Genomic DNA, 54,028 nt, shown 5'->3' with positions numbered 1-54,028 from the left:
ACACTCACTCTCTGTTTTCTAACACCCGCTGCCGCTTTATTGTGTGGGCGCCCCCGGGCCCCGCGGCGCCGCTCCACTCATCTCTCGCCGAAGAGCGATCAAGCGTCTTCTGTACCTATGCCGTTGCGGCTCCGTCGAGCCGTTCCTTGTACGGCCGCCCCACATGGTCGAAGAAGGGCGTTGAGTCGCCCTCCCGCTCCGGATGCGGGACAGCGGAGATGTTGGCCGTCGGCTCAAGCGCGAACGCCACGTACTGGCGGTAGGCGGCAACGAAGTCCCTGTAGTTGGACAGCCGTATGTCTCTCCACTGGCGCGCATGGTCCCGCTGCCACAACCGCTCCTGATTGCGGATGGACAGCCAACCGCCCAGCAGCACACCGACGAGCGCGACACCCGCTGTGATCGAGGCCCCTGCGACATCCACGACGCACCCCTCCCGCGGCCCACGGGGACATGCCCAGTCTCACGCGGGGCACGGCATCGCGCGAGGGGCCGACCGGGCAGCGCCCCGGCTAGGCGCGCTCGCGCGTGTCCCCGGTGTGGGCGAGGGCGCTGGGTGTGAGACGACCGACGATCGCCGGGGCCTCCTGGACGAGTGTGTCGTCGGTGAGCGCCTCGACCATGAACAGGGCGAAGTCCACCCGGTGCGTCAGGTTGCTGGCCAGGATCGGGTCGCCGACGTGTCGGCTCCAGACGGGCAGGCCCTGGCTCTCGCCCTCCTTGAGGGTGCTGCCGCGCACCACGGTCCACCGTGTGTCGCTGGCGAACACGCGGCGGCACGCCTCGACTTGGTCGTCGATCTCGACGGCGCGGACGAGCTTGCCCAGGAGGGCGGCGGCCCGGACGCCCAGGGTGAACGTCCGTGAGTAGTGGTCCTTGCCGTCGCGCGTGATGTGCCAGCCGCAGGAGAAGACCAGGCGCGCACCCGGTCGTGCGTGGTCGAGGACCGCCTGGGCCGTCCCCGACGCGTACTGCCGCACCCCCCAGGGCACCAGGACCGTCAGGACCCCGTCGCACCCGGCGACCGCCCGCCGGATCACCTCCGGGTCGTTCGTGGGTCCGGGGACGACGGTCATCCGGCCCTCGAACGCGGCCAGCTTCGGCACGCTGCGTTCGCGGCACACGCCGACCACCTCGTATCCGCGCTCCAGCGCGTGCCGGACCATGTACTGGCCGAGCTTCCCCGAAGCCCCGATGACGCAGACCTTGTTCACACGATCCGTACCCATGGCGAGACCCTTCGCCGGAATGCGTACCTTATGTTGTAAGGCAAGCTAGCCTTATGCCGTAAGGCGGTCAAGGGGAGCGATTCAGGAGGCACGCATGTCTGAGGGAGGCAAGGGTCGGCAGGGAGGCAAGGGGCAGCGCAGGGCTCCGGCGCGCACCCCTCTCAGCCGTGAGCGGGTGATCCGTGCGGCGGTGGCCATCGCGGACGAGAAGGGCTCGGCCGCGCTCACCATGCGGGCCATCGCCGAACCGCTGGGCGTCGAGGCGATGTCGCTCTACCACCATGTGGCGGGCAGGGAGGACGTCCTCGACGGCATGGTGGACGCGGTGTTCGGCGAGATCGACCTGCCTCCGCGCGGCACGGACTGGAAGAGCGCCATGCGCCACCGCGCGGACTCCGCCCGCACCGTGCTCCGGCGCCACCCGTGGGCCGTCGCCCTGATGGACTCCCGCTCCCGGCCGGGACCGGCGACCCTGCGCCATCATGACGCCGTCATCGGCGCGTTGCGCGCGGGAGGGTTCTCCGTCGCGATGACGGCGCACGCCTTCTCACTGATCGACAGCTACCTGTACGGCTTCGTGATCCAGGAGCTGAGCCTGCCCTTCAGCGGCTCGGAGGAACTGGGCGAGGTCGCGGGCGCCATCCTGAGCGACATGCCCGCGGACGCCTACCCCCACCTCACCGAACTCGCCACGGAGCACGCCCTCAAGCCCGGATACGACTACGCCGACGAGTTCACCTTCGGCCTCACCCTCATCCTCGACGCCCTGCATCCGGACGAGAGCCCGACAGCCTAGTTCCAGGGGGACGGGCCGGGCGCGCCGGTAGTCTGCGTGTCATGATCAACTCATATGCGGATTCCGCGGATGTCGAGGTCGCGATAGCCGGGGCGAGCGCCGGTGCGGACGTGGTGCGCACCCTGTACGGTCGGCGGCTCTCCCGGATCGACAAGGGCGCCGGGGACTTCGCCACCGCCGCCGACGTGGCCGCGGAGAAGGCGATCCTCGACGTCCTCCGTGCCGCGCGGCCCGGTGACGCGGTGCTCGGTGAGGAGGGCGGGCAGCACGGCGGCGACGACGTCGAACGGCGGTGGCTGGTGGACCCCTTGTGCGGCACGTTGAACTACGCCGTCGGCAACATGCTGGTGGCCGTGAACGTGGCCCTGCGCGACGGGGCGGCGGCGGTCGCCGATCCGTTCAGCGCCGAGGTGTTCTGCACCGACGGCACGTCCGCCTGGGTGCGACAGGACGGCGTCGACACCCCGCTGGTGCCGACGCCCGCCACGCAACTGGTGGACGTCAACCTGGATCCGCCGTTCCCGAGCGCGCCCGGGTTCCGGGCCGTCGACCTGCTGGCGCACCCCGACTTCGGCGGGCGGTTCCGGCCGCGGGTGGTGTCCACGACGCTGGCGTTGGCCTGGGTCGCGGCCGGCAAACGGGCCGCGTACGTCACCGACGGCGGGGATCTGTCGGGGAGCGTGCACTTCGCCGCGGGCATCGCACTGTGCCGGGCCGCGGGCTGCGTGGTCACCGGGGTCGACGGCGCCCCGATCGGACAGGGGGGCCGTGGACTCGTGGTGGCGGCGGACGCCGATACGCACGGGCTGCTGATGTCGATGATGCGCGGCTGAAGCCGACGCCGGATCCTCAACTCGCACCGGAGGAGGGCGCGTTCGCGCCGTGGGGCGACCCGCCGTGGCCCGGCAAGGGCGGCGGCCGGGATACAGCCACGCCTTCGGACTCAGCGGCGCGCGGTGATCGTGGCCTCGATGCCGGTGAGCGCGGCGAGCTGTTCCCGGGACAGCAGTGCGGCGAAGTGCCGTTGGACGGACGCCAGGTAGGCAGGGGTCGCCTCGTCCAGTGCCGTGCGTCCGGCGGAGGTCAGCAGGACGTCGTCGCCGCGGCCGTCGCGCTCGCACGGCTCGCGGGCGACGAGGCCGCGGCGCTCCATGCGGCCGAGGTGCCGTGAGAGACGGCTGTGCGCCCAGTGCAAGTGCGCGGCGAGACTGCTGACGCGGATGCAGGTGTCGGCGGAGTCCAGCGCCGTCACGGCGGCCAGGACGTCGTAGTCGGCCATGGACAGGCCCGTGTCCTGCTCCAGGTCGCGGGCCACCTCCGCGTCGATGAGCAGGGGCAGCGCCCGGTAGGCGTGCCAGGCGGTGAGGGCGGCGGGTTCGGGCCTGTGACTCGATGGCATGGGGCCAGTCTAACGAAGTTCGTGACATGTAACGGATGTGTCGGCTAGTGTCTCCGTTACACGTAACGAAAGTGACGGGAAGGCGGCACCCCATGCGAGGCACCGAACACTTCATCCGGACCAACGGCGTAGACCTGTGCGCGGAGACCTTCGGCGACCCCGCCGACACGCCGCTCCTGCTCATCCATGGCGCGGGCCACTCGATGCAGGCCTGGGACGAGGAGTTCGTCCTTCGCCTCGTCGCCGGCGGAAGATACGTGATCCGCTACGACAGCCGCGACGCGGGCCGCTCCACCGGATACCCCGCGGGTGAACCGCCGTACGACCTGCGGGCCCTGGTCACCGACGCCGCCGGGCTGCTCGACGGCCTGGGCCTGCCGTCGGCCGAGATCGTGGGCATGTCCCAGGGCGCCGCCGTCGCGCAGTTGCTCGCCCTCGACCACCCGGGCCGGGTCGCCGCCCTCGCCCTCGCCTCCTCGACTCCCGGGGGGCCGGGGCACGACCAGTCCGACCTGCCGCCCATGTCCGAGGCGCTGCTGGCGGTCTTCGCCGAGGAGGCGCCCGCGCCCGACTGGGACGACCGGGCCGCCGTCATCGAGTACCTCGTCGAGGGCGAACGCCCCTTCGCAGCCCACTCGCGGCCCTTCGACACCGACGCCGTACGCGCCCAGGCGGAACGGCTCGTCGACCACGCGCGCGACATCGCGGCGCAGGTCACCAACCCCTTCATGATCGACGCCGGAGCGCCGTGGCGGGACCGCCTGGGCGCGATCACGGCGCCGACGCTCGTCCTGCACGGCACCGAGGACCCGTTGTTCCCGCTGGAGCACGGGCGCGCGCTCGCCGCCGAGATCCCCGGCGCCAAGTTCCTCGCCATGGAGCAGACCGGCCACGAGGTGTTCCCGCGCGCGGTGTGGGACGAGGTCGTCCCGGCGCTCCTCGGGCACGGGCGCTGACGCGAGGTCGGGGCGGTCGGGCGGTTGCCGTGCGCCGCCATCGAGGAAGGCCGCGTGCCGCTCATCGAGAAGGGCCGCGTGCCGCTCACCGAGGTGGGCCGGGGCCTGTCCTCGATGAGCGGTGCGCCAGCCGACATCGGCTACCGACTGCCCCTACCGGCTATCGCCTGCCGCCGGGTCCGACGGCCCGGCCTCACTTCAGATGCCGGGTGAAGAACAGCGCCGCGGCGTCCCCCGCGAACTGCGGGACACCGGTGTGCCCGCCCATGTTGGCGTGCAGGGTCTTCTCCTTGGAGCCGAAGGCGTCGAACAGGTCCAGGGCCGCCTGCCGGTCGTTCCCTTCGTCGTCCCACTGCAGCAGGACATGCAGCGGAATGGTGACCTGGCGGGCCTCCTCGAACATGACGCGAGGGACGAAACTCCCGGCGAACAGAACGGCGGCCGCGATGCGCGGCTCGACCACCGCGAGCCGGGTCCCGATGGAGATGACTCCTCCCGAGTACCCGACCGGGCCGCCGATCCCGGGCAGCGACAGGAGGGCGTCCAGGGCGGCCTGCCATTCCGGGACCGCCTTGTCGACCAGGGGGAGGATGAGGGCGTCGACGATCTCGTCGCTGACCGGCTCACCGGCCTCCAACGCCCGGCGCAGATCGGCGAGGGCCCGCTCGGCGGCGGGCAGGCGGGGACGGTCGCCGCTTCCGGGGAGCTCGATGGTGGCCGTGGCGAAGCCGTCGGCCGCGGAGTGCCGGGCCCGGGCCACCAGCCGGGGGTACACCTTGCGCAGCCCGAGCGGAGGAGGGCTGAGCAGAATCAGCGGAGCCGGAGCCGGTGCGGATGCGGATCCGGGTGTCCACAGAATGCCGGGGACCTCACCGAGGGTGAATTCGCGCTCGAGAACGCCGTCGTCGAGGCGCTGCTCGGAAGTGAAGTGCATGGTCGTGCCTTTCGGGAGTGCGCATGAACGGCGCTCCCGGACGACCTACCGCCCGACCGTGACCCCGGAGGGGAGCACCCATGTCGATACAGCGTTCACGGGTACCACCTCCTCGTTCTCTCGCACGGCCCGGGGAAACGTAGCAGTGGCCGCCGTGGCCCGCCAACGGGTTTTCGGCGGAGGCTCCGTGGCGCGCCCGGGCCCCCGGCTCCTGGCGAAAGGCAGCGCCAGGACCGGCTGGATCGGAGCGGTCCGATACGCAGGTGTGCGACGTAGGCTCATGCGCCATGGGTGAACGCTCGTGCGTCCTGGGAGAAGAGAGCCCGCGCGTCCTGGGCGGGCGCCGCACGCACCGCCTGGGCCTGGTGGCCCTGGTCGTGTTGGTCGTCAGCGCGCTGCTGGGCGCGGGCATGGCACCGGCCGCCTCGAGCAGTGGTTCATCCGCCCTGGGTGGTACGGGAGTTGCCCCTGCCCCGTCCACCGACGGCATCCCCCGCCTCACCGACGACCGCGGCCGCACCCTCACCCTCCGCGGCTGGAACGTCGAGGACAAGCAGCACACCGGCGAGGACGCGCTCAGCGCCATCACCGAACGGCACTTCGCCGACCTGCGCGCGAACGGCTTCAACTTCGCCCGCCTGCTGGTCTTCTGGGACGACCTGGAGCCGCGGCGCGGCCAGTACAGCGCGTCGTACCTGCGCAAGATCCGACGGATCCTGGACTGGGCGCACCAGTACGGGATCCATGTCGTCATCGACGCCCACCAGGACGTGTTCGGGCCCGCGTTCGGACACCGCGGCATCCCGGAGTGGGCGACCCGCACCGACGGACTGCCCTTCACGCCCCACCCCGACGACTGGTTCGCCGAGTACTTCGAGCCCGCCGTCCAGCGCGCCTTCACCCACCTCTACGAGGACGCGGACCTGCGGCGCGCCCAGGAACGCATGTGGCGCCTGCTGGCCGAGCGCTTCGGCACGCACCCCGCCGTCCTCGGCTACGACTTGATCAACGAGCCGATGGGGGAGCTGCGCGCGGGCGAGGACCTGGCGACCGCGGCCCGCCGCATCGAGGCCACGCACCTCACCCCGATGTACAACCGCCTCGCCGACGCGATCCGCACCCGCGACCGGTCGAACTGGCTGTTCGTCGAGCCGACCCCGATCGTCGGCGAAGGAGTGCCCACCGGACTCGGCCGCGTCCATGACCAACGGGTCGTGTACGCCCCGCACTTCTACAACGCCGCCATGGAAGCGGGCGCCGACTACGACCCCGCAGCGGGCTGGATCACGGCGTACGAGAACGCCGTCACCGCCTACCCGCGCGAGCAGTCGATCCCGGTCGTCGTGGGGGAGTGGGGCCCGATGAACAGCGGCCTGCCGAACATGCGCCGCTTCCACGACGACGCGCTCGCCTCCTTCGCCCGCTACTCGTCGGGGTGGGCGGCCTACGTCTGGTGCTACGGCGGCGGCTACTGCGCGCTCGACCGCGACGGACGCTTCCGTACGAACAAGGAGCGCACCGCCACGCCGTACGCCCCCGCGGTCGCGGGCACCGTGCGGGCCGAGGGCCACGACGCGGAACGCGGCACGTACCGCCTCTCCTACCGGGCGGCGAGGCGGCCGGGCACCAGTGTGCTGTCCCTGCCGCCGAGCGCCACCGGCTGGCGGATCACGGTGTCGGGCCGTGAGGCGTGGGCCAGTGCGCGGAGCGTGCCGCCCGGGCGGGCGCGTCAGGTGCGGGTGTGGGCGCCCGGCGGTACCGACGTGGTCGTGTCGGTACGGCCGGGCTGTGGTGGTCGCTGCTGAAGCGGCCCGCCCTCCCCGTCGGCGGCGCCTGCCTCTGGGCGGTGGTGTCCGCGCTCAGTGGCGGTGGTGGTCGCGGTGGACCCGGATCGACCCCGGGAGGTTCAGCGAGGACGAGCGCCGTCCGTCGGAGTTGATGGTGTGGTGCCCGCGCCTCCCCCCGAGCGTGATCGACCACTTGCGGCCGTTGATGTTCACTCGGACCCCCGGGAGGACCCGGAACGACTTGCGGAACGTGATGGACATGGTCGACTCCTCGAACTCCCATGACCGGCAGGGGACTTGGCCCCTGTCCGGTGCATACCCCGTCCCGAACACCCTCGCGCACGGCCCCCGCGCGAACGACTCCCGAGTCGATCCCGTAGCCAGGCCGTGACAATGCCCCGGCCGTGATTCGGGCCGCCCGAATCACCCCGACCGCGGTGATTCAGTACTGCCCGTCGACCGGGATCCAGCCGGACCAGGTCTCGGGCTGGTAGAACTTGCCGTTGCCGCCGTCGTAGCGCATGACCCGCAGGCGCACTTTCCCGTCCTCGCGGTAGTCCTTGTTGCACGTCGCCCACGTGTCCGCGCCGAGCCTGTTGATGCAGACCGCGGCGGGCCGACCGTAGTCGGTGTACACGCCGATGGCCGCGGACATGCCGTCCTTCTCCGTGTCGCGGGCCCAGACGATGTCGCCGCTGTGCTGGAAGCAGCCCCTGGCGCCGTAGACGGAAGTCGACCCGAGGCACGCGTGGGACGCCGCGGCGGCCTTCGGCCCCGCTCCCGTGAACGGAACCGCGGTCTCGGGCGCCGGGGCGACCCCCTCGAGGATCTCCACATCCGCGGGCATCTGCACTTCCTGGAGGCCCCCCGGAGCGTCGTCAGCCAGCGCCGGCGTCACCGTGACGACCGAGACCGCGAGTGCCGACGCACCAGCAAGAACACTCAACTTCAGACGCCAGTTCGCACGCATGATCCACTACCCCCGCCCCCTGACCTCTGATCCGAGGCCACTGCTTCAATTGTGAACGAGATGTGAGGTTAATGGATCTTTGTAAGCGGGGGAAGGGGATTCTGGTGTGCGGGAAGGCGCACGCGCACGCCGGGGCGACCAGGGCCTCGGCGGCATGACGGGCCGTGCCGGACTTACCGCGTGACGGGCGCCCCGGCGGCCGGCTCGCCATCGGTACTCTCGGAGAACGAGACGTCGAGAGCGCACTTCGCCGGGATCTCGGCGGCGGAGGTCGCGCACTCCGTGGAGTCCCGCCCCTCCATCTTCGGCCCGGCCGCCTGGCGTTTGCCCGTCTCGATGCGGCCCTCCATGCCCTCGGCGGAGGCGCGCTTCTCGGAGGTGGAGGGACCGGCGGGCCGACGGGAGTCCGAAGCATCCGACGAGGACGAACAGGCCGCCGCACCGGCCGTGGCGCACAGGACGAGTGCGGCAGAGGCCGCGACGGTACGAACACGCATCAAGATCCCCCTACGCGGACGCTCAGACATCCGGATCGTTAGTTGATCTACCATGCCACACCTGTGCGCAATCCCGGCCTCTGGGACTGGTGTTGAGGTGCGAACGTCGTGGGTCCGGCCATGGTCTCTGGGGCGGGGCGCAACGGATCGGTAATACCTGAATCGCAGGTTCGCCCCTATACTTCCTGCATGCAATCGACGATGATCAGACGTGCCGTTGAACAGGACGCGGAGCGCCTCACGGCGCTGGTCCAGGGGGCAGACGCCTACCAGGGGCAGTACGCCTCGATCATCTCCGGCTACCGCGTCACCCCCGACTACATCGCCCGGCACCAGGTCTTCGTGGCAGTCGACGAGGGCGCGCGCGTGCTCGGGTTCTACGCCCTGGTCCTCGACCCCGCGGAGCTGGACCTGATCTTCGTGGCGGACGAGGCCCAGGGGATGGGGGTCGGTCGCCTCTTGGTGGCCCACATGACCGAGCAGGCGGGGAACGCCGGACTGAGTGAGGTGCGAGTGGTCTCTCATCCCCCGGCCGAGAAGTTCTACCGACGCCTGGGTGCCGAGAGGGTGGGCACGGTTGCTCCGTCGCCGCCCAAGGTCGCCTGGGAGCGGCCGGAGTTGCGGTTCGTCATCAGTCGATGAACCGGGAGCCCCGGGGGATACCGACACAACCAGTGGTTGTGTCCGGTTGCTCGTGAGGTGTTTGATCGAGCCTTCTCCGGGGTGCTGGGATCGGCGCATGGCTACTCGCACAGACCAGACCCTCTACGTCCAGACAACCGAGTTCGCCCGTCATGCGGAGCGAATCGCGGAAGTGACGGATGCGACCTCTCGCCTCAACGTGCTGCCGTTCAGCGACAGCGAAGGACGGGCGGAACTACTTTCGGTTGTGTTCGGTGGGCCGCTGCCGGAGTCGGTGACGATCTACCCGCCGTTCTTCACCGAGAACGGGTTGAACACGACGTTCGGGGAGAACGTCTTCGTCAACCAGGGATGCACGTTCATGGACAAGGGCGGGATCCGCATCGGCAACGGTGTCATGATCGCCCCGAAGGTCAGCCTCATCACCGGAGGACACCCACTGCCTCTCGCCGAGCGCCGCGAGTACCTCGCCTTCGCCCCGATCGTCATCGAGGACGACGTCTGGATCGGGGCGTCTGCCATGGTCATGCAGGGAGTGACCATCGGCGCTGGTTCCGTCGTCGCCGCCGGCGCGGTGGTCACCCGTGATGTTCCCGCCCGCACCCTGGTCGCGGGAGTCCCCGCCCGGGTGGTCAAGACGATCGAGGGATGACGATCCGTTCCAGGAGCGCCGGAAGCGCCGTCCCGATCGGTTCGCGTACGACCTCGTCGGCCCGGTCGTCGTACGGAGTCGGCTCGGCGTTGACGATGATCAGGCGGGCGCCGTGCTCGGCGGCGCGGCCCGCGAGGGCCGCGGCGGGCTGCACCTGGAGCGTGGTGCCGACCGCGATGAACACGTCGCATGCCTCGGCGATGGCCACGGCCTCGCCGAGGACCGCCGGGTCGAGACGCTCGCCGAACATCACCGTCGCGGATTTCAGGATGCCGCCGCACTCCAGGCACGCCGGGTCGCTCTCGCCCGCCTCGACGCGGGCCAGCGCGTCCGTCATCGGGCCCCGCGCCCCGCATTCGGTGCACATCACCGTACGGGCGGTGCCGTGCAGCTCCAGGACCTTGCGGTCGGGCATCCCGGCGCGCTGGTGCAGGCCGTCCACGTTCTGCGTGATGACGCGCACCGGCACCCCGGAGCGCTCGAGCGCGGTCACCGCGTGGTGCGCCGCGTTGGGCTCCGCCTGGAGCGTCCGGTTGGCGCGCCGCATCTGCCACGAACGGCGCCTGATCTCCGGGTCGCCCATGTAGTACTCGTACGTCACGAGCTTCTCGGCCTCGGGGTCGCGCCGCCAGAGGCCGTTGGGCCCGCGGTAGTCGGGGATGCCGGAGTCCGTGGAGATGCCGGCTCCGCTGAGGAGGGCGATGAGGGGCTTGCTCATGGCGTCGAGCCTAGGTCGGCGGCCCCGGTCCGGGCCACGGGATATGCGTGGGGAGACGGCGTCGAGGCGGCCGGGCCCATGTCGTGATCTGTGGGATACCTGGCCGGACCGCCATGGCGCGGCCCTCCGCCCGACGTGATCCTTGAGGTGTGGAGAGACGCAGCGGGGCTTACGGAGAGGTGGGCGGAGACGTGGATGTGGACGTGAGGGCGAGTGCTGAGGGGATGGGTGTGGACGTGGTGGTGCCCGACACGAAGGTGGCTCGGGAGGCCACCGAGCTGATCCGTGACACCACCGGCGAACTGATCTACCACCACTCGCGCCGGGTGTACCTCTTCGGCGCCCTGCAGGGCCGCAACCGCGGCCTGAGCTTCGACCCTGAACTGCTGTACGTCGGCGCGATGTTCCACGACGTGGGCCTCGGCGAGGACGCGCGCCGCAGTGGTCGGCGGTTCGAGGTGGACGGCGCCGAGGAGGCGAAGCGGTTCCTGCGGGGGCACGGACTGCCCGAGGACAGCGTCCGCCGGGTGTGGACGGCCATCGCCCTGCACACCACGCCCGGCATCCCCGAGTTCATGGAACCGGAGGTCGCCCTCGTGACGGCCGGGGTGGAGTACGACGTGCTCGGCATCGGGTACGACGACATCACCGACGCCGACCGGGCCGCGATCGTGGCCCTGCACCCCCGCCCGGACTTCAAACGGCGGATCCTCGACGCGTTCACCGAGGGGATCCGCCCCAAGCCGGAGACGACCTTCGGCAACGTCAAGGCGGACGTCCTGGAGGCCTACGTCCCCGGCTTCGAGCGGGGCGACTTCGTCCGCACCATCCTGGACTCGCCGTGGGCGGAGTAGCCCGCGGCGGGAGGACCGGGAACACCAGCAGGGCCGGAAAGACCGGAAAGCGGGGACGTCATGTCGTCGCCCTCATCGCCTTCGACGGCGTGCAGCTCCTCGACGTGAGCGGCCCGGCCGAGGTCCTCACCACGGCCAACTCCTACGGCGCCCGCTACGACCTGCACGTCGTCTCCCCGACGGGACGTGACGTGCGTACGTCTTCGGGGGTGCGCGTCGGCGTCGACGGCACCCCGGCCGAACTGCCGCGCCGCGTCGACACCTTGGTCGTCCCCGGCCGCCGCGACTGGCGACGGGCGGTCGCCGACACCGACCTCGTCCACCTGACCGCCGCCCTCGCGGCCCGCACCCCACGGGTCACCTCCGTGTGCGCGGGGGCGTTCGTCCTGGCCGAGGCCGGGCTCCTGGACGGCCGCCGCGCCGCCACGCACTGGGAGTTGGCCCGGGAGCTGGCTGCCGCCTACCCGCGGGTGCGGGTCGCGGCGGACCCGCTGTTCGTGCGGGACGGGCCCGTCGTGACCTCGGCGGGGGTGACGGCGGGCATCGACCTGGCCCTCGCCCTGGTCGAGGACGACCACGGCCCGCACCTCGCGCGCGACGTCGCCCGCCAGCTCGTCGTCTTCATGGCCCGGCCCGGCGGCCAGTCGCAGTTCAGCAAGCGCCTCGCGCCGGAGCCCTCCGAGGGGACGGTCGTGCGCCGCATCATGGACACCGTCACCGCCGACCCGACGGACGACCACAGTCTCGACTCGCTGGCCCGGCAGTCGGGAGTGAGCGCCAGGCACCTGGGCCGCCTCTTCCGCGCCGAGACGGGCATGACGCCCGGACAGTACGTCGAAGCGGTACGTCTCGAGGCCGCCCGGGCCCTGCTGGAGGCGGCGCCCGACACCGTCGAAGAGGTCGCCCGACGCTCCGGGTTCGGCTCGTCGGAGTCGCTGCGCCGGGTGTTCCAACAGCACTTGGGGGTCGCGCCGACCGCGTACCGGGCCCGGTTCCGTACGACTGCGGCCTGCACGGCGTCCGGACCGGAGGAAAGAGGTGCGGAACCGGCCTGAGGGCTCGCGCGAACAGAAGTTCTCCCCGATCGGGGTGCGACGACGCGATCCGGGGGTATGCGTGGATCATGCTCGTCGCGCTTCCCGGCGGCGGGCACTTGTCTCGGCGGCCCCACAACAGGAGGCGACCCATGAACGAGCACTACGCTCTCCACCAGCTTCTGCACCTCGTCGACCGCAGCGAGCAGCACGCCATACGTCCCGACGAGGCCGCCGAACTCCGTGCCGCGATACGCGCGCTCTACGCCCGTCCCGCCGCCGACCGTGAGATCGCCCTGCACCGGCGCATGACCAAGGCGGTGGAGGCGGCCGTCGACGACTACCGCGAACTGACCTGTCAGTGGACCGAGGCGGACGGCACCACCCAGGAGATCGCACGCAGGGCCACGGCGGCGGCGTTCGGCGCGGTGCGGGCCGTGGTGCCGATCGACGAGGAGCCCCGCAAGGCCGTGCCCGGCGGGCTGGGGGTCGAGGTGGCGGACGGCGTGGGCAAGCGGGCGCAGCGGGTGCCCGTCTAGGCGGATGTGCGGGCAGGTCAGTCCGTGAGCGCGGCCCGTGCCGCCGCGACGGCCTGCTCGGCGTAGCCCCGGCCGAACAGCACGGCGTGCACCAGCAGCGGGAAGAGCTGGTGCACGCCGACGCGTTCGCGCCAGCCGTCGGCGAGCGGGGCCGTCCGCTGATAGCCGTCCAGCACGTCGTCGAGGTGCGGGCAGCCGAACAGGTGGAGCATGGCCAGGTCGGTCTCCCGGTGGCCGCCGTGCGCGGCAGGGTCGATCAGCCACGCCCGCCCGTCGGCGCCCCACAGGACGTTGCCGTTCCACAGGTCGCCGTGCAGCCGGGCAGCCGGCTCGGCGGGCCCGGCGAGTTCGGGCAGCCGTGCGCAGACCCGCTCGATGACGTCCGCCTCGGCGGGGCGCACCGTCGCCTCGTCCACGGCGCGCCGCAGGTAGGGGAGCACCCGGTGCTCGGCGTACCAGTGCGGCCAGTCGTCGCCGGGGACGTTCCGCATGGGGGCGAGTCCGATGTACGCGTCCTCGGTGCCGTCGGGCGGCGGCGCGCCGAACGCGGGGGCGCCGGAGGCGTGCAGGGCGGCCAGATCGCGGCCGAACCGGACGGCTGCCCGGGCGGTGGGCGTGCCCTGCGGGACGCGGTCGGTCACCAGCCAGCGCCTGTCGTGCCCGCGCACGGCCGGGACCGGCGCCGTGCCGGAGGCGGCCAGCCAGCGCAGCCCGGCGGCCTCGGCCCGCACCGCGCCCGGCGCGTCGGCGCGTTTGACGACGACCGACTGCCCGCCGTCGAGGGTGACTTCGGTGAGCGCGCCGGACAGCGGGTGCTGCGCGGTCGCCGCGTGTCCGGTGAGGCGAGCGGCCGCGGCTGCCGGGGTGTCGGCCGGATGGTCGGGCTCTGCTCGGGGTGTCACCTCGTCGAGTTCCTTCCGGTGCGGGCGAGTTGGGGGCGGAGTGGGCCGGGGGCGGCGGCCGGGCCGTGGTTCCGTCGGGGTCCGGCCGCCGCGACTCACGCGGCTGGGTGAGGCGCCGCCTGCGGCTCCAACATGGTCTCCAGGTCCTTGCGGGCGGTCTGCTTGCGGAACTCTCCTTCGTAGGTGGAGTCACCGGAATCATGCATGGTCTGGGTCACCCGGACCGCGGACGCCTGGCGCTCCCATGTGTGGTCGAGACAGGTGTCGGAGTAGCGGTCGAGCAGGCTCGGGTCATTCTTCTGCACCTGCTGGACGACCGCGCGGGCGAGCGCGTCGGCGTCGTGGAGGGCAAGGCTCATGCCCTCCGCGCTCATCGGGGAGATGAGGTGGGCGGCGTCCCCGAGAAGGTGGAGGCGACCGTGGCTCATGGGGCTGAACACCACTCCGCGCAGCGGCACGACCTGCTTGCTCGTGATCGGGCCCTTGGGGTCCACGGGCCCAGCGAAGCGCGCCTCCAGTTCGCTCCAGACCCGCTCGTCGGGCCACTGCTCGACGGTGTCGGAGAGCGGGCACTGCAGGTATAGACGGCTCGTGTGCGGCCCGCGCGTGATCTGCGCGGCGAAACCGCGCGAGTGCACGGCCAGCATGGCCGGGGGGTCCGCGGGCGCCTCCGTCATCACCGTCAGCCAGGCGTAGCCGAACTCATGGCTGGAGCAGGTGAGGACGTCCTCGGGGATGGCCGTTCTGCTGACGCCGCGATAACCGTCAGCACCGGCGACGAAGTCACACGTGACCGTCCGCGTCGAGCCGTCGGGCTCCCGGTAGCGAACCAGCGGCTGTTCGCCGGCGATGTCCTGCAGCGCTATGTCCTCAGCCTCGAAGCGCAGGTCACCGCCGTCGCGCAGAAAGATCCTGATCAGGTTGCGGACGAGGACCTGCTGCGGACAGAACACTCCGTCGCTGTCGTCCCCGTCGTCGCCCGACTTCCACCACCGCTTCGCTCCGTCCACCAGCAGCGGCACACCCGAGCCGGAGTCACCGTGGCTGTGGCCCTCCACGACCTCGCCCACCCCCCACTCGTTCAGCACACGCACGCCGTCGGCATCGAGAGAGCCGGCCCGCTGCCGCTGCTCCACGTATGCACGGCTGTGCTTTTCGAGGACGACGCACCCGACCCCCTCCCGCAGGAGGAAGTTGCCCAGAGCGAGGCCGGCGACCCCGCCCCCTACGATCACGACGGTCGTGTCCTTGTCGGTTTCGGCCATGGTTTCTCGAGCTCCTCGCAGAAAAAAAGGGGGGACCGCACGCGCCAGCGCGTGAACGGCCGTGCCGCCCTGGTGGCGCGGCGCACTGCCACCACTCTGGAACCCGATGCCCGCGCCACCAACCGGCAAATGGACACGCCATGCCGAAAACCCGCCAACAGTGCGGATCGACGTGCGACGCCCCCGGGGAAGCGACTGCTACCGCACTTCACGGCTGCTGCACAGGTCCGTTCGGTAGCTGCCCGGGGTCTGGCCCACGACGTCGTTGAAGGCGTCGATGAAGCTGGACGGGTTCGACCAGCCGCACGCCATCGCCGTATCGGTGACGGACGTGCCCTCCGCCAGGTGGGCCAGCGCGTGGTGGATGCGCAGGATGCTGCGCCAGCGGTGGAAGCTCATGCCGAGCTCGCTGTGGAACAACCGGCTCAGGGTCCGCTCGCTGGCTCCGGCGACGCGTCCGAGTTCGGTCAGGGTCGCGGGCCGGGCGGGGTCGGCGTGCAGGAGGTCGGTGACCGTACGGAGCCGGTCATCGGCCGCTTCGGGCAGGTGCAGGGACTGCTCCGGGGTGTCGGACAGCTCGTCGATGACCACGGCGAGGAGCCGCCGGTGGGCGCCGGAACGCTTCTCGGGCCGGTCGCCGGTCAGGGTCAGGACGGCCTCGCGCAGCAGCGGGCTGACAGCGAACACGCTGGGGTGGTCGAGGAGTTCGCCGCACAGCTCGACCGGAACGGTCAGCAGCCGTGCGTCGGTGCGGCCGTAGAAGCGATGGGAGTGGGCGAAGCCGGGCGGTGTCCACGTCACGCGGTTGGCGGGGGCCACCCAGGTGCCGCGCTCCGTCGTGGTGGCCAGCGTCCCGGCCGCCGCGTAGACGAGTTGACCCGCCGCGTGCGAGTGGGGGGCCATCGAGTAGCCATGCGGCATCCACCCGGCTCCGCTCGGCATGTCCTGCGATTCCGAGGACCCTGGCGGGGATTGGCGGCTTTTCGGCATCGGGCGCCAGCCTACCGATGGTTGCGGGAGATGGTGCGGGCGCGCGACACGTTCAGGGTTCAGGCGCGGCGGGCCGCCCAGACGGTGCGCTCGGTGCGTACGGCGAGGTCGTCGCGGCGCAGGATGCTGTGCGGGCTTTCGGCGTCGAGCAGGTCGTCGAGCGCGGCGAGGTCTTCGGGGCCGAGCGCCGGTGCCGCGGCGCCGCGGACGCGCTGCAGGCTGGCGTGGGCGTAGCGGCCGACGGCTTCGCTGCGGTCGCCTTCGATGTCGACGGTGACGGTGCGCTCGTCCTCGACGGTGAACCCGGCGGCGGAGAGCATCGGTCCCCAGTCGGCGCCGCGGTGCGGTACGTGCTCGGCGTGGAAGCCGTCGGTCGCCCTGTGGCAGCGTTCTTCGAGGCCGGGCCGGTTCTCGGGGGCGTCGGCGGGCAGGAAGCGGGGGAAGCCGTCCAGCTCGACGACGGCGAACAGACCGCCCGGGGCGAGCAGTTCGTGGACGCTGGCGAGGGCACGGTCGGGGTGGGCCATGTGGTGCATCGAGGCCGAGGCCCACACCAGGTCCGGCGTCCCCAGGTCGGGCCAGTCGGCGGCGTCGAGGTCGGCCTGCACGGTGCGCACGCGCTCTTGCACTCCCCGGGCGCAGGCCTTCTCGCGCAGGTGCTGCAGATGCCCGGCCGAGGTGTCGACGGCGGTGACGTGCGCCTCGGGGAAACGCTCCAGGAGCGCGAAGGTGCCCGCGCCCGTGCCGCAGCCCAGGTCCACGATCCGGCGCGGCTCGGCCTTCAAGGGCAGCCAGGCGGTGATGAGCGCGATGTGCTCGGCGAGCACCTCGGCATCGAGGTCGAGGATCTCCGCTTGGCCGTCGTCGTCGTGCGCCTGGTGGTGGGCGCCTTCGCCGTGAGGGGTGTGCTCGTGGGTTCGGGTCATGGCGACACCGTAGGACGCTCATGCGTCTACGGCACGGCTGCTTGCCGTCTGCGCAAGAAAGTCGCTGCGCCTGCTGCCCGTCACGCAAGATCCCGCGTGCGCCGGGCCTCCGGCGCCGTCACTCGCCGTGAGTCTGAGTGCCGCCTTCGGCCTCGGCGATGTCGCGTTGGTGGCCGCGGCGGGCGTCGCGGTCGAAGATGCCCATGATCTCGCACGGCCCGCCCTCGGCGCCGATCGCGTGCGGCATCATCGTGGGGAACTCGGCGGCCTGGTTGGTCTCGATGCGGAATCGGCGATTGCCGAGCATGAGGACGGCGGTGCCGGACAGGACCACCAGCCACTCGCGGCCGGGATGGGCGCGCATGCGGGCGGGGTTGTCGGGCGGCGGCTGGGTCATCCGCTGACGCATCACGCTCATGCCCGGGTCACCCTTGATGGGCCAGCGCATCAGGCCGTGGCTGGCGTCGATCATCGGACTGATGACGACGTCGTCGGCGGCGTTCTCCACCAGCTGGTCCAGGGTGGTGTCCAGGGCGCGGGCGAGGGTGACGAGCTGGTCCAGGGCGAGGCGGCGCCGGCCGTTCTCGATACGGCTGAGTGAGGACTGGCTGAGGTTGGCGCGGGTGGCCAGCTCCTCCAGGGACCAGCCCTGGGCGACCCGCAGGGCGCGGATCCGTTTGCGCACGAGGCCGTCCAGCTGCCCATCTTCTTGCGTCATGGGCAACAGCGTATGCCTTCACCGCAATGCGGGCCTACCGTCGGCCGCAGGTGGCCCGGACTGTGGGCCACGCACCCCGTCAATGCGGCGACCGGCCCTGCTCCGGCGCCGATCCCGCATGCCCTTGGAAGGAAGACATGAGTACGAACCAGCCTCCCCAGGCGGCGGCACCGGCGAGCGGCGAAGGCGCACTCGACGCGCGTCAGCTGCGCACGATCCTGATCGCCGTCTCCGTTGCGCTGATGGCCGTCATCGCGTCGGTGTCCGGGCTGAACGTCGCCCAGACCCACATGGCGGTGGAGTTCGGCGCCTCGCAGAACACCGTTCTGTGGATCATCAACATCTACACCCTGGCCCTGGCCGCGCTGCTGCTGCCGCTCGGCGCCATCGGCGACCGGCTGGGCCGCAAGCCCATGCTGATCGCCGGGCTGACCGTCTTCGGCGCCGCCAGCGTCGTCGCGGGGCTGGCCCCGTCGGCCGGAGTGATGATTGCCGCGCGCGTGGCCGCGGGCGTGAGCGCCGCCATGATCATGCCGATCACGCTGGCCGTCATCACGAGTACGTTCCCCGAGGAGCAGCGGGGCAAGGCGATCGGCGTGTGGACCGGTGTCGCCGGGGGCGGCGGCATCCTGGGCATGTTCCTGTCCGCGCTTCTGGTCGATGTCGCCGACTGGCGCTGGCTGTTCGTCCTGCCCGTGGTCCTGGTAGTCGTCGCTCTGGCGATGACGCTGAAGTCGGTGCCCAACTCCCGCCAGTACTCCGCTCATTCCTTCGACACCACGGGCGCCTTGCTGTCCGCCGTCGCCGTGATCGGCCTGATCTTCGTGCTGCAGGAAGGCCCCGAGCGCGGCTGGACCGCCCCGGTGACTCTGATCGGCCTGGCCGTCGGTGCCGTCGCCGCCGTCGGGTTCGTGGCCTGGGAGTTGCGCCGCCGTGAGGCCGCGCTGCTGGATGTCCGTCTGTTCCGTGAGCGCGGCCTGGCCGGCGGTTCGATCACGCTCCTGGTGGTCTTCGGGGTCCAGGCGGGTATCGCCGTGGTCCTCTTCCCGTTCTTCCAGGCCGTCCTGGGCTGGTCCGGGCTGCTGTCCACCGTGGCGATGATGCCGATGGCCGTCATGATGATGCTGGCGTCCGGCCTGGCCCCCAGGATGGCCGCACGCGTCGGCGCCCGCTCCACCATGGCCGTGGGCGTCGCCCTGGCCGCCCTCGGCCTGGCGTTGATGGCCGTGTTCGTCTCCGTCGACGGCGGATACCTCTCCATCCTGGTCGGCATGCTCGCCATGGGGATCGGCATGGGCCTTTCGATGACGCCCTCCACCGAGGCCATCACCAGCTCTCTGCCCTGCGCCGAGCAGGGAGTCGCCTCCGCGCTCAACGACGTCACCCGCGAGTTCGGCACCGCCCTCGGCGTGGCCATGCTCGGCGCCCTGCTGTCGGCCGGCTACCGCAGTGCCATCGACGACAAGCTCGACGGCATCCCCCAAGAGGCCGCGGACACCGCACGCGAAGGCATCGCCAACGCCGTCGAGGTGGCACCCGGCACGGGCGCGCACTCCCCAGACCTCGTCCACGCCGCGCAGCAGGCCTTCGTCGACGGCTGGCAGCAGGCCATGTGGACGGGCGTCGCCGTCATGGGCGTGCTGCTCGTCCACATCGCTCTTCGTGGCCCGAAGGACTCGCCCCCCGTCGCCGCGGACGAGACGGAGGCAGCAGAGGCCGACGCCGTCCGATGACCGCGCGACAACTGTCCGCTCCGGCAGCCCGGATGCGAGTCCGGCGGCCCGGATGCAACGAGCGGCCGCGCTCGGCGTTGCCGCCGACCGCGTCCGGCCGCTCACCGCATCGGAACCGCTCGGCTAGCGGCTGTCCCCGGCCGTCGCCGCCACCCGCGCGGTCGGCACGACGACCGGTGCGCCGTCGGACGGCGCGAACAGGATCTCCGTATCGATGCCGTACAACTCGCGGACCAGGTCTGCGTCGATGGTCTCGCGCGGCGGGCCCGACGCCACGACGCGGCCGTCGCGCATCGCGACGACGGTGTCGGCGTAGCGGGCCGCGGCGGCGAGGTCGTGCACGACCATGACGACGGTGCGGCCGCCCGCGGCGATGTCCCGCACCAGGTCGAGCACCTCCACGGCGTGGCCGATGTCGAGTGCGCTGGTCGGTTCGTCGAGCAGGACCACCGGGGTCTCCTGCGCCAGGACCATGGCGAGCCAGCAGCGTTGGCGCTGGCCGCCGGAGAGTTCGTCGAGGCGGCGCTCGGCCAGCGGGGTCGTGCCGGTGGCGTCCAGGGCCTTGGTCACGGCTTGTTCGTCCTCGCGGGACCACTGCCGGAACAGGCCCTGGTGCGGGTGGCGGCCGTAGCGTACGAGGCCCGCGACCGTGACGGCCTCGGGTGCCTGCGGGGACTGGGGGAGCAGGGCGATGCGGTGCGCCGCGTCGCGCTGGCGCAGCCGCCACACGTCCGTGCCGCCGGCGAGGACCCTGCCCGACTCCGGGGTGTGCAGCCGGGCCATCGTCCGCAACAGGGTCGACTTTCCGCAGCCGTTGGGGCCGACGACGGCCACGACCTGGCCGGAGCCGATCGTGAGGTCGACCTCGTCGACCACGGTACGGCCGGCGTATCCGGCGGTGACTCGCTCGACGCGCAGTTCCACTGTGTGCCTCGCCCTTCCCGGGGGTGTGAGGCAACCCCTTGCCTCGCAACTGTAAGGTAAGGCTAACCTTAGTCTCTGCGTCGAGGGGTGGCGCGGCCGGATGGCCGTGTGTGCCTCGGCCCAGTCATGTCCCATTGAACACGGAGCCTTCGATGAACCTGCCCCGCAGATCCCTTCCCCTCGTGCCGCGCCGCGCGGCGCAGGCAGTCGCAGCCCTCGGGGCGGCCGCGCTGCTGCTGACCGGATGCGGTTCCGACTCCGGCTCGGACAAGAAGGACTCCAAGGGCGCCTCGGCGGGCGAGGCTTCCGGTACGCGCACGGTGAAGGACGCCACGGGCCGCACCGTCAAGGTCCCCGCGCAACCCAAGCGCATCGTCACCCTGACCCAGGAGGACCTGGACGCGGTGCTCGCCCTCGGCGTCGAGCCGGTCGGCATCACCAACGGCCAGGGCCTCGACAAGCCCCCGGCGTACCTGGCCGACAAGGTCAAGGACGTCGACGTCGTCGGCAATCTGCTCCAGCCCGTCATGGACAAGGTCGTCGCCGCCAAGCCCGACCTCATCCTGGCCGGTGACATGCAGGACGAGCAGGTCCTGAAGCAGCTCCGCGAGATCACCCCGGCCACCCTCGTCACGATGGCGCCCACCGACGAGTGGAAGCTCTCCTTCCGTGGCATCGGCAACGCCGTGAACAAGCTGGACAAGGCCAACAAGGTCATCGCCGACCACGAGGCCGCCGCGAAGGCCGCGGGCGCGAAGCTCGGCGCCAACAAGGGCGCCGAGGTCTCCATCGTCCGCTGGAACCCGGACGGCCCCAGCTGGATGGAGAAGAAGCAGTTCGCCAGTGGCGTCGCCCTGGAGATGGGCCTCAAGCGGCCCAAGGCGCAGAACAAGGACGGCAACGCGCACACCCCGTCGTTGAGCCTGGAGAAGATCGACCAGATCGACGGCGACTGGCTGTTCCTCTCGACCCTGACGTCGGACGGCGAGAAGGCCCTGAAGGACGTGCAGTCCAAGCCCGCGTACAAGGAGCTGGGCGCCGTCAAGAAGAAGCACGTCGTGACCGTGAACGGGTCGGTCTGGTCCACCCGCGGCGGGCCGCTGGCCAGCGACGTCGTGCTGAAGGACATCACCAAGGCGCTGTCGAAGTCCTGAAGGCCCTGAATTCCCGAGGGTCTTGAAGGGTCCGAGGGTTCTGAGAGGCTTGAGGTTCTCTGCGGGTCTTGAGGTTCTGAGGGCCTGACGTGCCGTCGGCGGCCGGTCACTGATCGGCCCCGGTGGGCCGTCGGTGGCTGTGACCGCTCCCCGATGGAGCCCGGGGAGCGGTCACGTGCCACCTGCCGTACGTCAGCCGCCGGGGGTCTCCCCGGCGGCGCGGGCGAAGTCCACCGCCGTCCACGCCATCGCCGTCGCCCCGTCCAAGAGGGCCCGCTCCCCGGCCGGGGAGAGCGCCGCCTGCGCGAACTCCGGCTCGTGCGGGCCGCAGGCGCCGCCGCTGATGTCGAGCACCGGGTGGATGGACGGCACGACGTGCGACACGTTGCCCATATCGGTGCAGGCGAACGGCGGGCGCTCCACCGGCTCCGGCCGTCCGAGCGCCCGTGCGTTGCGCGTCCAGAGCTCGATCAGGGCGGGGTCGCCGCGGAAGTCCAGATAGTCCGGCTCGGGCCGCTCCAGCGTGACGTCGCAGCCTGTCGCGAGCGCCCCGGCACGGAAGCAGTCCTCCACGCGGGCGCGCAGCTCGGCGAGGTCCTCGGCGGCCAGCGCCCGCAGTTCGTACGAGGCCGTCGCGCGGACCGGGACCGCGTTGGGGCTCGTGCCCGCCTCCGTGGTGATGCCGTGCACCCGCCACTGCGGCGGCAGATGCTGACGCAGCAGGCCGAGCGCGACCTGCGCGACGGTCAGGGCGTCGGCGGCGTTGCGGCCCTCGTGCGGGTTGAGGCTGGGGTGCGCGGCACGGCCGGTGTACGTGACCGACAGCGTGCCGAGTGCGAACGACCGGAAGTCGGACATCTCGAACGGGCACGGGTGCACCATCATCGCGGCGTCCACCCCGTCGAACGCCCCGGCGTCCAGCATCAGGGCCTTGCCCGCGCCGCGCTCCTCCGCCGGAGTCCCCAACACCCGTATCCGCAGGCCGAGTTCGTCGGCGAACGGAGCGAGCCCGAGGGCCGCGCCGATCCCCGCGGCGGCGATCAGGTTGTGGCCGCAGGCGTGTCCGAGGTCCGGCAGGGCGTCGTACTCGCAGACGACCGCCACCGTCCGCGGACCCGATCCGGTCGTCGCGGAGAAGGCGGTGTCGAGGCCGTAGGCGGGGGAGTCGACCGCGAATCCGGCCGCTGCCAGGGTCTCGGCGCACCAGGCGGCGGCGCGGTGCTCGGTGAAGGCCGTCTCCGGGTTGCCGTGGATGCGGCGGCTCAGGGCGATGAGGTCGTCGCGGTGTTCGTCGACGCGTTGCCGCACGGCGGACTTGAGGTCGTCGGGGGCGGGGGTGGCGCCTTGCGTCGCTGCGGCTTCGCCGTGGGTGGGGTGCGGCATCGGTCCTCTTCGTGTGCGGGGCGGACGGAACGGTTCGCGTCATCGCCCCCGAAAACATAGCTTAGGCTTACCTAACTTCGCGCTGGTGGTCCGGTGCGCTCGATCCCCGAGGAGTTGTACGCATGCATCCGCGTCCGGACGACGTGTTCCCGCTGCTGACGCCGCAGGCCGGCATCCACTACGCGCAGCAACTGGACCCCGGCGGCGCCGCGTTCCACACCGCGGACGTCATGGAGATCCACGGGGCCCTGGACGAGGACCGCCTTGAGCGCGCGGTGCGCCGGACCGTCGCGGAGGCCGACACGCTCCGCCTGCGCGTCACCGAGGTCGACGGCGAGCCCCGGCAGTGGGTGCGGGACGCGGCGTACGCGACGGACGTGCCCGTGCACCGGATCGACCTGCGCGCCGACGACCGGCCGGAGGAGGCCGCCGACGCCTGGATCCGCGCCGACCTGGCCCGCCCGGCCGCCGCCGGGGACCCCACCGACGCCGCCGGAGACGGGCACGGCCTGATGACACAGGCCCTCATCCGGATCGCCGACGACCGCACGTGGTGGTACCAGCGCGTCCACCACATCGCCGTCGACGCCTACGCCCTCCAGCTGATCGGCCGCCGCGTCGCCGAGCTCTACACCGCGTTCACGGACGACCCCGAAGCCCCCGCTCCCGCCTGCCGTTTCGCGCCCCTGCGGGAACTCGTCGACGACGAGGCCCAGTACCTGGCGAGCGACCGCCTCGCCACCGACCGGGCGTTCTGGGCGGAGCGCATGGCGAGTGCCCCCGCGCCGGTGACCCTCTCCAGCCGTCCCGCGACCGGCGCCACGGGCGACCTCCGCAAGACGACCGCCGAACTTGCGGGCCTCGACCGGATCTCCGCCGCCGCCACCGCGGCCAAGGCCACCTGGGCGGAGCTCGTCGTGGCCGCCGCGGCCGCCTACCTGCACCGGATCACCGGCGCCCCCGAGGTCGTCCTCGGCCTGCCCGTCACCAACCGCCGCGGCCCCGCCGCCCTGCGCACCCCCGCCATGACGGTGAACGTCCTGCCGCTGCGCCTGGCCGTCCGCCCCCAGGACAGCGCGGCCGAACTGCTGCGCCGCGTCGTCCTGGAGATCCGCGCCGTGCGCCGCCACCAGCGCTACCCGCAGGCCGACCTGCGCAGGGACCTCGGCCTCGGCTCCGCCGCCACGCCCCTCACCGGACCCATGGTCAACGTCAAGCCCTTCGACGGCGACCCCCTCGACTTCGCGGGCCTGCCCGGGGTCGTGCGCAACCTCGCCGCGGGCCCCGTGGAGGACCTGGCCATCGGCGCCTGGCCCAGCCGCGACGGCGGCCTCACCCTCAGCCTCGACGCCGCCGCCGACCGCTACGACGCCGACGAACTCACCCGCCACCAGGCCGCGTTCCAGCACCTCCTGCACGCCCTGACCGACCAGCTCCTCGCCGACCCGCACCGCCCCCTCGCCGCCCTCGACCTGATGCCCGCCGACGAGGTGCGCCGCGTGACGTCCGGCCGCACCGAGGAGCCCGCCACCGCGACCGTGCCCGCCGCCTTCGCCGCGCAGGCCGCCCGCACCCCCGACGCCGTCGCCGTGCGCTGCGGCGACCGGACCCTCACCTTCGCCGCACTGGACGCCGCCGCCAACCGGCTCTCCCACGAACTGGCCGCCCGGGGCGTGACCGCCGAGACCCCCGTCGCCCTCGCCCTGCCGCGCGGCACCGACATGGTCGTCGCCCTGCTCGCCGTCCTCAAGGCGGGCGGCGTCTGCCAGCCCCTGGACCTCGGCCACCCCGCCGCCCGCACCCGCGCCGTCCTGGAGGACGCCCGGCCCGTGTGCGTCCTCGGCACGGCCGACACCCTGGCCGCCCTGCCGTCGCACACCGTGCCCGAACTCGCCCTGGACGAGCCCTCACTGCGGGCCGCCCTCGAGGCGAGACCCGCCCTCGTCCCCGCGGCCGCGCCCGCCCCGGACAGCGCCGCCTACGTCATCCACACCTCCGGCTCCACCGGCCGCCCCAAGGGAGTCGTCGTCACCCACGCCTCCCTGGCCAACCTCCTCGCCGGCCACGGCACCGACCACATCGCCCCGGCCGTCGCCCGCACCGGAAGCACCCGCCTGCGCGTCGCCCACAGCGCCTCGTTCGCCTTCGACGCGTCCTGGGACCCCGTCCTGTGGATGGTCCACGGCCACGAACTGCACCTGCTCGACGACGTGACGTACCGCGACCCGGCGGCCCTCACCGCCTACGTCGACGCCCACCGCGTCGACTACCTCGACGTCACGCCCTCCTACGCGGAGGCCCTGATCGCCGAGGGCCTCCTCGACGACGGCAGGCACCACCCCGCCGTCCTCGTCGTGGGCGGCGAGACCGTGCCGGAGCCGCTGTGGCGACGCCTGTCCGCCGTCGCGGGACTGCATCCGCTCAACCTGTACGGGCCCACCGAGACCACCGTCGACGCCTACTACTGGACCGGTGCCGACGCCGACGGGCGGCCCGTGCGCGGCAGCCGCACCTACGTCCTCGACTCCAGCCTGCGCCCCGCCCCCGACGGCGTCGCCGGGGAACTGTACGTCGCGGGCGCCTGCCTGGCCCGCGGCTACCTCGGACGGCCCGACCTGACCGCCGAGCGCTTCGTGGCGGACCCGTTCGGCGCGCACGGTGACCGCATGTACCGCACCGGGGACCTGGTGCGGCGCCGGGCCGACGGCACCCTGGAGTTCCTGGGACGCACCGACGACCAGGTGAAGATCCGGGGCTTCCGCATCGAACTCGGCGAGATCCAGAGCGTCCTGGCCGCCCACCCCGGCGTGGCGCAGGCCGCTGTCATCGCCCGCGACGGCGTCACGGGCAAGCGGCTGCTCGCGTACGCGGTGCCGCGCGTCGGTACGGGCGCGGACGCCGTCACCGGCGTGGACCCGTCAGTTGGCGCGGACCCTTCAACCGGCGCGGACTCCGCCACCGAAGCCGATCCCGCGATCGGGGTGAACCCCGCCGTCCTGCGCGACCATTTGGCCGCAGCCCTCCCCGAGCACATGGTCCCCACGACCGTGACCCTCCTCGACGCGCTGCCGCGCACCGCCAACGACAAGCTCGACCACCGCGCCCTGCCCGAGCCGCAGACCCCCGCCGCGGGCACGGCCGACGCGGTGACCGGCTCCGCCGATCCGCACACCGACATCATCCGCGGGCTCTTCGCGGACCTCCTCGGCCTCGACGAACCGGTCGCCCCTGACGCCGGGTTCCTCGACCTCGGCGGACACTCGCTGCTCGCGGCGCGGCTCGCGGCCCGCATCAGGGAGACCTTCCGGGCCGCCGTCTCCCTCGCCGACGTCTTCCGCACCCCGACGCCCGCCGGACTCGCGGCGCTGGTCCGGGCCCAGGAGAACGAGGGCGCCGACGACGACCAGGACACCGCGTCCGCCAACCCCCGCGCCGCCATCACGCCCGTCCCGCGCACCGGCGACCTGCCTCTGTCGCCCGCCCAGCAGCGGCTCTGGTTCCTGCACCGCCTGGAGGGCCCGAGCGCCACGTACAACATCCCGCTCGCCCTCAGCCTCGAAGGCCCCGTCGACCGGGACGCCCTCACGCTGGCCCTGCACGACCTGAGCGCGCGGCACGAGACGCTGAGGACCGTGTACCCGGTCGCGGACGGCGCCGCCGACGACCTGCCCTGCCAGCGGATCCTCGACCCGGACGACCCCGCGGCCCGACCGGTCCTGCACCTCGCGGCGCCCGGCGACGACCTCGGCGGGGCCGTGCGCCACTGCTTCGACCTCGCCGCCGAACCCCCGCTGCGCGCGACGCTGTTCACCACCGGCCCCGACCGGCACACGCTCCTGCTGCTCCTGCACCACATCGCCGGTGACGGCGCCTCCACCACGCCGCTGGCCCGGGACCTCGCCACGGCCTACGCCGCCCGGATCGCGGGTCACGCCCCGCAGTTCGCCCCGCTGCCCCTGCAGTACGCCGACCACGCCGCCCACCAGCAGCGCCTCCTCGGTCCCGCCCAGGCTCCGACGGCACTCGCCGAACAGCACCTGGCGTACTGGAAGCAGGCCCTCGCCGGACTGCCCGACCAACTGGAACTGCCCGCCGACCGGCCCCGCCCCGCCATCGCCTCGCACCGGGGCGACACCGTCCCCTTCCACCTCGACGAGGCCGCGCACACCGCCCTGACCCGGCTCGCACGCTCCACCGGCACCAGCGTGTTCATGACCGTGCAGGCCGGACTCGCCGCCCTGCTCACCCGGCACGGCTGCGGCACCGACATCCCCCTCGGCACACCCGTCGCGGGCCGCGCCGACGACGCCACCGCCGACCTCGTCGGGTTCTTCACCAACACCGTCGTCCTGCGCACCGACACCTCCGGCGACCCCACGTTCCACGACCTGCTCGACCGGGTGCGCGCCACCACCCTCGGCGCCCACGAACACGACGCGCTGCCCTTCGACCACCTCGTCGAGGCCCTCAACCCGGCCCGCTCACTGTCCCGGCACCCGCTCTTCCAGACCATGCTCGCCTGGCAGTCCGTCCCCGACACCGCCTTCGCGCTCGCCCCCGGCCTCAGCGCCCGCATGACCGCCGTACCGTCCGGCACCGCCAAGTTCGACCTCACGCTCAACGCCGGGGAACTGCCCGGCGGCGGCATCGGCGGGTTCCTCGAATTCCGCACCGACCTCTTCGACCGCGCCACCGCTCAGGCCCTCGCCGACCGCCTCACCCGGCTGCTCACCGCCGCCGCCGATGCCCCCGACACCCCGCTCGGCCTGCTGCCGCTGCTCAGCCCCGAGGAACTGCGCCGCGCCCTGGTGGACGGCAACGCCCAGGCTCTGCCCGGCGTCCACTCCCAGCCCGCCACCCTCGCCGAGCGCTACGAGGAAGCCGCACGCAGCCACCCCCACCGCATCGCCGTCAGCCACGACGGGCAGCAGCTCACCTACGCCGAACTGTCCGCCCGCGCCCACCGCCTGGCCCGGCTCCTCGCCGACCGCTCCATCGGCCCCGGCTCGATCGTGGCCCTCGCCCTGCCCCGCTCGCCGGAACTCGTCACCGGGCTCCTCGCGGTGTCCCTGTCCGGCGCCGCGTACCTGCCGCTCGACCCGGACTACCCGGCCGAGCGCCTCGCGTACATGCTCGCCGACGCCCGGCCCGCCGCCGTCGTCACCGACACGGCCACCGCGCCCCGGCTGCCCGCACACGACCTGCCGGTCATCACCGTCGACGGCGACACCACCGGCTCGTACGCGGACACACCGCTGCGCGACGAGGACCGCACCAGGCCCCTCGCCCCCGAGGACCCGGCGTACGTCATCTACACCTCAGGATCCACCGGCCGCCCCAAGGGCGTCGTGGTCTCCCACCACAACGTCACCCGGCTCCTGACCGCCACCGACCACTGGTTCGGCTTCGGCCCCGACGACGCCTGGACGCTGTTCCACTCCTACGCCTTCGACTTCTCCGTGTGGGAACTGTGGGGCGCCCTCCTGTACGGCGGCAAGGTCGTCGTCGTACCGCACCTCACCAGCCGCGACCCGGGCGCCTTCCTGCGCCTGCTCGCCGAGGAGCGCGTCACCGTCCTCAACCAGACGCCGTCCGCCTTCTACCAGCTCGCCGCCGCCGACCGGGACGCGCCCGGGACCGAACTCGCGCTGCGCTACGTCGTGTTCGGCGGCGAGGCGCTGGAGCTCGGGCGGCTCGCCGACTGGTACGAACGGCACGCGGAGAACGCGCCGACGCTGGTCAACATGTACGGCATCACCGAGACCACCGTGCACGTCACCTACTTCCCGCTCGACCGCGCCACCGCCGCCGCTGCCACCTCGTCCACCATCGGCGTCAACATCCCCGACCTGCGCGTGTACGTCCTGGACGACCGCCTGCAGCCGGTGCCGCCCGGCGTCACCGGGGAGATGTACGTGGCGGGCGACGGCGTGGCCCTCGGCTACCTGGGACGGCCCGAGCTGACGGCCACGCGGTTCGTGGCCGACCCCTACGCGCACCTCTTCGGCGCCGAGGGCAGCCGCATGTACCGCTCCGGCGACCTCGCCCGGCGGCGCGCCGACGGCACCCTGGAGTACTTCGGGCGCGCCGACCACCAGGTGAAGATCCGGGGCTTCCGCATCGAACTCGGCGAGATCGAGGCGGTCCTGGCCGCGCACCCCGACGTCGCGGACGCGGCCGTCGTCGTCCGCGAGGACACCCCCGGCGACAAGCGCCTCGTCGGCTACGCCGTGCCCGCCCCGGGAGCGGACGGCACGACGGCCTCGGACGCGCGCGAACACGCGGCCCGGCACCTGCCCGTCCACATGGTCCCCTCGGCCGTCGTGCTCCTCGACCGGCTCCCGCTGACCGGCAACGGCAAGCTCGACCGCAAGGCCCTGCCCGCGCCCGGCGCGCCCGCGGCCACCGGCGGCGGCCGTGCCCCGCGCACCCCGCGCGAGGAACAGCTCTGCGTGATCTTCGCCGACGTGCTCGGCCTCGAACGGGTCGGCGCCGAGGACAACTTCTTCGACCTCGGCGGGCACTCGCTGCTCGCCGTGCGCCTCGCCGCCCGCGTCCAGGCGGCGTTCGGCACCGACGTCTCCATCGGCACCGTGTTCCAGTCGCCCACCGTGGCCGCCCTCGACGCCGTGCTCGACGCCGACCGCGAGGACGACCCACTGGACGTCCTGCTGCCGCTGCGTCCGGCCGGGGACCGCGCCCCGCTCCACTGCGTGCACCCCGCCGGCGGGCTCAGCTGGTGCTACGCGGGCCTCATCCGGCACCTGCCGCCGGACGTGCCCGTCTACGGCCTCCAGGCCCAGGGCGTCGGCCCCGCCACCGCAGTCGAACTGCTGCCCACCACCCTCGAGGAACTCGCCGCGCACTACGCGGCCCGCGTCCGCGAGGCTCAGCCCAGCGGCCCCTACCGGCTCCTCGGCTGGTCCACCGGCGGCATCATCGCGCACGCGATGGCGACCCACCTCCAGGCCGCGGGCGAAGAGGTGCAGCTTCTCGCGATCCTCGACGCCTACCCGGCCGAAGGCTTCCGCGACCTGCCCGAGTCCGACCACGCCGAAGCGCTCGAATCGCTCCTCACGATGGGCGGCTACGGCCCCGACAGCCTGGAGGGCAAGGCGCTCACGACAGCCAACGTCGTCGATGTCCTCCACCGCGAGAACAGCCCCCTCGCCGCGCTCTCCACCGCGACCATCGAGGCCCTCGCCGACATCTACCTCAACACCAACGACCTGGTACGGCGCTACGACCACCGCCGGTTCGACGGCGACGTCCTCTTCTTCCGGGCCACCGTCGACACCATCGACGACGCGCTGACGCCCGACACCTGGACGCCCTACGTGAGCGGACGCATCGACAACACCGACGTCGCCTGCTCCCACAAGGACATGACCCTGCCCGAGCCGATCGCGCACATCGCCCGCGTGGTCGCCGACCGCCTGACCGATCTGGAGAAGTGACCCCCATGTCCGTGACCGGCGACGCCCCCGCCAACCCCTTCGACGCGGACGGCCCCACGAGCGCCTTCGTCGTCCTCGTCAACGAGCGGCGGCAGCACTCCCTGTGGCCGCTGTTCGCGAACGTCCCCGACGGCTGGACGGTCGTGTACGGGCCCTGCCCGCGCGCCGCCGCGCTGGAGTGGATCGCCGCGTGCGACACCGGGGCGCTCGCCCGGTGAACGACAGCTCCACACGCCCGGTGAAGGACTCCCCGGCAGACCCGCCGGGCTCCGCACGCCTGCTCTCGCCGAGAGTCGCCGTCGTGGTCGTCTACGTGGCCGCGATGTGCATGAACGGCCTCGACTCCACGATCGTCAACCCGGCCCTCTTCACCATCGCCGAGGACTTCGGCCGTCCCGTCTCCGCCGCCAACGCCGTCGAGACGGCCTTCCTCGTCGCCCTCGCCCTGGCCCTGCCGGTCGCCGGATGGCTCGGCGACCGCTGCGGCACCAAACGCGTGTTCCTCGGCTCCCTCGCGGTCTTCACCGCCGCCTCCGCGCTGTGCGGCCTCGCCCAGGACCTGCCGACGCTCATCGCTGCCCGCGCCGTGCAGGGCCTGGCGGGCGGCCTGCTCACTCCGGTCGGCATGACCCTGCTGTTCCGGACGTACGCCCCGCACGAACGAGGCAAGCTGGCCAAGGCGCTCATCGTCCCCACCGCCCTCATGCCCGCGCTCGGCCCGCCGCTCGGCGGACTGCTCACCGAACACGCCTCCTGGCACTGGCTGTTCTTCGTGAACGTGCCCGTCGGCCTCGCCGCGCTCCTCATCGGCGTCCTCGGCCTGCGCGAGCACGTCGAGGGCACCGAAGGGCCCTTCGACCGCACCGGCTTCCTGCTGGCCACCCCGGCCCTCGGCCTGCTGACGTACGCCCTCGGTTACGGCCCCGCCCACGGCTGGAGCAGCCCGCCGGTGGCCGCCGCCGGAATACTCGGCGCGATCCTCCTCGTCGCCGCGGTCCGCCACCTCCGTCGCACCGCCGAACCCCTCCTGCGCCTCGGCCTGTTCACCGACCGGAACTACGGGACGGCCTCGGTCCTCGCCGTCCTCACCGCCGCCGGACTCATGGGCCTGCTCTTCGTCTTCCCGCTGCTCTACCAGGCGGCCCTGGGCGCCTCCGCGCTCGACGCCGGGCTCAGCGTGTTCCCCGAGGCGCTCGGCCTGATGCTCGCCTCACAGCTCGTGGACCGGCTCCTGCCACGCCTCGGCCCACGCCGCCTCACCGTGCCCGCGCTGCTCCTCGCCACCGTCGTCTTCGCCCTCCTCGGCGTGCCCGGCGTCGCCGACGACGCGTGGGCGGTCCGGCTCCTGATGTTCCTGGTCGGCCTGGTCCTCGGCACCGCCGTACTCACCGTGCAGCTCGCCGGGTTCGAGTCGATCGCCCCGCCCGACATGGGCCAGGCCATGGGCCTCTTCCAGATCGTCCGCACCCTCGGCGGAGCCGTCGGCATCGCGCTGTGCGCGGCCGTGATCGGAGGCGGCGGCCACGGCGGCACCCCGGACGCCGGACCGTTCCGGGCAGCGGTGTGGGGGACGGCGGCGCTGGTCGCGATCGGTGCGCTGGTGGCCCTGCGCCTTCCGGCCGAGGCACCGCAGCCGCCGCCGTACGAGGACGAGGCGGACTCGGCGGACGAGAACGAGGCGGACTCGGCGGACGGGGCAGAGGCGGCAGAGGGGGACACGGTGGCGGCCTGAGCCCTCCTGGTCCGAGCACCGTCTCGCTGTTGCGGGCATGGCGGTGCTCGGACCACGGGCCTCGGGCGGGGCCGCGCGGTGAGGGTCCGTCCGCCGTTCCTAGACTCGGCCCATGGAGATCACCGAGAACACCGACATCGCCGCGCTCGCCCGTGACCTCGCCCCCACCGGCGTGCTGCGCGCATCCATCAACCTCGGCAACCCCGTTCTCGCCCAGGGCACCCCGGACGCGCCCCGCGGAGTCACCGTCGACCTGGCCGGCGAGGTGGCCCGACGCCTCGGCCTGGCCGTGGAATTCCAGTGCTTCGACGCGGCCCGCAAGTCCTACGAGGCCATGGCCACCGGCCACGCCGACCTGTGCTTCCTCGCCGTCGAACCGGCCCGCGAGGCGGAGATCGCGTTCACCGCCCCGTACGTGCACATCGAGGGGATGTACGCCGTCCCGGCCGACTCCGCGCTGCGGACGCCGGAGGACGTGGACCGGGAGGGCGTCCGCATCGGGGTCAAGCAGGGCTCCGCCTACGACCTGTACCTGACCCGCACCCTGCGCCACGCCGCCGTGGTCCGTGGCCCGGAGGGCGTCGGCGTCTTCCACGCCGAGAAGCTGGAGGCCGCCGCGGGCATCCGGCAGCCGCTCACCGCCCACGTCGCCGGGCGGCCCGAACTGCGGCTGGTCGAGCCCGCGTTCATGACCATCCGGCAGGCCGTGGGGACGACCAAGGACCGGAGTCCGGAGACGGTGCGGTTCCTGAGCGGGACGGTGGCCGAGCTCACGGCGTCGGGGTTCGTCGCCGAGGCGCTCGGCCGGTCCGGTCAGGATCCGGCGCTGGCCGCCCCGGCGGCGTAGTCGACCCGACTCTCAGCTCTCCGAAAGAAGCGCCGCCAGGCCGGATGCCAGGCCGCCCCGCCAACAGGCGTAGTCGTGGCCGCCGTTGAACTCCGTGTACGACACGTCGTAGCCCCGCTCCCTGAGCACGTCCCGCAGCCTGCGGTTCTCCTGAAGGAGCAGCCACTCCTGGAGGCCGACTTCGAGGCGCAGGCGGACCGGTCGGCGCGGGGTGGACGCGTACTGCCGGGTCAGCCACTCGGTGCCGCGCTCGTCGTCGGGCCACCAGAACGACCCCGACTGGGACAGTGCGAGGCCGAATCGGTCCGGCCGGTGGTGCGCGGCGAACGCGGCGGTGAGGCCGCCCGCGCTCTGGCCCGCCACCACCGTGCGCTCCGGCCGCGCGTCCGTGCCGTACCGTCCGGCCGCCCACGGCAGCAACTCGTCCGCCAGCCAGTCGACGAACGGCCCGCTGCACGACAGGTCCTCCATGCGGCGGCCCATCGTGTCGACGAGCAGTGCGACGGTCGGCGGCAGCGCGCCGTCCGCGTGCAGGTTGTCGAGCACGTCGCCGACGCCCAGTACAGGGCCCCACATCTCGCCGTCCAGGAGCACCGCCACGGCATACGGACCGCCCTCCGGGGAGTGGCCGGGCGGCAGGTGCACGGTGATCCGTCGCCCCCGCACCTCGGCGTCGACGCTCCGTCCCCGGGGCACTCCGGGCCTGCGGCCGGTCTGCGGCTCCGCGGGGGCGTCCGGGAGCGACAGGACGGAGGCGGGGGAGCGGCCGTCGCGGGACGGAAGGGCGGGAGCGGGGTTCAGGGGGTCGGGAATCGCCGTGTCCAGTACGGCCATCCAGGAGGCCCGGTCGGTGCGCAGGACGTCCTCTCGGGCGCCTCGGTGCGGCAGGAACTGGTACGAGGCGCGATGGTCGGCGCGCAGCCGGTGGCTGATCGCCCAGACCGACGTGCCGTCCACGCGGTCCATCAGATGGGCGGTCAGATCACCGGCGTGCCGGGCCCGGTCGGTGACGGTGTGCAGCAGCGCCAGGACGTCCGACGCGGGCGCCTCGGGATCGTCGCGCCACACGAACGTGACCAGGCGGTGTGCGGGGTCGCCCTCGGGATCGGGCTCGACGAGCGGGGTGCCCAGCGCTTCCGCGCGGAGCCAGAACTCCGCCTCCGCGCCCGCGACCTGGGCGCGGACGGCCTGGCGCAGGGAGCGCAGGAGGGGGCTGCGGGTGTCGGTCACGTGGGGGTACCTCTCACGGGGGCGGGGCGGGGCGGGGCGGGGCGGGAAGGTCGGTAGGTGCAGCGGGCGCGGTTGGTTTGTCGGGGGGAGGGCCGCGAGCGGCTGGGCTGCGGGACGGGGCGGGTCCGGGCGCGGAGGGTGGGACGGGGCCGCGTCGGACGCGCGGCCGCCTCGGGCAGGGGAGCCGTCGCAGATGCGGCAGCCGTCCGGGGTGAGGCGGCCGTCTCAGACGCGGGTCGCCGCCGAGCGGCCGAGCAGCACCCACAGCAGGAACGGCCCGCCCAGGACGGTCGTGACGATGCCCACGGGCAGTTCGGAGCCGGAGAACGCGATCCGCCCGAGCGTGTCGGCGGCGACCACGAGGACGGCCCCGGTGAGCATCGAGCCGATCAACGGCACCCGCAGCGGCCCGGCGAGCCGTGACGCGATCACCGGTGAGGCCAGCGCGACGAACCCGACAGGACCGCAGACACCGACGGCCAGACCGGCCAGCGCCACCGCGAGCAGCAGGCAGACGACGCGGGTACGGGCGGGGGCCGACCCCAGGGACGCGGCGGTGTCGTCGTCGAACCGCAGCACCGCCAGATGCCTGGCGACGGCGAGCGCCAACGGAACAAGGACCGCGAGGCCGATGAGCACCGGCATGGCGACGGAGTAGCCCCGGCCGTTCAGGCTCCCGGAGGTCCACACGTACAGCGAACTGGCCGAGTTGAGGGAGCGCCGGGACAGCACGACCTGGGTGACGGCGGAGGCGAGCGCCGACATCGCGAGGCCCACGACCAGGACCCGGTAGCCGCGCTGGCCCACGCCGCCGGACACGGCGGTCACCACGATCACGGCGACCAGCGCGCCGAGCGGCCCCGCCCACCAGGCGCCGAACGAGCCGGACGCGCTGAGGGTGGCGGAGAGCAGGACGGCCGCGGTGGCGCCGTCGTTGACGCCGAGGAGTTCGGGGGTGGCGAGGCGGTTGCGGGCCAGGGTCTGGGTGAGGCAGCCCGCGAGGCCGAGGGCCGCGCCCGCGACGAGCCCGGCGACGATGCGGCCGAGCCGGAACTTCTGCACGAGCAGCACGTCGAAGCGGTCGCCCTGGCCGAGGACGGCGTGGAAGGTGCGGGAGATGCCCATGTCGCTCTGCCCGGCGTACGCGGACAGGACGACGGCGCAGGCAAGGAGGGTGGCGAGGCCGAGGGCGGCGAAGGCGGGACGGCGTGCCACGAGGAAGGACATGGGCCCGGTGCGCAGGGCCATGAGGCCGTCGGTGCGGGCGGGGTGGAGGGGGCGAGTGCGGTTGGTGGGGCGGGCGCGCTTGCGAAGATCGACAGAGCTGGCAGGAGTGGCAGAGCCGCCACGGCTGCCGGAGCCGCCAAGGCCGTCGGAGCTGCCAGGGCTGCCGGAGCCTCCACGGCTGTCGGAGCTGCCAGGGCTGTCGGCGGAGTCGGGAGCGTCGACATTGCCCGGGCTCCCGGGGTCGGCAGCACCCCGTGGGCGACCGGTGCCGCCCGCGCCGCCGAAGCCCACGGCCCGCAACGCCAACGCCCGCAGCGGCACCCCGAGTCGCCGCTTGCCACCGCCGCCCGACTCCTCCGTGGCCGGGTCGGTCATCCCCATCGTCGCGAGCTGCTTGGAGCGCACGATGCCGATGAGGACGGGCGCGCCGATGAGCGCGACGATGACGGACACGGGTGCCTCGAAGGGCCGGGACACCACGCGGGCGGCGACGTCGGCCGTGGTCAGGACACCGGCGCCGACGAGCCCCGCGAGGACCAGGCGGACCGCGAGCCGGGGCCCGGCGAGGGAGCGGGCCACGAACCCGGCGAGCAGGCCGAGGAAGGAGATGGGGCCCGCGAGGGCCACGGCAGCGGCGGTGAGCAGCGTCACGGCGACGGCGACGACGGTACGGGTGACCGACGGCCGGTGACCGAGGCCCCGGGCCAGGTCGTCGCCGAGGGCCAGCGCCGAGAGGGGCCGCACGACCAGCGCGGCGACGAGCAGTCCGACGCCGAGGACCGGGGCGAGGCGGGCGAGTTCGCCGTACCCCTCGACACCGGCGAGCGAGCCGAGCACCCAGAACCGGAAACGGTCGTACGTCTCGGCGGAGTTGACGACGATGACGCTGGTGAGCCCGCCGAACGTGGCGCCGAGCGCCGACCCGGCGAGCACGAGGCGCATCGGGGAGCCGCCGCCGCGCCCCGCGATCAGGAGCACCAGGGCGCTGGCGACCACGGCACCGACGAACGCGCAGACCAGATAGGCGTATCCGGAGTCGAACCCGAGGAGTGCGATCCCGGCGACCACGCCCAGGGAGGCGCCCGCGTTGACCCCGAGCAGCCCCGTCTCGGCGAGGGGGTTGCGGGTGACGGCCTGGAGGAGGCACCCCGCCACGCCGAGCGCGGTGCCGACGAGGACGGCGGTGAGGGTGCGGGGGAGCCGCAGGTCGCCGATGACGAGGGCGAGCCGCGCGTCGTCGCGGGCGCCGCCGCGATCGAGCAGATAGTCCAGGGCGCCGCCCGGTCCGACCTCACCGGCCCCGATGGACAGCGACAGGGCGCACAGCACCAGGAGGAGGGCGGCCAGGCCCACGAGCCAGAGGCGGATCCGGCGCGGTGCGCGGTCCGGGGCGGACGGCCGGGCGGTGATCGAGGCCTTCGAGGCCGACCGATCACGCACGACCGTGGTCGACTCCCCGCCCGCGGCCGAGCCCGCCTCCTCGCGCGCGGCGTCCGGCCCCGCCTCCCGTACCGCCACCGCCGATGGCGAAACCGCGGCGCTGGCCGAAACCCGACCCTGTGCGGGTGTATCGGCCAACTGCCCCGGTGACGGGTCCTCTTCGGCTGCGGGATGTGACGTACCCGTGTGCTGCGACTGCATGAAGTGAGGTTAGCCTAACCAAACAAGCCACCCGAGGCGGGGCAGCGTCCTGGCCTCGACTCATCTAAGGTTAGGCTTACCTAAGAACAACGGGGGGAGTTGATCATGCCCGTACCCATATCCGGCGACCGCTCGGAACTGGCCGACCGGACCGCCCTGGTCACGGGGGCCGGACAGGGAATCGGCGCGGCCGTGGCCCGGCTGCTGGCGGCCGAAGGCGCCCATGTACTGGCCACCGACCGCACCGCGGACGGCCTGGAAGAGCTGGCCGCCGAGCCGGTGGGCGAACCGTCCCGGAACGGCGCCGACGTTACGGGCACCATCACCGCGCAGGTCATGGACGTCACGGACGCCGCGGCCGTCGAAGCCGCCGTGAACACCGTCGAACGCGACCGCGGCCCGCTCGACATCCTGGTCAACGTGGCCGGAATTCTTCGCCCCGGTCCGGCGGTCCGGCTCAGCGACGAGGACTGGGCGGACACCTTCGCCGTGAACACCACCGGCGTCTTCCACACCTCCCGCGCCGTCGGGGCCCGCATGGCCGCGCGCGGCAGCGGCAGCATCGTCACCGTCGGCTCCAACGCGGCCGGAGTGCCCCGTACCGGCATGGCCGCCTACGCCGCCTCCAAGGCCGCCGCGGCGATGTACACCAAGTGCCTCGGCCTCGAACTCGCCCGCAGCGGCGTGCGCTGCAACATCGTCGCCCCAGGATCCACCGACACCGCGATGCAGCGCGCCCTGTGGACCGACGACGCGGCCCCGCAGCGGGTCGTCGACGGCGACCCCGCCACGTTCCGCACCGGCATCCCGCTGGGCCGCATCGCCGCGCCCCGCGACATCGCGGAGGCGGTCCTCTTCCTCGCCTCCGACCGGGCGCGGCACATCACCATGCAGGAGCTCTACGTCGACGGCGGCGCCACCCTGCGGTGACCCGCCGCCCCCTCTCGCACCCGCACGTCCGCCGCCGACCGGCAGGACACACGTGCCCCTCACCCACCACCCCCCGCACCCGCGGCCGTACCTCCCACCGGAGGCACGGGCCCCGGGAGAAACGGAGCCCTCCGTGTCGACGGCACCCGATGTCGCCACACACGTCCCCGCCCTGGCCGACCCCGCCCACCCGGCGGTAGGCGCAGCGACCGCGCTCCTCGCCGACTACAGGCCCGGCGCCCGCTTCCTCGGTACCCCCACGCGCACCCTGCTCGGGCAGGGCGCGCACAGCGAAGTGCCGCACGACGAGAGACCGTTGGCGGCGCGGGTCGCCCAGACGCTCGGGCAGGCCCGCACGGACGGTGCCGAGTCGCCCGTCGTCATCGGGGCGGTGCCGTTCGACCAGAGCGCCCCGGCCGCCCTCGCGGTGCCCGCGGCCCTGCGCACCGCGCCGCCGCTGGCCGCCGACCCGCTGATCGCGCTGCCCGCCGAGTCGCCCGCCCGCGTGGACTGGAGCATCCGCCAGGTCCCGGCCCCCGAGGCGTACGGCGCCTCCGTGGCCGCCGCCGTCGACCGCATGTGGCGCGGCGAGTTCAGCAAGGTCGTGCTCGCCCGCACCCTCGAACTCGACTGCGCCGAGCCCCTCGACGTCCCCGCCATGCTCCAGCGCCTGGCCCGGCGCGACGCGGGCGGCTACACCTTCGCCCTGCCGACCGGACCCGCCCGCACGCTCATCGGCGCGAGCCCCGAGCTCCTGGTGTCCCGGCGCGGACGGCGCGTCATCGCCAACCCCCTCGCGGGCTCCATACCGCGCAGCGACGACCTCGCCGAGGACGTGCGCCGGGCGGCCGCGCTGCTGCAGTCGGCCAAGGACCTGCACGAGCACGCCGTCGTCGTGGACGCCGTCCACCAGGCCCTCTCGCCCTTCTGCACGGACATGACCGTCCCCGCCAAGCCCACCCTGATCCGCACCGCCGCCATGTGGCACCTGTCGACGACCGTCACCGGCACCCTCGCGGGGCCAGGTGCCTCCGCCCTCGAACTGGCCTGCGCGCTGCACCCGACGCCCGCCGTCTGCGGCACGCCCACCGACACGGCCCGCGAGGTCATCCGCGACAGCGAGCCCTTCGACCGCGGCTTCTTCACCGGCATGGTCGGCTGGGGCGACGCCACGGGCGACGGCGAATGGGTCGTCACCATCCGCTGTGCGGAGGCCGAGCGTGACTCCCTGCGCCTGTTCGCGGGCGCGGGCGTCGTCGCAGCGTCCGAGCCGGAGGCCGAGACCGCGGAGACCGCCGCCAAGTTCCGTACGTTCCTCGCCGCGGTGGGGGCCGAGCTGTGACCGTCGCGTCCGACACCGCACGGGCCCCCCAAGCGCCCACCTGGCCCCGGGAGTTCGCCGACCGCTACCGCGCCGCGGGCTGGTGGCGCGGCGAGACCTTCGGGAGCGTGCTGCGCGCACGGGCCGCCGCGCACCCCGACCGGATCGCCGTCGTCGACCCAGCCACCGACCGCCGCTGGACCTACGGCGAACTCGACACCCGCGCCGACCGGCTCGCCGCCGGAATGCTGGCGCGCGGCATCACGGCGGGCGACCGCGTGGTGGTGCAGCTCCCCAACATCGCCGAGTTCTTCGAAGTGATCTTCGCGCTGTTCCGGGTCGGGGCGCTGCCGGTGTTCGCGCTCCCCGCGCACCGCGAGACGGAGATCGCCTACTTCTGCCGCTTCACCGAGGCCGCCGCCTACGTCATCGCCGCCGAACACGGCGGCTACGACTACCGCAAGCTCGCCGCGAAGGTCCGCGCCGAGGTGCCCACGCTGCGGCACGTGTGGGTGGCGCAGGGCGAGCCGGGGGAGTTCGAGGCCCTCGCCGACGTGCCCGCCGAGCCCGCTGACCTGGACGGGCCCACTGACCTGGCCGGGCCCGCCCCGCACGACCTCGCCTTCCTCCAGCTCTCGGGCGGCTCCACCGGCGTGCCCAAGCTCATCCCGCGCACCCACGACGACTACATCTACTCCCTGTGGGGCTCCAACGAGCTGTGCGGCGTCGACGAGAACAGCGTCTATCTGTGCGCGCTGCCCGCCGCCCACAACTTCCCGCTGTCCTCACCGGGCACCCTCGGCGCGCTGTACGCCGGCGCCCGCGTCGTGCTCTGTCCCCAGCCCGCGCCCGAGACCGCCTTCCCGCTGATCGAGCGCGAGGGCGTCACCCTCACCGGCCTCGTCCCGCCGCTCGCGCTGCTGTGGACGGAGGCCGCCGCGACCACGCCCCACGACCTCAGCAGCCTCGACGTCCTGCTCGTGGGCGGCGCCAAGTTCAGCGAGGAGGCGGCCCGGCGGGTGCGGCCCGCCCTCGGCTGCACCCTCCAGCAGGTCTTCGGCATGGCCGAGGGGCTCGTCAACTACACGCGCCTGGACGACCCCGAGGAGACCATCGTCACCACCCAGGGCCGTCCCATCTCCCCGGACGACGAGATCCGAGTCGTCGACGACGAGGACAACGACCTGCCCGTCGGAGCCACCGGCCATCTGCTGACCCGCGGCCCCTACACCATCCGCGGCTACTGGAACGCGCCCGAGCACAACGCCCGTTCCTTCACCGCCGACGGCTTCTACCGCACAGGCGACATCGTCCGGCTCACCCCGACGGGCCACCTGGTCGTCGAGGGCCGCGCCAAGGACCAGATCAACCGGGGCGGCGAGAAGATCGCCGCCGAGGAGATCGAGAACCACCTCCTCGCCCACCCCGCCGTCCACGACGCCAACGTCGTCGGCGAACCCGACCCGTACCTCGGCGAACGCACCTGCGCCTATGTGATCCTCAAGGCGGGCGCCGAGCCGCTCAAGCCTGTCGCCGTCAAACGCTTCGTCCGTGAGCGCGGCCTCGCGGCGTACAAGGTGCCCGACCGCGTGGAGTTCGTGACCGCGTTCCCGCAGACGGGGGTCGGGAAGATCTCGAAGAAGGACCTCAGGGCCGGCGCAGCCGACACCGGCCAGGCCCCGGCCACTGACACCGGCCAGGCCCCCGCCGCTGACCCCGCCGGGCCCCGCCCCGGCACCCTCTGACACCCCGAAACGGAAAACCCAGCATCATGGCCCTGCCCGCCATCACCCCCTACCCCCTGCCGACCGCCGCCGAGCTGCCCGCGAACCGCGTCGACTGGAAGGTCGACCCGGCCCGCGCCGTGCTCCTCGTGCACGACCTGCAGAACTACTTCCTGTCCGCGTACGACACCGAGTCCGCGCCCGTGCCCGGACTCCTGACCAACGTACGCGGCCTCAAGGAGCGCGCGGCCGCCCTCGGCGTGCCCGTGCTCTACACCGCCCAGCCCGGCGGGCAGACCCCCGAGGAGCGCGGACTCCAGCAGGACTTCTGGGGCTCGGGACTCCCGGACGACCCGCACGCCGCCGCCATCGCCGACGCCGTCGCGCCCGCGCCGGAGGACAAGGTCCTCACGAAGTGGAAGTACAGCGGGTTCGTCCGCACCGAACTGGAGGACCACCTGCGCGCCCTCGGCCGCGACCAGCTGGTGATCACGGGGATCTACGCCCACATCGGGGTCCTCATGACGGCCTGCGACGCGTGGATGCGGGACATCCAGGCCTTCGTCGTCGCCGACGCCGTCGCGGACTTCTCCGCCGACGACCACGCGATGGCGCTGCGCTGGGCCGCAGGACGCTGCGCCGTGGTGACCACCACCGACTCCGTTCTCGAAGGGATCTGACCGCCGTGACCCCGACCCTGACCCTGGATCAGCTCCGCAAGGACATCGCCGATGTGCTCGGCGAGGAGCCCGCCGACATCCCCCTCGACGAGAACCTCGTCGACTACGGCCTCGACTCGGTGCGCCTGATGACCCTGGTCGGCCGCTGGCGCGAGACGTACGGAGTGGACGTGGCGCTCACCGACCTCGCCGAACGGCCCGCCATCGAGCAGTGGGCGGCGCTCCTGAAACTCCCCGCCTGACGCCGGGAAGATCCGCTCCCCGTACGCTGGCGGCGGGCGCGCCGCGCCAAATGCCCGCCGCAGCAGGGCGGTTGCTAGCGTGCGGGCATGAAGGCGTTTCCTGAAAATCTACGAAATGAAACCCTCTCGCGCGGTCTGGCCGCCTACGGCATCGCGCCCACGGCACTGACCTACGCGCCCGTCGGCTTCGGCGATTACCACTGGAACGTCACCGGCGACGACGGGCGCGACTGGTTCGTCACCGTCTCCGACCTGGAGCACAAGGCGCACTGCGGGGCGGACGCCGCGACGGCGGGCACCGGCCTGCGCCGGGCCATGGACACGGCGCTGACGCTGCGCGCACGCGACGGCCTGGGGTTCGTCGTCGCTCCCGTCGCGGCCACGGACGGGAGCTCGGTGGTGCCACTGGGGGAGCGGTACGCCCTCGCGGTCTTCCCCCATGTCACGGGCCGCACCGGCGAGTTCGGCGAGCGACTCGGCGACGCGGACCGCGACCGCGTCCTCGGCCTGCTCGCACGGCTGCACGGCAGCACGCCGCCCGTCACCACTCCGGCCACCACCCTGGAGCCCGCCGGTCTCAACGGCATCCACGCGGCTCTCGACGACCTCACCGGCACCTGGTCCGGCGGCCCGTACGCCGAACCGGCCCGCCGACTGCTCGCCGCCCACGCCATGGTGCTGCGTGCCCGCCTGGCCGACTTCGCCGCGCTCGCCGACCGTGTGCGCCGCGACGGCGCCCCCCTCGTCGTCACCCACGGCGAGCCGCATCCCGGCAACCTCATCCAAGGCGCGGACGGATACCTGCTGGTGGACTGGGACACGGTCGGACTCGCTCTGCCCGAACGGGACTTGTCGCTGTTCGCGGACGACCCGGCCGCGCTGGCCCACTACACGGGGCTGACCGGCCGGGCCCCCGACGCGGCTGCCCTCGCGCTCTACCGGCTGCGGTGGAGCCTGCTGGACGTGGCCGAGTTCACCGACTGGTTCCGCGCTCCGCACGAGGGGACCGAGGACGCGCAGGTGGCCTGGGACGGCTTCGCGGGGACGCTGGAGGAGTTGGCCGATCGGGATCGCGGCGCGGTGATCGATTCGAACTGAACGGACAATATTGATGAATTGCCATAAACTGGGGCGAGGGTGGGCGTCACTGGATGTAGTGACGACGTCTATGTGAGGAGGCACCGATGCTTGCTCAGCACACACCGCTTCTTGTCGCTCCGACGGACACCACGGCGCTCAGTACGGCCATGGTGGAGCCTGAGGCGGTCCTGAGCGACGCGCCGACGTACGCGCCCGAGGCGGCAGGATTCCTGCTGCTCCTCGCGCTCGTATCGCCGAAGGAGCCGAAGGAGCCGAAGGGCAAGTGAGTCCTGATCGGTCGCAGACGGCGTACGCCGCTTCAGCGGCTGACCTGGCTGTTCGTGCCCTCGATGCCCTCCGTGGCATCGGGGGCACCGCCATGGTCGCCGAGCACGTCGAACACGCCGAGGACCCCAAGGCGGCCCTGGCCGCCATCCGTGTCGTCGGCGCCGACACCCTCGCCCCCTACCTGCTGGCCAACGCCGTCCTGCACCCCCAGGACGCGGCCGCCGTCACCCAGTCGTTCGCCCTCTTCCCACCCCCGGTGAGCACCCCCGACCCGCCGCCCGCGGGAGCCGCCGAACCCTGGCTCGTCGCCTGGCGCGACTGGGCCATGGCCGCACTCCTCGCCCGCCTCACCGGCGCGGAGGCGGGCGGGACCCTGGCGCCCCGGCCCACGGGCGCCCCCGTGCTGACCGACGACGACAGTCACCGCTCCGACACCGACTGGCAGCGCTGGTCCGTCCGCATGGGCCAGCTCTCCCCGCTCGCCCTGCCCGGACTCGAAGGACCCGTGCACACCGCCGCCCGCGCCGCCCCGCTCGCCCTCGCGCGCGGCGCCACCCGCGCCGTGCTGCGCCGCGACTTCCCCACCGCCGCCCGCATCACGCGCTGGCTGGCCCTGCTCGGCGCCGAGGGCGTCCACCTCCCGCTCGACCCCGCGCCCCTGCTCGAACACCTCCGCCTGCACGGCGGCGGCCCGCGACTCGCCCTCGACGTCGCCATCGCCCGACGGCTGCTCGGACTGGAGACCGCATGACGGCGTCCGTGACCGGGACCGCGCACCAGGTGAGCGCGCGGGCCCTGACCTGGCTCCACACCCACCGGGAGCTCGGCGCCCTGCCCGCCGACACCACCGCCGACCTCGGCGACCCCGACAGCGTCTACAAACCCCTCGGCGAGAGCGCTCTCGCCGCCTCCCTGGTGCTGCGCGAGTCCGCCGCGGGCGGCACCGAGCTGCGCCTGGCCCGCGAGCTGATGGACTTCTGCTGGCGCCAGTTCGGCGACGGCGACATGCTCTACGAACGGCTGCTGCGGTACTCGATGATGACCGACCCGCTGGAGACGTACGCCCCCTTCGCCCGCTGCGGCATCCGCCACGAACCCCTGGAACGGCTGCTCACCCACACCAGCGGACTGCGCTCGGTGCGCGGCGCCGAGGTCCTGCCCAACCGCAGGCTCGCCGTCGCCAACGCGGCCCGCGTCGCGGGCCTCGACCGGGGCGCGCACGCCTACGACTGGGCCGCCCTGGCCCGCGCCACCTGGCTCGGCGCCGTCCCCGAGCCCTGGCTCATCGACTGGATGACCGGCTACTGCGTCACCCACACCGTCTTCCACCTCACCGACTGGGGCGGCCACCCCGCCGGCCTGCCCGACGACCTCGCCGCGTACGTGACCACCTGGCTGCCCGTGTGGATCGACATCTGGGCCGAGATCGAGCAGTGGGACCTGGTCGCCGAGCTGATGATCGTCGGCTGCTGCCTGCCCGAGCCGTACTGCGAGCCCGCCGACTGGGAGCGGCTCGCCCGCGTCCAGCACGCCGACGGCCTGGTGCCGCGGGACGGAGACCCGGTCGCCGACGACCCCGGCCGCCGCTTCGAGGACCACCAGCACACCGCCGTGGTCGCCGCCATCGCCGGCACCCTCGCGGTCTCCCGCACCCTGGGCGGGGCGGCGGAGCAGCGGTGAGGCCGGGGGAGCCCGCCTGGGCGGTGAACCTGCTCGCCGCCCTGCGCGCCGCCGCCCCCGGCGCCAGCGCGGTGGCACTCGCCGTCCGCCGCGGCCCCGACCACGCCGTCCTCGCCACCGGCAGCACCGCCCTGCGCGGCGGCGCGGCGGCCGACCCCGACACCCGCTTCGAAATCGGCTCCCTCACCAAGACGTTCACCGCCCTGCTCCTGGCCGAGATGGTCGCCCGCGGCGAGGTCGCCTACGACGACCCGATCACCCGCTTCCTGCCCCGCACCGCCACCCCGCACCTGCGCGGCGCCCCCATCACCCTGCTGCACCTCGCCACCCACACCTCCGGCCTGCCCCGGCTTCCCCCCGGCCTGCTGCGCAGCGGCGCGACCGCCTGGTTCAGCAACCCGTACGCCGCCTTCTCCGCCGCCGACCTGCGCGCCGCCCTCGCCCGCACCCGGCCGCGCGCCGCCCCCGGCACCCGCGTGCGCTACTCCAACCTCGGCGTCGGCCTGCTCGGCGCCCTCCTCACCCATGCGGCCCACGGCCCCGGCGCTCCCTTCGCGCCCCTGCTCGCCGCCCGCGTCCTCGACCCGCTCGGCCTGACCCGCACCAGCTGCGCCGCCGACCAGCCGCAGGCCACCGGCTACTGGCACGGCAGAGCGCGCCCCATCTGGCAGATCCCCGCCCTGCCCGGCGCCGGAGCGGGCCGGTCCAGCGCCCGCGACCTGCTGACCTCCCTCGACGCCCTGCTCGACCCGGCCGCGGCTCCCGCCACCGTCCCCGCCACGCTGCGCACCGCGCTCGCCGACGCCACCACGCCCCGCATCGCCCTGCCGCGCACCGGCCGACGCATCGCCCTCATCTGGAACATCCGCCCCCGGCCGACCCACGACCTCTACCACCACTCCGGCGGCACCCGCGGCTTCACCGCCTTCGCGGGCTTCAGCCCCCACAAGCACGTGGCACTCGTCGCGCTCGCCAACACGAGCCCCGCCCTGACCGGCACGTTCATCCAGCGGGCCTACCTGGAGCTGTGGGCGCTCGCCCAGGCCCGCGAACCGCGCCGGGACGCCTAGGCACCGAGGCGCGGCACGGGAGTCAGCCAGTGTGCCGACGGCGTGCTCTTGCCGGACACCGCGTCCTGATATGCGTCGCGCAGCGTGGCCGTGACGGGCCCGGGGGCGGGCAGCGCCGTGGGGCGGTCGTCCAGGGACTCGACCGGGACGACACCGATGGCGGTGCCGGTGACGAACAGTTCGTCGGCCGTGTACGCCTCGGCGTGGGCGAGCGGACGCTCGCAGACGGGAATCCCGGCCGCGCGCGCGAGGTCGATGACCGTGGCGCGCGTGATGCCGGGCAGGATGCCGTCTTGCACCGGAGGGGTGTGCAGGACGCCGGACCGTACGACGAAGACGTTCGCGGCCGAACCCTCGGAGAGATGACCCGCCGACGTCAGCATCAGCGCGTCGTCGTAACCCGCGCGCAGCGCCGCCAACTTCGCGAGCGAGGAGTTCAGATACGCGCCCGTCGCCTTCGCGAGCGGCGGGATGGTGTCCTGGTGGTTGCGCCGCCAGGCACTCGTCATCAGCCGCCAGGACCGCGCGGGCTGGTCCTCCCACGCCCAGGCCGCGAGCGTGACCCGTACGGCGGACAGGTCGAGGGCCACCCCCATGCTGCCGTAGCCGAGATACACCAACGGGCGGACGTAGCGCGGCCCCGCCCCGCCCGCGGCGATCAGTTCGGTGGTCGCGGTGGCCAATTCGTCCTCGGTGAAGGGGATGTCCATCCGGTACACGCGGGCGGAGCGGACGAGCCGCGCGAGATGGTCGCGCAGCCGGAAGACGGCGAGGGTGCCGTCCACCGTCGGGTGCGCGCGGATTCCCTCGTACACCGCCCAGCCGTAGTGCAGGGACTGGGTCAGGACGTGCACCTTGGCCTCGTCCCAGGCGACCAGGCGGCCGTCCATCCAGATGTGCTCGGCGGGGGAGAGGGCGCTCATCGGATGCTCCTCGTCATGGGGTGCCCTTCGTCGTGGCGGGGTGCTGCGGCCGGGTTCGTCAGGGGGCGGTGCGCGGGAGGGGGCGCAGGGTCGGCGCGGGCAGTCCGTGGCGGCGGGCGAGGCGCTCCAGGGCGCGCGTCGTGTCCACGTCGAGGGTGATGCCGGACCGCGCCGCCGCCCGCTCGCTCAGCCGCTCCGGGTCCCCGGGTGAGAGCACCGGCGAGCCGTCGGCGGGCGGTGCCGCCCGGGTCGTGTCGAGCAGGTCCCGCAGCCGCCCGTCGAAGCCGTCCCGGCCGCCGAAGAAGGCCGGGTCCAGGCAGAGCAGGAAGTGCGCGACGCGGCGGCCGCCGCCGGGCTCGGCCTGCTCGATGTGGTCGAGCTCCCAGTCCAGCGGGGCGTCGGCGAGCCCGGCCGTCATCAGGGCCACGACCATGCCGAGCCCCTGGCCCTTGTAGCCGGGGCCGAGCGGGGCGAGGGCCGCCGCCCGGGCGGGGTCGAGAGTGCCGCGCCCGTGGCCGTCGGTGGCCCAGCCCGCGTCCAGGGGGCGGCCGCGTCGCCCCCGCTCCCGTACCGTCCCCAGACACACCTGGCTGGTCGCCATGTCGAGGACGAACTCGTGGTCGCCCGCCCCGGCCGCGACGCTCACCGGATTGGTGCCGAGCAGCGGATCGCGCCCGTGGAACGGCGCCACCCGCGACGACGCCGACGTCATCGCCCAACCGGCCATCCCCGCCCGGGACATGACCCGGCTGTGGATCGAGGCGGCCGCGAAGTGGTTGGAGTTGCGCACCACGACGGCCGCGACGCCGTACCGCGCGGCGCGCCGCACCGCCTCCCGCGCACCCGCCGTCCCCGCCACCACCCCGAGGGCCGCGTCCGCGTCGAGCAGCGCCGAGGGGCCGCTCTCCCGGACCACGGCGATCCGCGGCGCCGGATTGGCGATCCGCCGCGCGAGGTCGTCCAGATAGCCCGGCAGCAGCCGAAGGCCGTGCGTGCTGAGCCCGCGCGCCGACGTCTCCACGAGGGCGTCGGCGACCACCGCGCAGGCCTCGTCGTCCACGCCGTGCTCACCGAGGGCGCGCACCGCGACGGCGCGCGCGGCGTCCGCGTCGACGAGGTACGCCGAGGTGCCCGCGGCCCGTGCGTCCGACGCGGGTCCGTGCGTGCCCCGATTCTCCTTCTTCGGCAGTGACACGTTCTCCTTCTTCGGCAGTGACACGGTCGCGCACCCCCTACAGGACGTACGGCAGTTGGCCCGACACCTTCACGCTCGACCAGTCGAACTCGATCCGCTCGAGGACTTCGAGCTCGGCGAGGACCTGGTGGAGGCCGCTGTAGTCCCGCAACAGCGCCGTGCGGCCCGCCGACCGGCAGTCCTGGAGCATGTCCGCGCCGCCCTCGACCCCGACGAATCGCATGATCGCCTCCCAGGCGCGGTAGTCGTTGGCCGAGTACGCCTCAAGCGCCCGGCACAGCGCGTCGAGCAGGAACCGCTGTTGTTCGTCACCGAGTTGGGGATACACGACCTTCAGGAGCTCGCCGCTGATCGAGCCGTGGCAGACCTCGTCGTGCCGGTGCAGCCGCGACAGCGTCACGTTCATGGGCTGCACCCCCTCGGCCTTGGCGACCAGTTCGAGGTACGCGCCGATGGACAGCTCGGTCGTGGTGGAGAACGCGAGCGTGAGCAGGCTGCGCTGCCAGCGCTCCACCGCCCGGTCGGTCAGCTCATGGTGCGTCACGGACACGTAGGGCAGGGGGAGTTGCTTCTCCTGGAAGTGATCTCCGCGCCGGGCCCGGGTCACGTCGCTCGCCATGCGGTGCATCAGGATGTGGTACTGCTCGTCGACCATGGCCTGCATCAGCGAGACCTCCAGGGCCTCGCCCCACAGGCCCGGGAACTCACCGCGCAGGATCAGCCCGAAGGCCGGGTTGACCACATGCGTCTCGGAGTACTCGGTGTTGCGGTTGAGGGCGATCATCGCCCAGGTGAGGACGGCCGACCGCTGCTCGGGCGCCAGTCCGGTGTACGTGGGGTGGTCGGCGAAGGGGACGATCTCCTCGGGGTAGTCGGGCAGCGCGGGGTCGAACAGGTCGAGCAGGTCCGTGTCGTCCCGCTTGACGGTGGCCCGCCGCTTCCAGTTGGCGGCCAGACGGTGGATGACCGGGTTGTCGACGGCACCGAACATCACGGAGCCGAAGGCGTCTTCCTCGGAGCTGCTGACGAAGCGCTCGTCCATCGTTCAGGTTCCTCTCGGGCTCTCGTGGGGTTCTGCTGCCGCGTGCCGGGACTCGGCCGGCACCGGAAGGGGGGATCCCGCAGCCGGAAGGGGATCGACGCGCGGCCCGCCCTGCCGGGCCGACGTGCGCATCGTCCGCTGCGCGAGCGCCACCCCCGCCAGGACCGTGACAACACCCGCGCACTGCACGGGCGTCAGCGTCTGGCCGAGGAACAGGTACGCGGCCCCCGCCCCCGCCACGACCTCCAGCGTCGCGAACAGGCTCGCCGCCGACGGCGCCAGGAACCGCTGGGCCGCGATGCCGCTGACGTACGCGACGAGCGTCGCGACGAACGCGGCCCACACCACGACCACCCACACGGGCGCGGACACCGACTCGTGGCGGACCGTGTCGCCGAGCGTGCCGTAGGGGAAGGCCGTCACCGGCGAGACGATGTTCAGCGCGAGCGCGCCGACCGCGATGCCGAGGGCGGTCACGGTGACCGGGTCGTGCCGTACCAGCGCCCGCCCGGCGACCAGGAAGCGCACCGAGAGCGCCGCCGCCGTCCCTAGCGCCGCGAGCACGCCCACGACGTCGAGCCGGAGCCGCGACCACACCTCGCCCACGAGCAGCAGCCCCACGAGCACCACGGCCGTCCCCGTCCACACGAGCCGGGGCTGCGGCACCCGCCGCACGCACCGCAGCCAGCCGACGACGATGACCGGCGCCAGGAACTGCAGCACCACGAAGACGCCGACGGGGATGCGGGCGACAGCGACACCGCACAGGGTCTGCAGCGTGGCGAAGGAGAAGACGCCGAGCACCGCGATGACGCCGTACGCCTCCCGCGCCGCGGCGACCAGCGCGCGCGGCCGGGTCAGGGCGACGAACGCGAGCAGCAGCACCGCCGCGACCGACAGGCGGGCCTGGGCGATCTCCATCGCCGTCAGGCCCGCCGAGTCGAGGACCTTGGTGGCGGGGCCGACCGTGCCGAAGGTGCAGGCGGACACGGCCGCGAGCGCGACACCCGTCGCGGAGCCCGCCGGGGAGGCGTTCAGCGCGGGCCCCCTTGACGTACGGGCGCCGGCAGCGCGCCCTGCGGGAAGAACCGCCGGTCGTGGTCCGCGGTCGGAACCAACTCGGACCACCACTGCGCGTCCGGGTCCCACCGGGCGTGGAAGGGGCGGCCCACCAGGTCGGGATCGCGTGCCTGGAGGAAGCGCAGCGCGAACGCCCGCTCGCCGTCCGGAAGCCGCGTCGGCCCGTCCACAGTCACCTTGCCCTCGGTCGTCGACATGACCGGCCCGCGCGCGGTGCGCCCGAGCCCCGAGAGCTGCGTCGTCGCGTCGCGGTGGATCTCGTACGCGCGCTGGATCGGCAGTCCGAAGTAGCGGCGCGCGCCGGTGTCCCGCTCGACGAACAGATAGTACGGGTGGATGCCGAGGGCGAGTTGCGCGCGCCAGGAGTCCGCCCACACGCCGGCGTCGTCGTTGACGTGCCGGACGACGGGTGCCTGCGAGCGCAGTTCGGCGCCCGTCGCGCGCAGGGCCCCGACGGCGAGCCGCGTCAGGTCCGGTTCCAGCTCGCGCGGGTGCGAGACGTGCACCATGACGGCGACGTGCCGCCCCGCCCGCACCAGGCGTTCGAGGAGCCGGAGCAGCGGCGCCGCGTCCGGGTCGCTGACGAGCCGCGCCGGGTGGAAGGAGAGCGCCTTGGTGCCGATGCGGACCGTCGTGATGTGTTCGAGGCCCGGCCGCAGCAGCGCGTCCACGTACGGTTCCAGGAGGTCCGTGCGCATCACCAGCGGATCCCCGCCGGTGAACAGGACGTCGCTGACCTCGGGGTGGTGCCGCAGGTAGTCGGTGACGCGACGCGGCCCGTCGTCGGCGATGCGCAGCCCCGGATCGCCCACGAACTGCGCCCAGCGGAAGCAGTACGAGCAGTAGGAATGGCACGTCTGGCCGTGCCGGGGGAAGACAAGCGCTGTCTGGGCGTACTTGTGCTGGATGCCCTCGACCTCGTCGCCCTCGTCGAGGCGCGGGATGTTCCGGGTGAGTTGCTCACCGGGGTGCGGGTTGAGGTCGCGGCGGACGGCGGCCACGGTGGCCCGCAGCTCGGCCGGGTCGCCCAGGGCGCGCTCCACGGCCCGGAAGTGCGCCGGGTCGATCATGTCGCGGTGCGGGAAGAGCAGCCGGTACAGCGGGTCGTCGGGGGCGCTCTTCCAGTCCACCAGATGGTCGATGACATGGCCGCTGACCTTGAACGGAAGGACCTGGCCGACCACGTCGACGTCGTGTGCGAGGTCGGCGTCCGCGCACCGGTCACGGACCAGCGCGGCGAGCCTGCGGCCGGACACCGTGCGGGTTCCCGGGGCGCTCATGCGGCGATCCAGTAGCGCGTCAGGTGGCGGTCGGCGTCCTCGTACGCGGAACGGGCGTGCAGCATCCGCTGGTTGTCCCAGATGAGCAGGGACCCGTCGGGCACCAGGATCCGCGTGCGGTACTGGTCGAACAGCTCGCCCACCCGGCGGGCCAGGGCCGCGCCCGCCCGCCCGAGCGGCAGCGACTCGGGCTCAGGGGAGGCGTCGAGGGCGGCGTCGTAGTCGGCGGCGGTCAGCAGGTTGTAGCTGAACCTGAGCACCGGGCGGCCGTCGTCCTCCTCGTACAGCATCGGCACGGTGACGGTGCCGTCCCCCGGGCCGGGGAACGCGAGCCGGGGATCGGTCAGGAGGGCGTGCTCGGCCGGGCTCAGCAGTTTCTCCAGGAGCCGTCCGTCGAGCAGGTCCGTGTGGCCGCCGCCGCAGCGGGCCTGCCGGTGGCAGTACAGGGCGAGGTGGCGCGGGCTCGGGTCCCAGCCCGGGGCCTCGGTGTGGGCGCGGATCGTGTTGCGGCTCTGCGAGTAGGCGCGGCCGTCGTTGCCGGGACGGTGCACGACCTCGTGCTCCACGGTGCCCGTGTACTGGGGCACGAACCGGCCGATGTCCTGCAGGAGTTCGATGGCGTGCCGCTGTCCGGAGAGTCGGTCCACGACGGTGTGCCCGTCGGCCTCCAGAACGGCACGCACGCTCTCGGCGCGTGGCATGGGCATGTGCTTCCCCCGTTGTTTCCTTCGCTGATCGCCGTCGGGCGATGTCTTGGCTCGGACAAGTGGGTGCTGGGTGCCGGTGGTCAGTCGGTCCAGCGCCGCGGCGCGTCGACGTCCGCGGGACGCCGGCCACGCCGGTGGTGCGACGCAGCCTCGCAAAGGGGCCCGGGGACGTATTGAAGAAAACCGACCTCGCCGGGGGATGGCTCAATCCGCTATGCGAAGGCCGGTGTCCGGGGAGCGCGCCCGGGTGGTACCGGAGGGAGCGCGGGGACCGGGGAGCACCGGCGCGGTCGAACCGGCGGGTCAGTCCGGCAGGACCAGGCTCGTGGGCCTGCGCTCGCCGCGGTCCACCTCCGCCGGGCCGCTGTGGGCGAGCGCGCGGGTGCGGGCGAAGCGGGACAGGGTCCAGCCGGTCATGCCCTTGAACTCCCGGCTCAGATGGCCCTGGTCGGAGTAGCCCGCGAGGGAGGCGGCCGCGGCGCCGTTGTGCCCCTGGGACAGCAGGCCGACGGCGCTGCGCAGCCGCAGGACGCGCGCCGCGGCCTTCGGAAGCAGCCCGAGCTGCTGCTCGAAGCGCCGCTCCAAGTGCCGCTCGCTCCAGCCGCATTCGCGCGCCAGGGCGTGCACGGGGATCCGGCCCGCGGTGCGGTTGAGCCGCTGCCAGGCCCACAGCACCTCCGCCGAGCCGTGCGGCCCGTCCTGGAGCCAGCTCGTGAGCGTCGAGTCCAGGAGCGCGAAGCGCGAGGCCCAGTCCGGACACAGGTCGAGCCGCTCGTCGAGGCCGCGGAACCGGGGACCCAGCAGATCGGCGGGCTCCACCAACTGGTTGGCCAGCGCGTTCATCGGCGTACGGAAGAGCGTGTACGCCGCCCAGGGGGCGATCACCACCTCCACGCCGCTGAGCCGCCCGTCGTGCTCGCCGAGCCGGGCCCGGGACTGCATCCCCGCGTACACGGAGGTGTACGTCGACTTGGCGGCGCGCCCGGCGCCCGCGGCCTCCCACACGCTCAGCCGCTGCCCGAACAGGATCACCAACGTCGTCATGAAGTCGGGGAGTTCGAGCCGCCGCCGGGCCCTGGTCAGGTCGAAGCGGAAGCCGCGGTAGCCGACGACGCCGGGCCTGAGCGCGGGTGCCGGGCGGGCGGCGGCCCGCTCCCACGTTCCGTCAGGGCAGCACGTGTACCTCACCGGATTCCCCCGTCCCGTGTCCGACTGCCGCCATTGTCGGCCGGGGGAGGGGGCCCGGGAGACAGCGCTTTCGCGCCAGTGTCCCCGCCGTGCGCATGCCGTTCGCGCGCATGACGTGCCCTCTTCCGCGGGCGTACTTCCGCCCGTCACCCTGCATGAGCACGTAAGAGCCTGCGTGCGCACGCGGCCTCGCAGGACGCCGGGTGTGCCCGCGCGTACGGGACGAACCGAAGTCCGCCACGAACAGCATCCGCGTCATGAACGGCATCCGCCGTGACCGCGTCCCGCAGGGACCGCGTCCGTCAGGAACCGAAGGAGCCCTTCCGTGCCCAAGGCCCGTATCCGCAGACCGAGCGTCCTCGCCGTCGCCACCGCCCTGGCCGCACTCGCCGCGGCGGCCCCCGCGCAGGCGCAGGCGCCCGGCGCCCTGCCCGCGCTCACACCCCGGGCCGAGACGGCGCC

50 protein-coding genes (1 of these 50 cut by a window edge) are annotated in these 54,028 nt (G+C 73.1%); 26 read left to right on the top strand and 24 right to left on the bottom strand.

Features of this window, described 5'->3' with window-relative positions; all coding sequences use genetic code 11:
• Positions 1-115 precede the first annotated feature (115 nt).
• Both ACFVHO_RS01350 and ACFVHO_RS01345 read right to left on the bottom strand, forming a co-directional pair.
• Complete coding sequence (locus ACFVHO_RS01350) at positions 116-424, bottom strand: hypothetical protein (protein ID WP_385708431.1); 309 nt, start codon at positions 422-424, stop codon at positions 116-118.
• Positions 425-512: 88 nt separating this feature from the next.
• Entirely contained in the window at positions 513-1,229 is a 717-nt protein-coding gene (locus ACFVHO_RS01345; protein WP_385708429.1) for an NAD(P)-dependent oxidoreductase, read from the bottom strand.
• 94 nt (positions 1,230-1,323) lie between these two features.
• Here ACFVHO_RS01345 and ACFVHO_RS01340 point away from each other — a divergent pair, with 94 nt between their 5' ends.
• Both ACFVHO_RS01340 and ACFVHO_RS01335 read left to right on the top strand, forming a co-directional pair.
• Complete coding sequence (locus tag ACFVHO_RS01340; protein WP_385708426.1) at positions 1,324-2,025, top strand: TetR/AcrR family transcriptional regulator; 702 nt, start codon at positions 1,324-1,326, stop codon at positions 2,023-2,025.
• Positions 2,026-2,066: 41 nt separating this feature from the next.
• Positions 2,067-2,858: an inositol monophosphatase family protein gene (locus ACFVHO_RS01335; protein ID WP_385708423.1), complete on the top strand. Its 792-nt coding sequence runs from the start codon at positions 2,067-2,069 to the stop codon at positions 2,856-2,858.
• A 110-nt stretch (positions 2,859-2,968) separates the two neighbouring features.
• Here the strand turns inward: ACFVHO_RS01335 and ACFVHO_RS01330 are convergent, their stop codons facing one another.
• Positions 2,969-3,424 carry a MarR family winged helix-turn-helix transcriptional regulator gene (locus tag ACFVHO_RS01330; RefSeq protein ID WP_385708420.1) on the bottom strand — a complete coding sequence of 152 codons (456 nt, stop codon included), beginning with the start codon at positions 3,422-3,424 and terminating at the stop codon, positions 2,969-2,971.
• A gap of 92 nt (positions 3,425-3,516) precedes the next feature.
• On the opposite strand from ACFVHO_RS01330, the gene ACFVHO_RS01325 reads away from it, so the two are divergent.
• The gene (locus ACFVHO_RS01325; protein ID WP_385708417.1) at positions 3,517-4,380 is read left to right on the top strand and encodes an alpha/beta fold hydrolase; all 864 of its coding nucleotides are present in this window, start codon (positions 3,517-3,519) and stop codon (positions 4,378-4,380) included.
• A 193-nt stretch (positions 4,381-4,573) separates the two neighbouring features.
• Here the strand turns inward: ACFVHO_RS01325 and ACFVHO_RS01320 are convergent, their stop codons facing one another.
• A complete protein-coding gene (locus ACFVHO_RS01320; protein WP_385708414.1) occupies positions 4,574-5,314 on the bottom strand; it encodes an alpha/beta hydrolase in 741 nt (246 codons plus the stop codon).
• Between the two features lie 410 nt (positions 5,315-5,724).
• Here ACFVHO_RS01320 and ACFVHO_RS01315 point away from each other — a divergent pair, with 410 nt between their 5' ends.
• The gene (locus ACFVHO_RS01315; RefSeq protein WP_385708631.1) at positions 5,725-7,119 is read left to right on the top strand and encodes a glycoside hydrolase family 5 protein; all 1,395 of its coding nucleotides are present in this window, start codon (positions 5,725-5,727) and stop codon (positions 7,117-7,119) included.
• 54 nt (positions 7,120-7,173) lie between these two features.
• On the opposite strand, the gene ACFVHO_RS01310 is transcribed toward ACFVHO_RS01315, so the two are convergent.
• From ACFVHO_RS01310 to ACFVHO_RS01300, 3 genes are all read right to left on the bottom strand, one after another.
• The gene (locus ACFVHO_RS01310) at positions 7,174-7,362 is read right to left on the bottom strand and encodes a DUF4236 domain-containing protein (protein ID WP_385708411.1); all 189 of its coding nucleotides are present in this window, start codon (positions 7,360-7,362) and stop codon (positions 7,174-7,176) included.
• A gap of 181 nt (positions 7,363-7,543) precedes the next feature.
• Positions 7,544-8,071 carry a hypothetical protein gene (locus tag ACFVHO_RS01305; protein ID WP_385708408.1) on the bottom strand — a complete coding sequence of 176 codons (528 nt, stop codon included), beginning with the start codon at positions 8,069-8,071 and terminating at the stop codon, positions 7,544-7,546.
• 173 nt (positions 8,072-8,244) lie between these two features.
• Positions 8,245-8,568 carry a hypothetical protein gene (locus ACFVHO_RS01300; RefSeq protein WP_385708406.1) on the bottom strand — a complete coding sequence of 108 codons (324 nt, stop codon included), beginning with the start codon at positions 8,566-8,568 and terminating at the stop codon, positions 8,245-8,247.
• Between the two features lie 189 nt (positions 8,569-8,757).
• On the opposite strand from ACFVHO_RS01300, the gene ACFVHO_RS01295 reads away from it, so the two are divergent.
• Together ACFVHO_RS01295 and ACFVHO_RS01290 are read left to right on the top strand one after the other, a co-directional pair.
• A complete protein-coding gene (locus ACFVHO_RS01295; protein ID WP_385708403.1) occupies positions 8,758-9,210 on the top strand; it encodes a GNAT family N-acetyltransferase in 453 nt (150 codons plus the stop codon).
• Positions 9,211-9,307: 97 nt separating this feature from the next.
• Positions 9,308-9,862: a sugar O-acetyltransferase gene (locus ACFVHO_RS01290; RefSeq protein WP_385708400.1), complete on the top strand. Its 555-nt coding sequence runs from the start codon at positions 9,308-9,310 to the stop codon at positions 9,860-9,862.
• Here the strand turns inward: ACFVHO_RS01290 and ACFVHO_RS01285 are convergent.
• Positions 9,843-10,580: an NAD-dependent deacetylase gene (locus tag ACFVHO_RS01285; protein WP_385708397.1), complete on the bottom strand. Its 738-nt coding sequence runs from the start codon at positions 10,578-10,580 to the stop codon at positions 9,843-9,845. The genes ACFVHO_RS01290 and ACFVHO_RS01285 overlap by 20 nt on opposite strands.
• Positions 10,581-10,804: 224 nt before the next feature.
• Here ACFVHO_RS01285 and ACFVHO_RS01280 point away from each other — a divergent pair, with 224 nt between their 5' ends.
• The 3 genes from ACFVHO_RS01280 (at position 10,805) to ACFVHO_RS01270 (ending at position 13,007) form a co-directional block, all read left to right on the top strand.
• Positions 10,805-11,434 carry an HD domain-containing protein gene (locus ACFVHO_RS01280; protein ID WP_385708628.1) on the top strand — a complete coding sequence of 210 codons (630 nt, stop codon included), beginning with the start codon at positions 10,805-10,807 and terminating at the stop codon, positions 11,432-11,434.
• Positions 11,435-11,508: 74 nt separating this feature from the next.
• Positions 11,509-12,489, top strand: a complete 981-nt coding sequence (locus ACFVHO_RS01275) for a GlxA family transcriptional regulator (RefSeq protein WP_385708626.1) — start codon at positions 11,509-11,511, stop codon at positions 12,487-12,489.
• Positions 12,490-12,620: 131 nt separating this feature from the next.
• The gene (locus ACFVHO_RS01270; protein WP_385708394.1) at positions 12,621-13,007 is read left to right on the top strand and encodes a hypothetical protein; all 387 of its coding nucleotides are present in this window, start codon (positions 12,621-12,623) and stop codon (positions 13,005-13,007) included.
• A 17-nt stretch (positions 13,008-13,024) separates the two neighbouring features.
• Here the strand turns inward: ACFVHO_RS01270 and ACFVHO_RS01265 are convergent, their stop codons facing one another.
• The 5 genes from ACFVHO_RS01265 to ACFVHO_RS01245 all read right to left on the bottom strand — a co-directional run bounded on the left by ACFVHO_RS01265 (position 13,025) and on the right by ACFVHO_RS01245 (position 17,808).
• Positions 13,025-13,909 carry a fructosamine kinase family protein gene (locus ACFVHO_RS01265; RefSeq protein ID WP_385708391.1) on the bottom strand — a complete coding sequence of 295 codons (885 nt, stop codon included), beginning with the start codon at positions 13,907-13,909 and terminating at the stop codon, positions 13,025-13,027.
• A gap of 95 nt (positions 13,910-14,004) precedes the next feature.
• Positions 14,005-15,174: a 4-hydroxybenzoate 3-monooxygenase gene (locus tag ACFVHO_RS01260; RefSeq protein WP_385708388.1), complete on the bottom strand. Its 1,170-nt coding sequence runs from the start codon at positions 15,172-15,174 to the stop codon at positions 14,005-14,007.
• A gap of 198 nt (positions 15,175-15,372) precedes the next feature.
• The gene (locus tag ACFVHO_RS01255) at positions 15,373-16,095 is read right to left on the bottom strand and encodes an AraC family transcriptional regulator (protein WP_385708385.1); all 723 of its coding nucleotides are present in this window, start codon (positions 16,093-16,095) and stop codon (positions 15,373-15,375) included.
• Positions 16,096-16,223: 128 nt separating this feature from the next.
• Positions 16,224-17,090, bottom strand: coding sequence for a class I SAM-dependent methyltransferase (locus ACFVHO_RS01250; protein ID WP_385708382.1), 867 nt, complete (start codon positions 17,088-17,090; stop codon positions 16,224-16,226).
• A 118-nt stretch (positions 17,091-17,208) separates the two neighbouring features.
• The gene (locus tag ACFVHO_RS01245) at positions 17,209-17,808 is read right to left on the bottom strand and encodes a helix-turn-helix domain-containing protein (RefSeq protein WP_385708380.1); all 600 of its coding nucleotides are present in this window, start codon (positions 17,806-17,808) and stop codon (positions 17,209-17,211) included.
• A 137-nt stretch (positions 17,809-17,945) separates the two neighbouring features.
• On the opposite strand from ACFVHO_RS01245, the gene ACFVHO_RS01240 reads away from it, so the two are divergent.
• Positions 17,946-19,541: an MFS transporter gene (locus tag ACFVHO_RS01240; protein WP_385708377.1), complete on the top strand. Its 1,596-nt coding sequence runs from the start codon at positions 17,946-17,948 to the stop codon at positions 19,539-19,541.
• A gap of 123 nt (positions 19,542-19,664) precedes the next feature.
• Here the strand turns inward: ACFVHO_RS01240 and ACFVHO_RS01235 are convergent, their stop codons facing one another.
• A complete protein-coding gene (locus ACFVHO_RS01235) occupies positions 19,665-20,465 on the bottom strand; it encodes an ABC transporter ATP-binding protein (RefSeq protein ID WP_385708374.1) in 801 nt (266 codons plus the stop codon).
• A gap of 152 nt (positions 20,466-20,617) precedes the next feature.
• Here ACFVHO_RS01235 and ACFVHO_RS01230 point away from each other — a divergent pair, with 152 nt between their 5' ends.
• Entirely contained in the window at positions 20,618-21,619 is a 1,002-nt protein-coding gene (locus tag ACFVHO_RS01230) for an ABC transporter substrate-binding protein (RefSeq protein WP_385708371.1), read from the top strand.
• Positions 21,620-21,811: 192 nt separating this feature from the next.
• Here ACFVHO_RS01230 and ACFVHO_RS01225 read toward each other — a convergent pair whose 3' ends face one another.
• Positions 21,812-23,002, bottom strand: coding sequence for a M20 family metallopeptidase (locus ACFVHO_RS01225; protein WP_385708368.1), 1,191 nt, complete (start codon positions 23,000-23,002; stop codon positions 21,812-21,814).
• Positions 23,003-23,124: 122 nt separating this feature from the next.
• On the opposite strand from ACFVHO_RS01225, the gene ACFVHO_RS01220 reads away from it, so the two are divergent.
• From ACFVHO_RS01220 to ACFVHO_RS01205, 4 genes are all read left to right on the top strand, one after another.
• Complete coding sequence (locus tag ACFVHO_RS01220; RefSeq protein WP_385708365.1) at positions 23,125-30,459, top strand: amino acid adenylation domain-containing protein; 7,335 nt, start codon at positions 23,125-23,127, stop codon at positions 30,457-30,459.
• 5 nt (positions 30,460-30,464) lie between these two features.
• Positions 30,465-30,677, top strand: a complete 213-nt coding sequence (locus tag ACFVHO_RS01215) for an MbtH family protein (RefSeq protein ID WP_385708362.1) — start codon at positions 30,465-30,467, stop codon at positions 30,675-30,677.
• A gap of 20 nt (positions 30,678-30,697) precedes the next feature.
• Positions 30,698-32,191, top strand: a complete 1,494-nt coding sequence (locus ACFVHO_RS01210) for a DHA2 family efflux MFS transporter permease subunit (RefSeq protein ID WP_385708623.1) — start codon at positions 30,698-30,700, stop codon at positions 32,189-32,191.
• Between the two features lie 112 nt (positions 32,192-32,303).
• Positions 32,304-33,038 (top strand): transporter substrate-binding domain-containing protein, encoded by a 735-nt coding sequence (locus ACFVHO_RS01205; RefSeq protein ID WP_385708359.1) that lies wholly within the window; start codon positions 32,304-32,306, stop codon positions 33,036-33,038.
• Positions 33,039-33,050: 12 nt separating this feature from the next.
• On the opposite strand, the gene fes is transcribed toward ACFVHO_RS01205, so the two are convergent.
• Positions 33,051-34,268: an enterochelin esterase gene (gene fes, locus ACFVHO_RS01200; RefSeq protein WP_385708356.1), complete on the bottom strand. Its 1,218-nt coding sequence runs from the start codon at positions 34,266-34,268 to the stop codon at positions 33,051-33,053.
• Between the two features lie 225 nt (positions 34,269-34,493).
• Positions 34,494-37,136 (bottom strand): Fe(3+)-hydroxamate ABC transporter permease FhuB, encoded by a 2,643-nt coding sequence (gene fhuB, locus ACFVHO_RS01195; protein ID WP_385708353.1) that lies wholly within the window; start codon positions 37,134-37,136, stop codon positions 34,494-34,496.
• Between the two features lie 105 nt (positions 37,137-37,241).
• Here fhuB and ACFVHO_RS01190 point away from each other — a divergent pair, with 105 nt between their 5' ends.
• The 10 genes from ACFVHO_RS01190 to ACFVHO_RS01145 all read left to right on the top strand — a co-directional run bounded on the left by ACFVHO_RS01190 (position 37,242) and on the right by ACFVHO_RS01145 (position 46,151).
• Positions 37,242-38,066 (top strand): 2,3-dihydro-2,3-dihydroxybenzoate dehydrogenase, encoded by an 825-nt coding sequence (locus tag ACFVHO_RS01190; RefSeq protein WP_385708350.1) that lies wholly within the window; start codon positions 37,242-37,244, stop codon positions 38,064-38,066.
• A gap of 133 nt (positions 38,067-38,199) precedes the next feature.
• Positions 38,200-39,408, top strand: coding sequence for an isochorismate synthase DhbC (gene dhbC, locus ACFVHO_RS01185; RefSeq protein WP_385708347.1), 1,209 nt, complete (start codon positions 38,200-38,202; stop codon positions 39,406-39,408).
• The gene (locus tag ACFVHO_RS01180; protein WP_385708344.1) at positions 39,405-41,132 is read left to right on the top strand and encodes a (2,3-dihydroxybenzoyl)adenylate synthase; all 1,728 of its coding nucleotides are present in this window, start codon (positions 39,405-39,407) and stop codon (positions 41,130-41,132) included. Before dhbC ends, ACFVHO_RS01180 begins: the two co-directional genes overlap by 4 nt.
• A gap of 26 nt (positions 41,133-41,158) precedes the next feature.
• Positions 41,159-41,791, top strand: coding sequence for an isochorismatase family protein (locus ACFVHO_RS01175; protein ID WP_385708341.1), 633 nt, complete (start codon positions 41,159-41,161; stop codon positions 41,789-41,791).
• Entirely contained in the window at positions 41,788-42,033 is a 246-nt protein-coding gene (locus tag ACFVHO_RS01170; RefSeq protein WP_385708620.1) for a phosphopantetheine-binding protein, read from the top strand. The genes ACFVHO_RS01175 and ACFVHO_RS01170 overlap by 4 nt, the downstream gene beginning before the upstream one ends.
• A gap of 87 nt (positions 42,034-42,120) precedes the next feature.
• A complete protein-coding gene (locus ACFVHO_RS01165; RefSeq protein ID WP_385708338.1) occupies positions 42,121-43,131 on the top strand; it encodes a phosphotransferase in 1,011 nt (336 codons plus the stop codon).
• Between the two features lie 86 nt (positions 43,132-43,217).
• Positions 43,218-43,400, top strand: coding sequence for a hypothetical protein (locus ACFVHO_RS01160; RefSeq protein ID WP_087887147.1), 183 nt, complete (start codon positions 43,218-43,220; stop codon positions 43,398-43,400).
• A complete protein-coding gene (locus tag ACFVHO_RS01155) occupies positions 43,397-44,152 on the top strand; it encodes a hypothetical protein (RefSeq protein ID WP_385708335.1) in 756 nt (251 codons plus the stop codon). Before ACFVHO_RS01160 ends, ACFVHO_RS01155 begins: the two co-directional genes overlap by 4 nt.
• Positions 44,149-45,081, top strand: coding sequence for a DUF6895 family protein (locus ACFVHO_RS01150; protein ID WP_385708332.1), 933 nt, complete (start codon positions 44,149-44,151; stop codon positions 45,079-45,081). Before ACFVHO_RS01155 ends, ACFVHO_RS01150 begins: the two co-directional genes overlap by 4 nt.
• Positions 45,078-46,151 (top strand): serine hydrolase domain-containing protein, encoded by a 1,074-nt coding sequence (locus tag ACFVHO_RS01145; protein ID WP_385708330.1) that lies wholly within the window; start codon positions 45,078-45,080, stop codon positions 46,149-46,151. The genes ACFVHO_RS01150 and ACFVHO_RS01145 overlap by 4 nt, the downstream gene beginning before the upstream one ends.
• Here the strand turns inward: ACFVHO_RS01145 and ACFVHO_RS01140 are convergent.
• The 7 genes from ACFVHO_RS01140 to ACFVHO_RS01110 form a co-directional block, all read right to left on the bottom strand.
• Positions 46,148-47,074: a branched-chain amino acid transaminase gene (locus ACFVHO_RS01140; protein WP_385708327.1), complete on the bottom strand. Its 927-nt coding sequence runs from the start codon at positions 47,072-47,074 to the stop codon at positions 46,148-46,150. The genes ACFVHO_RS01145 and ACFVHO_RS01140 overlap by 4 nt on opposite strands.
• 58 nt (positions 47,075-47,132) lie before the next feature.
• Positions 47,133-48,293 carry an Ldh family oxidoreductase gene (locus ACFVHO_RS01135; RefSeq protein WP_385708324.1) on the bottom strand — a complete coding sequence of 387 codons (1,161 nt, stop codon included), beginning with the start codon at positions 48,291-48,293 and terminating at the stop codon, positions 47,133-47,135.
• 13 nt (positions 48,294-48,306) lie between these two features.
• Complete coding sequence (locus tag ACFVHO_RS01130; RefSeq protein WP_385708321.1) at positions 48,307-49,311, bottom strand: diiron oxygenase; 1,005 nt, start codon at positions 49,309-49,311, stop codon at positions 48,307-48,309.
• A gap of 3 nt (positions 49,312-49,314) precedes the next feature.
• Positions 49,315-50,439 (bottom strand): EamA family transporter, encoded by a 1,125-nt coding sequence (locus ACFVHO_RS01125; RefSeq protein WP_385708318.1) that lies wholly within the window; start codon positions 50,437-50,439, stop codon positions 49,315-49,317.
• On the bottom strand, positions 50,346-51,671 hold the full coding sequence (locus tag ACFVHO_RS01120; RefSeq protein ID WP_385708315.1) for a KamA family radical SAM protein: 1,326 nt from the start codon (positions 51,669-51,671) through the stop codon (positions 50,346-50,348). Before ACFVHO_RS01120 ends, ACFVHO_RS01125 begins: the two co-directional genes overlap by 94 nt.
• Positions 51,668-52,378, bottom strand: a complete 711-nt coding sequence (locus ACFVHO_RS01115) for a TauD/TfdA family dioxygenase (protein ID WP_385708313.1) — start codon at positions 52,376-52,378, stop codon at positions 51,668-51,670. The genes ACFVHO_RS01120 and ACFVHO_RS01115 overlap by 4 nt, the downstream gene beginning before the upstream one ends.
• A gap of 303 nt (positions 52,379-52,681) precedes the next feature.
• Positions 52,682-53,566: a helix-turn-helix transcriptional regulator gene (locus ACFVHO_RS01110; protein WP_385708311.1), complete on the bottom strand. Its 885-nt coding sequence runs from the start codon at positions 53,564-53,566 to the stop codon at positions 52,682-52,684.
• Between the two features lie 325 nt (positions 53,567-53,891).
• On the opposite strand from ACFVHO_RS01110, the gene ACFVHO_RS01105 reads away from it, so the two are divergent.
• Positions 53,892-54,028, top strand: partial view of a phytase gene (locus ACFVHO_RS01105; RefSeq protein WP_385708308.1) — the 5' portion only. Its footprint extends 1,165 nt past the window's final position; only the first 137 of its 1,302 coding nucleotides appear in the window; the start codon lies at positions 53,892-53,894; its stop codon lies beyond the right edge, outside the window.

Origin of the sequence: Streptomyces sp. NPDC127108 (assembly GCF_042677545.1) — a bacterium.
Lineage (GTDB): Bacteria > Actinomycetota > Actinomycetes > Streptomycetales > Streptomycetaceae > Streptomyces.
Note: the sequence above shows the minus strand (reverse complement) of the source record. Positions and strands in the feature narration are given on the sequence as shown.

What these genes read in the sequence shown, in the direction of transcription:
- ACFVHO_RS01345 (WP_385708429.1), bottom strand. Translation starts at nt 1,229, where the DNA reads ATGGGTACGGATCGTGTGAACAAGGTCTGCGTCATCGGGGCTTCGGGG.
- ACFVHO_RS01340 (WP_385708426.1), top strand. Translation starts at nt 1,324, where the DNA reads ATGTCTGAGGGAGGCAAGGGTCGGCAGGGAGGCAAGGGGCAGCGCAGG.
- ACFVHO_RS01335 (WP_385708423.1), top strand. Translation starts at nt 2,067, where the DNA reads ATGATCAACTCATATGCGGATTCCGCGGATGTCGAGGTCGCGATAGCC.
- ACFVHO_RS01330 (WP_385708420.1), bottom strand. Translation starts at nt 3,424, where the DNA reads ATGCCATCGAGTCACAGGCCCGAACCCGCCGCCCTCACCGCCTGGCAC.
- ACFVHO_RS01325 (WP_385708417.1), top strand. Translation starts at nt 3,517, where the DNA reads ATGCGAGGCACCGAACACTTCATCCGGACCAACGGCGTAGACCTGTGC.
- ACFVHO_RS01320 (WP_385708414.1), bottom strand. Translation starts at nt 5,314, where the DNA reads ATGCACTTCACTTCCGAGCAGCGCCTCGACGACGGCGTTCTCGAGCGC.
- ACFVHO_RS01315 (WP_385708631.1), top strand. Translation starts at nt 5,725, where the DNA reads ATGGCACCGGCCGCCTCGAGCAGTGGTTCATCCGCCCTGGGTGGTACG.
- ACFVHO_RS01310 (WP_385708411.1), bottom strand. Translation starts at nt 7,362, where the DNA reads ATGTCCATCACGTTCCGCAAGTCGTTCCGGGTCCTCCCGGGGGTCCGA.
- ACFVHO_RS01305 (WP_385708408.1), bottom strand. Translation starts at nt 8,071, where the DNA reads ATGCGTGCGAACTGGCGTCTGAAGTTGAGTGTTCTTGCTGGTGCGTCG.
- ACFVHO_RS01300 (WP_385708406.1), bottom strand. Translation starts at nt 8,568, where the DNA reads ATGCGTGTTCGTACCGTCGCGGCCTCTGCCGCACTCGTCCTGTGCGCC.
- ACFVHO_RS01295 (WP_385708403.1), top strand. Translation starts at nt 8,758, where the DNA reads ATGCAATCGACGATGATCAGACGTGCCGTTGAACAGGACGCGGAGCGC.
- ACFVHO_RS01290 (WP_385708400.1), top strand. Translation starts at nt 9,308, where the DNA reads ATGGCTACTCGCACAGACCAGACCCTCTACGTCCAGACAACCGAGTTC.
- ACFVHO_RS01285 (WP_385708397.1), bottom strand. Translation starts at nt 10,580, where the DNA reads ATGAGCAAGCCCCTCATCGCCCTCCTCAGCGGAGCCGGCATCTCCACG.
- ACFVHO_RS01280 (WP_385708628.1), top strand. Translation starts at nt 10,805, where the DNA reads ATGGGTGTGGACGTGGTGGTGCCCGACACGAAGGTGGCTCGGGAGGCC.
- ACFVHO_RS01270 (WP_385708394.1), top strand. Translation starts at nt 12,621, where the DNA reads ATGAACGAGCACTACGCTCTCCACCAGCTTCTGCACCTCGTCGACCGC.
- ACFVHO_RS01260 (WP_385708388.1), bottom strand. Translation starts at nt 15,174, where the DNA reads ATGGCCGAAACCGACAAGGACACGACCGTCGTGATCGTAGGGGGCGGG.
- ACFVHO_RS01255 (WP_385708385.1), bottom strand. Translation starts at nt 16,095, where the DNA reads ATGCCGCATGGCTACTCGATGGCCCCCCACTCGCACGCGGCGGGTCAA.
- ACFVHO_RS01250 (WP_385708382.1), bottom strand. Translation starts at nt 17,090, where the DNA reads ATGACCCGAACCCACGAGCACACCCCTCACGGCGAAGGCGCCCACCAC.
- ACFVHO_RS01245 (WP_385708380.1), bottom strand. Translation starts at nt 17,808, where the DNA reads ATGACGCAAGAAGATGGGCAGCTGGACGGCCTCGTGCGCAAACGGATC.
- ACFVHO_RS01240 (WP_385708377.1), top strand. Translation starts at nt 17,946, where the DNA reads ATGAGTACGAACCAGCCTCCCCAGGCGGCGGCACCGGCGAGCGGCGAA.
- ACFVHO_RS01230 (WP_385708371.1), top strand. Translation starts at nt 20,618, where the DNA reads ATGAACCTGCCCCGCAGATCCCTTCCCCTCGTGCCGCGCCGCGCGGCG.
- ACFVHO_RS01225 (WP_385708368.1), bottom strand. Translation starts at nt 23,002, where the DNA reads ATGCCGCACCCCACCCACGGCGAAGCCGCAGCGACGCAAGGCGCCACC.
- ACFVHO_RS01220 (WP_385708365.1), top strand. Translation starts at nt 23,125, where the DNA reads ATGCATCCGCGTCCGGACGACGTGTTCCCGCTGCTGACGCCGCAGGCC.
- ACFVHO_RS01215 (WP_385708362.1), top strand. Translation starts at nt 30,465, where the DNA reads ATGTCCGTGACCGGCGACGCCCCCGCCAACCCCTTCGACGCGGACGGC.
- ACFVHO_RS01205 (WP_385708359.1), top strand. Translation starts at nt 32,304, where the DNA reads ATGGAGATCACCGAGAACACCGACATCGCCGCGCTCGCCCGTGACCTC.
- fhuB (WP_385708353.1), bottom strand. Translation starts at nt 37,136, where the DNA reads ATGCAGTCGCAGCACACGGGTACGTCACATCCCGCAGCCGAAGAGGAC.
- ACFVHO_RS01190 (WP_385708350.1), top strand. Translation starts at nt 37,242, where the DNA reads ATGCCCGTACCCATATCCGGCGACCGCTCGGAACTGGCCGACCGGACC.
- ACFVHO_RS01175 (WP_385708341.1), top strand. Translation starts at nt 41,159, where the DNA reads ATGGCCCTGCCCGCCATCACCCCCTACCCCCTGCCGACCGCCGCCGAG.
- ACFVHO_RS01165 (WP_385708338.1), top strand. Translation starts at nt 42,121, where the DNA reads ATGAAGGCGTTTCCTGAAAATCTACGAAATGAAACCCTCTCGCGCGGT.
- ACFVHO_RS01160 (WP_087887147.1), top strand. Translation starts at nt 43,218, where the DNA reads ATGCTTGCTCAGCACACACCGCTTCTTGTCGCTCCGACGGACACCACG.
- ACFVHO_RS01150 (WP_385708332.1), top strand. Translation starts at nt 44,149, where the DNA reads ATGACGGCGTCCGTGACCGGGACCGCGCACCAGGTGAGCGCGCGGGCC.
- ACFVHO_RS01140 (WP_385708327.1), bottom strand. Translation starts at nt 47,074, where the DNA reads ATGAGCGCCCTCTCCCCCGCCGAGCACATCTGGATGGACGGCCGCCTG.
- ACFVHO_RS01130 (WP_385708321.1), bottom strand. Translation starts at nt 49,311, where the DNA reads ATGGACGAGCGCTTCGTCAGCAGCTCCGAGGAAGACGCCTTCGGCTCC.
- ACFVHO_RS01120 (WP_385708315.1), bottom strand. Translation starts at nt 51,671, where the DNA reads ATGAGCGCCCCGGGAACCCGCACGGTGTCCGGCCGCAGGCTCGCCGCG.
- ACFVHO_RS01115 (WP_385708313.1), bottom strand. Translation starts at nt 52,378, where the DNA reads ATGCCCATGCCACGCGCCGAGAGCGTGCGTGCCGTTCTGGAGGCCGAC.